Source organism: Salmonella sp. 741265055_HSA, from assembly GCF_046569525.1.
GTDB classification, from domain to species: Bacteria; Pseudomonadota; Gammaproteobacteria; order Enterobacterales; family Enterobacteriaceae; genus Salmonella; species Salmonella enterica.
Genome location: NZ_JBKFSQ010000028.1, coordinates 1 through 57399 on the forward strand (window position 1 = coordinate 1; position 57399 = coordinate 57399).

A 57399-nucleotide genomic window follows, 5' to 3' on the forward strand; every position below is an offset into this window, starting at 1 on the left:
CTGTCCGTGTCCAAACTGGCTGCGCCAATAACGCCTGGTGGGATAGGCTCTTAAAGGTTAAGTATTCAAAATGATAAACTTATGGATTGCTGATAAATATTCGTGATGTGTATATTTAATAAATTAATATTATACTCGATATTTTTTTCATTATTATGTTCCACATAAGATGTTATGGCATTAGTTTTATTGGAAAGCATGAAAAGTATAAAAATAAAGAAAAGTCTTAACTCTTTTTTTGCTCAGTAATAGCGCAGTGCAGTTGCCTGCTGAGTGAGGACTGTTCTCTTTAAATAATGATTCAGTGAATAATATAAATTTAAATAATAAAAATCTGTAAAACCACGACTGACCCGCAGTTAGTTTGTGGCAGTTTCAGTCAAGACGGTAGCAAAGGTGATCTACTTAACACTGTAATGTAAAAAATGGGTAACGAACTGGTTTTATCATGTTGTTGTGTTGTTAATTGCGGTAAAGGTGTTATAGAAACAAAATGTAACATCTCTCTGGAACACCCAAACGGACAACAACTATGAATAAATCAGGGAAATATCTCGTCTGGACAGCGCTCTCAGTATTGGGTGCGTTTGCCCTGGGCTATATTGCGTTAAATCGTGGGGAACAGATCAACGCGCTATGGATCGTAGTGGCGTCGGTCTGTGTCTATCTTATTGCGTATCGTTTTTATGGGCTCTATATCGCCAAAAAAGTGCTGGCGGTTGACCCAACGCGTATGACGCCCGCGGTACGTCATAATGATGGTCTGGATTATGTCCCGACCGATAAGAAAGTGCTTTTTGGTCACCATTTTGCGGCCATTGCTGGCGCAGGTCCGCTGGTTGGGCCGGTACTGGCGGCGCAGATGGGCTATCTGCCGGGGATGATCTGGCTGCTGGCGGGCGTCGTGCTGGCGGGAGCGGTGCAGGACTTTATGGTGCTGTTCGTCTCGACCCGGCGCGATGGGCGTTCGCTTGGCGAGCTGGTTAAAGAGGAGATGGGCGCGACGGCAGGGGTGATCGCCCTGGTGGCCTGTTTTATGATCATGGTTATCATTCTGGCTGTCCTGGCGATGATCGTGGTGAAAGCGCTGACCCATAGCCCGTGGGGAACGTACACTGTCGCGTTCACCATTCCACTGGCGATTTTTATGGGCATCTACCTGCGTTATCTGCGTCCGGGGCGCATCGGCGAGGTGTCGGTCATTGGGCTGGTATTTCTTATTTTCGCTATTATTTCCGGCGGATGGGTGGCGGCAAGCCCAACCTGGGCACCGTACTTTGATTTTACTGGCGTGCAGCTTACCTGGATGCTGGTGGGTTATGGTTTTGTCGCGGCGGTACTGCCGGTCTGGCTGCTGCTCGCGCCGCGTGATTACCTCTCTACCTTCCTGAAAATTGGTACGATTGTCGGTCTGGCGGTTGGGATTCTGATCATGCGTCCGACGCTGACTATGCCGGCGCTGACCAAATTTGTTGATGGTACAGGACCGGTCTGGACGGGCGACCTGTTCCCGTTCCTGTTTATTACCATCGCCTGCGGCGCGGTCTCCGGTTTCCATGCGCTCATTTCCTCCGGCACGACGCCGAAGATGTTGGCCAACGAAGGCCAGGCCTGCTTTATCGGCTACGGCGGGATGTTAATGGAATCTTTCGTCGCCATTATGGCGCTGGTCTCGGCCTGTATTATCGATCCGGGCGTTTACTTTGCGATGAATAGCCCGATGGCGGTACTGGCGCCAGCGGGGACAGCGGATGTCGTGGCTTCTGCCGCGCAGGTGGTCAGTAGTTGGGGTTTCGCTATCACGCCGGATACGTTACACCAGATTGCCAATGAAGTCGGCGAACAATCCATTATCTCCCGCGCAGGCGGAGCGCCAACGCTGGCGGTAGGGATGGCCTACATTTTACATGGCGCGTTGGGCGGCATGATGGATGTAGCCTTCTGGTATCACTTCGCCATTCTGTTTGAAGCGCTGTTTATTCTGACGGCGGTGGATGCGGGTACCCGTGCGGCGCGCTTTATGTTGCAGGATTTGTTGGGCGTAGTGTCGCCAGGGCTGAAACGTACCGATTCGCTGCCAGCGAACCTGCTTGCTACGGCATTGTGCGTGCTGGCGTGGGGGTATTTCCTCCATCAGGGTGTGGTCGATCCGTTGGGCGGTATTAACACCCTGTGGCCGCTGTTTGGCATCGCTAACCAGATGCTGGCGGGGATGGCGCTGATGCTTTGCGCCGTGGTACTGTTCAAAATGAAGCGTCAGCGTTATGCGTGGGTCGCGCTGGTGCCGACGGCCTGGCTGCTGATTTGTACGCTGACGGCGGGCTGGCAGAAAGCGTTTAGTCCGGATGCGAAAATCGGCTTCCTGGCCATTGCCAATAAGTTCCAGGCGATGATCGACAGCGGCAATATTCCGCCGCAGTACACCGAATCGCAGCTCGCGCAGTTGGTATTCAATAACCGTCTGGATGCCGGGCTAACCATCTTCTTTATGGTGGTGGTCGTGGTGCTGGCGGTCTTCTCTATTAAGACGGCGCTGGCCGCTCTGAAGATTGATAAACCGACGGCGAATGAAACGCCGTATGAGCCGATGCCGGAAAATGTGGATGAGATCGTGACGCAGGCGAAAGGCGCGCACTAATCTTTTTACATCAATAGCCCTCTCCAGAATAAGGAGAGGGCATTTGAATGACAGGTGACAACGATGTTCGATACGCTTTCAAAAGCCGGAAAATATCTGGGACAGGCCGCAAAAATGATGATTGGCGTGCCAGACTACGACAACTATGTGGAACATATGCGCATAACGCATCCGGATCAGACGCCGATGACCTATGAAGAATTTTTCCGCGAGCGGCAAGATGCGCGCTATGGTGGAAAAGGCGGCGCGCGTTGCTGCTGATGGTTGCCAGGCCTGATAAACGCAACGTCACCAGGCTATATTCTGAAAAATTCAACTTTTTCAAACGCCGCACGCAGGGTGTCTGGCGTTAACGTCACCGGTAAATAGTGGATGGATTCGACCGGGCGCAGGGTATGCGCGATTATCCTATCGATCTCGGCGGTGTTATGAATATCCACGTCCAGTTCGCTAAGTCGGGCCGGCAGATGAAATCGCCGGTACGCTGCAATCAATTGCGCCAGCACGTCATCTTGTCCCAGTAGCGCGCTTTGCACCAGAATGCCATAAGCCACTTTCGTTCCGTGCAGGAATTTTTCCGTTTGCGGCAGGACGGTCAGACCGTTGTGTACCGCATGGGCGGCAGCGACACGGGTATAGCGTTCCCCGAGGCCGCCGACCATACCGCCGCCAGCGATAATCGCATCCACCACGTCGCAAAATGCCTGGGTCAGCCGACGCTGCTGTTTATCCGCTAATGCTTGTTCGCTGCTGGTCAGCAGGAGATCGCGAATAGCGCACGCGCTGTTAATGCCCAGTCTTACGGTCAAAGGTAACGTTTCAGGCTGCGGCGCAAGCACAACGGCTTCATACCATTTCGCCAGCGTATCGCCAATGCCAGCTAACAGATAGTCATCGGGCGCCTGCAGAATAATGCGCGGTTCGACCAGCACCAGAAAATTTGCATCATCAAAAATTTCGAACTGTAACGCCTGTCCCGCGTCGTTATACCAGACGGAAAGCGGTGTCCAGGCGGCGCAGGTCGCCGCGATCGTCGGGATAGCGACAAACGGCAGCGCCAGACGGCGGGCGAGCGCTTTGGCGGTATCGAGCAGCGCGCCGCCGCCGACGCCTATCACCACCTGACGATCGTCGTTGCAGGCGTGCGCCAGTTGGGCAACATGGCGTTCGCTACAATGGCCGGTAAACTGCAGATGTTTTGCGCCAGCACGTTCAAACGCTTCCGGCAGGTAAGGACGGGCGGCGGCAATCGCGCGTTCGCCGTACACCCAAATGGCGTGGGAAAGCTGTTCCGGCGTGAAAAAGTCTGTCAGTCTTCCGAGGCTTCCGGCATGGGAAAAATAATTCGCCGGGCCGGTAACGACGCGGATTTCAGTGTGGTTCATGTTGTGTTGTCCTTAGGGTCTTCTCACCGTTGTTATTATATTTAGACATCTAAACGTCTTGATTGCCAAATACTAACACCCTGTGATAGTGTGTCAACAACCACATCACTGGCGGGTATGAAGATAATGAGAAATAACCCACTGATTCCAAAAAGCAAATTGCCCAATCTTGGCACCACGATTTTTACGCAAATGAGCGCGCTGGCGCAGAAACATCAGGCAATAAATTTATCGCAAGGCTTCCCTGATTTTGATGGTCCTCGTTATTTGCACGAGCGGTTGGCTTATCATGTCGCGCAGGGCGCGAATCAATATGCGCCGATGACGGGCGCGCAGGCGTTGAGGGAGGCCATTGCCGATAAAACGGCGGAAATATATGGTTATCGACCCGATGACGTGAGTGATATCACCGTCACGGCGGGCGCGACAGAAGCGCTGTATGCGGCGATTACCGCGCTGGTGCGGGCAGGGGATGAGGTTATCTGTTTCGATCCCAGTTACGACAGCTATGCCCCGGCCGTGGCGCTTTCCGGCGGCGTGTTAAAACGCATAGCGCTTACGCCGCCGCATTTTCGCGTCGACTGGCAGGCGTTTTCGGCGTTGCTTAGCGAGCGTACGCGGCTGGTGATCCTCAATACGCCGCATAATCCCACCGCTACCGTCTGGCGTCAGGCGGATATCGAGGCGCTGTGGCAGGCTATCGGCGAGCGGGAAATTTATGTATTAAGCGATGAAGTGTACGAACATATTTGTTTTGCCATCGAAGGTCATGCCAGCGTATTGGCGCACCCTCAGTTACGAGAGCGGGCGGTTGCCGTTTCATCGTTTGGTAAAACCTTTCATATGACAGGATGGAAGATTGGTTACTGCGTTGCGCCTGCGGCCATTAGCGCCGAAATACGCAAAGTTCACCAGTACCTGACGTTTTGCGTCAATACGCCGGCGCAACTGGCGTTGGCGGATATGCTGCGCGCCGCGCCGGAACACTATCGCGCGTTACCCGATTTTTACCGGAAAAAACGCGATGTGCTGGTTAACGCGTTGGCGCAAAGCCGATTAAAAGTGCTGCCCTGTGAAGGTACCTATTTTCTGTTAATCGATTACAGCGCAGTGTCGACGCTAAATGACGTTGAGTTTTGTCAGTGGCTAACCGAAGAAGTCGGTGTCGCCGCTATTCCGCTCTCTGTCTTTTGCGCCGCCCCTTTCCCGCATCAGCTTATACGTTTATGTTTCGCTAAACAGGAATCAACGCTGCTGGCCGCCGCAGAGCGCCTGTGTAAACTGTAGTTATTTAACCGTCCACGCTCTGGAGAATCGACGGTCTGCAAAAAGCTCCTGCAGGCCATTGATCTGTTTCAGGCGCAGGACTTCATCGGCGTCCATACCTAACTCCTGGCCGATTTTGCTCTCGTCCCAGCCTAGCAGAGAAAGTTCGCGCACGATTTCTGACATGGCGTGGATCTGGTGGCGCCCGCGCGCGCGGTTATGCCGAATGGTTGCCGCCATGCGTTCGTGACGTTCTCTGTCCAGACATGTTATCGGCAGGTAGCCTTTCAGACGCCTTTTCAGGGCCGCTTTTCCTTTGCCCAGCTCATGACGGTGAAAACCGTCCACAATCTCGTATTCCTCGGCATCGGCCTTTACCACCACTATCGGCTGAGTAAATCCATCTTGTTCAATCGATTTAAGCAGCAGTTTTTTCTCGGGCGGCGCAACGTTATTCGGGTTGTAGTCATTAGGCGAAATATGATCGTTTTTCACCCACAGGACACAATCGACAGGCTCATCGCGAAAAGGACTAACGCTATGTATCGCCATTCTAAATTCATTAATGGCGGCGATTCTCTCTTCTTCAGGCAGTTCAGAGAGAAAGTGAGTTATTTCGGTTGTGAGTCGGTGTTGCATAAGATCCCCCATTCCTGGCGTTTAGTTTTCATACGTTCGTTATAACGCTGGTAATTCTTAGGTTTTGTCGGACTGAATGACAGCGCCCGGCACCAGTAATCATTGTTCAGTAATACTTTGCAGATCCGCCGCCACGACGGAATATCCCGCGATCCGATATCGCCCTGCTGCGTCTGTGGGATGGTGTTCATGCCTTTTTTCTTATACCACTGCAAATAAACGGCGATTTTATTACGGTAATGTTCGGCAGTGACTTCAGGCATACTGTGTAGCAGGAGCAGCGCATACTCCTCCCAGTTAAGGTGATCGGGTTTTAAAATTTTCCGGTGGCCGTAAAAATGGCTGTCCTGCCCGGCGTATATTCCTCCGCTGAGTACGCCGCTGACTCTGGCGCACATGGCCGCCCAGCGCTCAGGTTCGATAACATGATACAGCCATAGCCCCTGCCGTTGTTCCGGGCCGAACGGTTCACAAATACGCATGTAACGGGCCGGTACGCCAGCCTGATACATCAAATTATACAAAGGGTTACATGGTTTACCTGTTTTGGCAAACCAGGTCCAGATATCTGCGGTTTTCCAGTCATAGATGGGGTAGATATACCAGGTGTGCCCCCTGGGGGCTAACGTGGTCCAGGGCTTATCGTCGGCAAAGCGCAGCTTATGCGAGTTAGCAATAGCGACAAACCGGTTATAGGATTCGTCGGAACGAATACCGACCAGCATAGCGGCAGGACGCTTTTCTGAAAACCAGTCGGCAAAATCGCGAACGAACTGTTCAAAGGTCATGCCGTGTTGATAAAAGGAAAAAAAGGCCGGATCGGTAATCGCATCTTCTGGCGGTTGTCGTACCCAGTCGGCACCCGGCTGCCAACACTGCCACTCCGGCTGGTATTGTGAAAGGGAATTTTGTGTGGTTAAGGGTAATGCGACCCAATAAAAACGCTCAATAACGTCCGCGTAGTATTCACGTAATGATTCAATATAGGCGATGGTACAGGAGAATTGCGCTTCCCAGTCAATGAAGAGAACGTGGATCTTTTTATTCATTTTGCGCGCCAACGTTGCCGTCAGGTGCAGCATAAGTCCTGAATCTTTACCACCAGAAAATGAGACGCAGACCCGGGGTAAGGTTTCCAGGGTCCACATTATACGCTCTTGAGCCGCTTCCAGAACATTTTGCTCAAGCGGAACTTTATAAACCGACATCTCTGGATAGTCTCCGATGTGTTAACTACAGTATATTCGAAATAATTAACATAAAGGATAAGCTGATTAGATGAACTTGCAATGCTTTATTATATTTATTAAATAAATGCATTATATAAATATATACATTGAATTTATATTAATATTCGTTATCTGACCTTCTTATTAATGCTTTTTTGTTATTTGCTCAATGAGCTCAGTAAATCCGCTATTATTCAGCGAAGCTCTATTATACATAAGATAGAGTTGTATGGGAGCAATGGTAAAAGGTATGGTGATTTTTTTAAGTTTGATAGTGGATGAGTAATAGTCAACAAGTGATTGTGGTAAAAAACCAATAAGCTCCGTGGCGCTGATGGCGTTGGCGATGGTTATCAGCGATTTGCTTCTGAAACCAATTATTCTTTCCCCCAGCATATTATGGATAAGTGAATGATGCTCTTTTATATCGTTTTCCCGGGCGACGAATTGCGTAAATGACTCTTGTAGAATTTCGTCGATAGTTGCGGTTTCACCTAGCCGGGGATGGTTTTCACTGCAAGCCAGGATACATTCCACCTTATTAAAGTGAGTACAAACAATAGAACGATTATTGAGTGGGGCCATTGAAACCACAATATCTGCTTTGCGGTAGGCAAGAAGATCTTCAGGCTGTTCGTCAGTGGTCAAAATGTCGTGATGTTCAATTTCAACCTGTGAATCTTTGCGGATATATTCAACTAATTTCATCACATATTGGGTGATCAATAGTTGTGGGCTGTAAATAATAAACTTTTTCTTCAGGCTGGACTGATTCATTATATTAATAGTTTGTTCCAGGCTGTTAAGGTTATTTTCTAAATGATAATGTAAATTAATGCCTGTTACGGTAGGCGTAATTCCTTTGCCTGAACGAATAAATAAAGGGTCATTGAATTGCGTGCGCAGGCGTTGCAATGACTGGCTTACGGCAGAAGGTGTAATATAGAGAGTTTCTGCCGCTTTGCTAATGCTTAAATGTTGATAAATACATTCAAATATAACCAACAAGTTAAGATCAAATTTTTTAAGGTCGTAAAGGTTAGCCATAGTATCTTCCTGGCATAATCATGGTATATTCTATGATTATGACTTAATCTCAATAATTTACCAGAATTATGTTTATTAAACTTAATGTAGAGTTTATTTAAACTAAAATACCACAGTTATGAATATTTTAGCGAGTAAATAATTACAGTAAAGGCGGACATAACTGACACCTATATAATCACGCCGTTAGTCTAAGAGCCTATCCCATTAGGGCTATTTTACTTGCCATTTTGGACCTGGGCAGTGCTCAAAATCCTCACGTACTACGTGTACGCTCCGGTTTTTGCGCGCTGTCCGGGTCCAAACTGGCTGCACCAATAACGCCTGGTGGGATAGGCTCTAAAAAGGCTGTGCCGGATGACATGCTGGTCTGGCGTCGCGTTAATGCCAGGAGGAGGTTGGCCCGACAAACACAGCGCTATCGGGCGTGGTACGGTTAAGCTCCTGCCTTGCTAATTTCTGCGTTAAGGCTGCCCCATCATGACGTCCAGTTGCGCTTTTTCCGGTAAACCCACAACCTGTTGCAACGTCTTATCTTTATTCATGTAATAAATTGCTGGCGTCGCGTTAGCGCCAAGATCGTCCATTAACTGCTGATTCTGATTAATGACTTTCATCTGCGCCGGGGGGATGGACGCCGGAACCTCCAGCTTCATCTTTCCTGCGGAGGCTTCATAGTCATGCCAGGTTTTCGCCGGGTCTTTCGCGGCTAAAATCGCTGCGGCTGTGGCCGGGCTTTCCGGTTTAATCACGCCCACCAGTAACGTACGTAATTGTACCTTGCCGGATTCGACCCACGGGCGAGCTTGCTGCCAAAACTGCTTACAATAGGGGCAGAAAGGGTCGGCGAAGACATACAGCACCACCGGCGCATCTTTTTTACCGTCGAGTATCCATGACGCTTTTTCCATTTTCTGCCACATTTCACGTCCGGCGGGCGCATAGATCTCTTTTTCTATCAGGGCGTTGCTAAGATTTTCACCTTTTTCATTATACATATAGCCGGAAATCGCGTGTTTACCGTCCGGTGTCAGGTAAATCGTGACGCCCATATCCTGATACTTTCCGAGATAGCCCTTCATGCCCCCCGGCGCCTCGAAGGATTTCAGGATGGTTATGCCCTGTTTTTCAATGGCTTTTACCGGCGCAGGCAGTTCTTCCGCGTGGGCGAGAATGGGCAGCATAGCAAGCAGCAATGTACGTTTAATCATATTTTTTCCTTTTAAGATCAAAGCGAAAAGAGTATTAATGATGATGCCTATCGCAGACATAGGTAAGAGCTGGCGTGGCAGGATTGCCCTTTCTGTGCTGGGGTGATGTAATCCTTTTCGCTGTTACAGCCTTTGTTAAGGTAATGTAGAGCGCAACACTTAGCCAGCATATACGCTATGGATTTCGAATTGCAGACAATACGCCTGTAATTTGCAAGACGAGTCGTACTGGCTCTGAAGTTACCTGCGGGTAGTTCAGGTAATGGGGCCGCCTGTCAGGCGGCCTTTTTACTTTAGATGGCTGACAGGGCGCAGTGTTCACAATGTCGCCCGAATCGGGTTGTTAGTTAACGCTTATTGATTTGATAATGGAAATGCATTAGCTGAATCAGCAAAATTTCGTTAACTTACTCCTCAACGAAAACACGGAGGAAGTATAGATGTCCTTAATTAACACCAAAATCAAACCTTTCAAAAACCAGGCGTTCAAAAACGGTGAGTTCATTGAAGTCACCGAGAAAGATACCGAAGGCCGTTGGAGCGTCTTCTTCTTCTACCCGGCCGATTTTACCTTTGTTTGCCCGACTGAACTGGGTGACGTTGCCGACCATTACGAAGAACTGCAGAAGCTGGGCGTAGACGTTTATTCCGTCTCAACCGATACTCACTTCACGCACAAAGCATGGCACAGCAGCTCTGAAACTATCGCAAAAATCAAATATGCGATGATCGGCGACCCGACTGGCGCCCTGACCCGTAACTTCGACAACATGCGTGAAGATGAAGGTCTGGCAGACCGTGCGACCTTTGTTGTTGACCCGCAGGGTATCATCCAGGCGATCGAAGTTACTGCTGAAGGTATCGGCCGTGACGCGTCTGACCTGCTGCGTAAAATTAAAGCAGCACAGTACGTTGCCGCTCACCCAGGCGAAGTATGCCCGGCGAAATGGAAAGAAGGTGAAGCGACTCTGGCTCCATCCTTAGACCTGGTCGGTAAAATCTAAATTTCCGTCGCCTTTCACGCCATAGCTGCGTTGGCGTCGCCTGCTCACCCCGGTCACTTACTTCAGTAAGCTCCCGGGGATTCTCAGGCTGGCCGCCTTACTCTGACGTGAAATACTTTGGAAATTGTTTCAGTCATGGGCGCACCCGCGCCCATTTCATTTCAGCACCATGACGCAAGTTGCATTAATGCAGTCCCGCGAAGTCGGCTTGCATGATGATGTTTTCAGAGAGGGAAGAAGAATGCTCGACACAAATATGAAAACCCAGCTCAGGGCTTACCTTGAGAAACTGACCAAACCTGTTGAGCTGATTGCCACGCTGGATGACAGCGCTAAATCGGCGGAAATCAAGGAACTGTTGGCTGAAATCGCCGAGCTGTCCGACAAGGTCACATTTAAAGAAGACAATTCTCTGCCGGTGCGCAAGCCGTCTTTCCTGATTACGAATCCAGGCTCTCAGCAGGGGCCGCGCTTTGCCGGTTCTCCGCTGGGCCACGAATTTACCTCGCTGGTTTTGGCGCTGCTGTGGACCGGCGGTCATCCGTCAAAAGAAGCGCAGTCGCTGCTGGAGCAGATTCGCGATATTGACGGCGATTTTGAATTCGAAACTTATTATTCACTCTCCTGCCATAACTGCCCGGACGTAGTGCAGGCGCTGAACCTGATGGCGGTACTGAACCCGCGTATTAAACATACGGCAATTGATGGCGGCACCTTCCAGAACGAAATCACCGAACGTAGCGTGATGGGTGTTCCGGCGGTATTTGTTAACGGTAAAGAGTTCGGCCAGGGACGTATGACTCTGACCGAGATTGTCGCTAAAGTGGATACTGGCGCAGAAAAACGCGCGGCGGAAGCGCTGAACAAACGCGATGCGTATGACGTGCTGATTGTCGGCTCCGGCCCGGCGGGCGCGGCGGCGGCGGTCTACTCGGCGCGCAAAGGCATCCGTACCGGTCTGATGGGCGAGCGCTTCGGCGGTCAGGTGCTGGATACCGTGGATATCGAAAACTATATCTCGGTGCCGAAAACCGAAGGCCAGAAACTGGCGGGCGCGCTGAAAGCGCATGTCAGCGATTACGACGTTGACGTTATCGACAGCCAGAGCGCAAGTAAACTGGTTCCGGCCGCGACAGAAGGCGGCCTGCATCAGATTGAAACGGCGTCCGGCGCAGTCTTGAAAGCGCGCAGTATCATCATCGCCACCGGCGCGAAATGGCGCAATATGAATGTGCCGGGCGAGGATCAGTATCGCACCAAAGGCGTCACCTATTGTCCGCACTGCGACGGTCCGTTATTTAAAGGGAAGCGTGTGGCGGTCATCGGCGGCGGCAACTCCGGCGTTGAAGCGGCTATCGATCTGGCAGGTATTGTAGAACACGTTACGTTGCTGGAGTTCGCGCCGGAGATGAAGGCGGATCAGGTGCTACAGGACAAAGTGCGTAGCCTGAAAAATGTCGATATCATTCTGAATGCGCAAACGACAGAAGTGAAGGGCGACGGTACGAAAGTGGTGGGGCTGGAGTATCGTGACCGTGTCAGCGGCGATATTCATAGCGTCACGCTGGCAGGCATTTTTGTGCAGATTGGTCTGTTGCCGAATACCCACTGGCTGGAAGGCGCGCTTGAGCGTAACCGCATGGGCGAGATCATTATTGACGCCAAATGTGAAACCAGCGTTAAGGGCGTCTTCGCCGCAGGCGATTGTACCACCGTTCCTTACAAACAGATTATCATCGCCACTGGCGAAGGGGCGAAAGCCTCGTTGAGCGCCTTTGATTATCTGATTCGCACCAAAATCGCATAAAAAGAAGTAATCACACCTGCAAGGTCAGTTAACTGGCCATCGTAAATGGCCCGATAGTGTAAGCTATTCGGGCCTGCGGTGTTTATGCCTGGGGAACGCCGCCGGGTAAAACACGTTCTTCATTATCAATACTCTGAAACCGTTTGTTAATAACAGACGGTTTTTTATTTCAACGGTCTTCTGTTTTTAAACTTTGAAACAATAAAAAAGCCTTCTACGGGTTTAACGGGAATTTTTCTGTTTTTTTATCAAAGAAAGATTAAGCACTTCCGTTAACATGCCCATTCTTTTTTTTCTTGATTTATATTGCATTTGTATGTGAGGTTATTTATTCATGGATTCAATCTATGAATCACTGACGGAATTAGAAAAGACAGGGCTTACATTGCGTGATTTTTTTAATTCTCATGATAGTCGTTCACTGAAATCTGCCTACGTGAGATTAAATCCATCTGCTGCGGTAAACCTTACCGACCGGGCGTGGCTGGAGGCGGAGTATGACTTTAATGCGCTATTCGTCGGTCCTGGCAAGCTGCTGGCGGCGCCTTTCGCTTCAGTGTATTTGGAAGACGATGCGCTGGTGATGGGAAATGCGACGCTGGAGATACGGGAGTTTATGGCAGCGTTGGGATTATCGGTTAATCAGGAGAGCAGTATCCCTGACGATCATATTTCCTGCGTGCTGGAATTGACCACACTATTACTGGCTAACACCCGGCAAACGTCACAATATCGCTCTACTCTCACTCAATATATCAATAATTATTTAACAAAGTGGGTGCCATTATATATCGAAAAAATAAAAACTCATGCACAAACGACCACGTTATATACGGTGGCGGACATCTTATTTTATTGGCTTGATGAATTAAAACGAGAGTATCAATATGAGTAATGAGACAGGACATCTGAACAGACGTTCTTTTTTAAAGGGGATAGTGGCACTGGGCGCCGTTGCGGCTTTACCCGGAGGATTACTGACCTCCCGATGCGCGCTTGCGCAGCCGCCTGTTCCCTTTAACCCTAAAACGTACAAAATTTATCGTAACGCGTGTCCGCGTAACTGCTATGACACCTGTAGCCTCAAGACGTGGGTAAAGGACGGGGTCATTACTTTCGTGGAAGGCGCGCCGGAATCAACATTTACTCACGGTACCCCTTGCGTCAAAGGGTTAAGCTATCCGCGCCGGGTTTATAGCCCCGATCGTATTAAATATCCCATGGTGCAGGACGTTCGCGGTAGCGGCAACTGGCGTCGCATCTCATGGGAAGAGGCGATGCAGCGCATTGCCGCCAAAATGCTGGAGATTAAGAAAAAAGACGGTTCTATGCTCGGTCTGGCGCTGACCAAATATTCCGGTAAGTTTGGCGTGCTGAACTATGCCGTTGAAGGGATGATGTCCTCGCTTGGCTACACCACCCGTTTTGCCGGTACGCCGTGCTGGCCTGCCGGTATCGACGCGCAAAACTACGACATGGGCGACATGTGGTGTAACGACCCGGAAGATATGGTGAAAGCGAAATACATCATTATCTGGGGCGCCAACCCGGCCTGGTGCTCAATGCACAGCATGAAGTACATCTATCAGGCGCGCGAGAAAGGGGCGAAGGTCGTGGTTATCGATCCGCTGCTGTCGCAGACTGCCGCCAAAGCCGATCTCTACCTGCGCGTACGGCCTGGTTCAGACGGCGCGCTGGCGCTGGGAATGGCGCGTCATCTGGTGGATAAGGGGCTGGTGGATCAGGAGTTTGTCAACAACGATGCTCACGGCTATCCGGAATTTGAAGCCTATCTGCGTAACCATGTGACCGTGGAGTGGGCGGCAGAAATCTGCGGCCTGTCTGCGGATGTCATTCGCCAGCTGGCGGAAGAGTTTACGGCAGTTAACCCGGCCACGGTCTGGATTGGTTACGGGATGCAGCGTCATGTCAACGGCGGCGCCAACGTTCGCGCTATCGATGCCTTTGTCGCTATGTCCGGCAACATCGGTGTCGAAGGCGGCGGCGCGCGTTATGGCCATTTGCATACCTGGGGCTTTAACTATAACGCCATGTTGCAGAAGCCGCCGGTGGGCGCTATTGGCATACCGGGAGCGGCGGGCACCACCAGTGAATTCGGGGCTGCCGCTGGCAGCGACGCCGTGCAGTACTCCGATCGTTCTCTGAATATCAACCAGACGGCGCAGGGGATTCTGGAGGCCAACGATCCGCCGGTTCGTATGCTGTGGGTCGCCTGTAAAAACCCGTTTGCCCAGGATTTCGATCGCAGCAAGATGAAAAAAGCGTTTGAAAAACTGGAAATGGTGGTCTGCGCCGATCAGTTCTTCAACGAAACGGTGCAACACGCTGATATCGTGCTGCCCGTTACCACCGCGTTTGAAGAGTGGAACGTGGATGCTTCTTACTGGCACTACTGGCTTTCCATTAATCAGCCGGCGATTAAGCCGATGTATGAAGCAAAATGCGACCTTGAAATCGCTACCATGCTGTCGCGCACCATTAATAAGATGGCGCCGGGTTCCTGTACCTTCCCGCAAGAGTTCGATCACAAGCGCTGGCTGGATCAGGAGTTCAACAACGGTATGGCGAAAATGTTCGGCATCTCTTCCTGGGACGATCTGCTGGACGGGCCGAAAAAAGCGATTCTGCCAAGCTCAGCCGCCTGGTATGACCGCAAGTTCAAAACGCCGTCAGGCAAGTATGAATTTAAATCTGAACTGGCGGAGAAAAACGGCCACACCGCGCTGCCGGAATACAAACCGGAAGCCGAGAGCAAACTGCCTTTCCATCTGTTTACGCCGCACGTGCAGTTTGGCCTGCACTCGCAGTTTATCAACCTGGACTGGATGCAGGTGTTCTACCCGGAACCGTTCGTTTATATCCATCCTTCTTCCGCACAGAAAAAAGGCATCAGCGAGAACGATCTGGTCAAAGTTTTCAATGGCACCGGTGAAGTTGAGCTGCGGGCAAAAGTTACCACCAACGTGCCGGAAGATTTTCTGGTGATGTATGAAGCGTGGTTCCCGAAACGGCAGTACAACGTGCAAAACGTCGTGGCCGATACGCCTGCTGATATGGGGCTGATGAAAACTGGCGCGCCGGGCGCCGCTATCCACAGTCAGTTTGCTGACGTTGTATTGATCGGTAAAGGGGAATCCGTAGCATGAGACGTGCGTTTTTAGTGAATAGCGATAAGTGCATCGGCTGCCGCGGCTGTGCTATGGCGTGTAAAAGCTTTAACCAACTGGAGCCGGATCGCTTCTGGCGCTACGTTTATCCGTTGGATAAAGACATCTATCCACATGAAGAGCGGGCGTTTTACTCGCTGGCCTGTAACCACTGCGAACATCCGGCCTGCGTCGCCGCCTGTCCGGTCGAAGCCTATACCAAACGTGAAGATGGCGTGGTGGTGCATAACCCTGAGCGCTGCATCGGCTGTAAAAACTGTATTCGTAACTGTCCTTATGGCGCGCCACGTTTTAATGAAGAGACGCGTAAAGCGGAAAAATGCAGTATGTGCTACGAGCGTCTTGATATCGGTATGAATCCGGCGTGCGTAAACGCCTGTCCGGTGGGCGCCTTGTCGATTATCGATTTGGATGCCGATCCTGTGCCCGATAATGCGGTGCAGTATCCGCCAGGGTTCCCGCATATGCCACAGCTCAATCCAGGAACGCGCTTTATTCTGGCGCGCCAGCCTAAGCAGCCGGAGGACAAGTAATGGAAAAATATGAACTGCCGCTGGTGTTTTTTACGGTATTAAGCCAGATGTCTGTCGGGATGGCTTTGGTACTGACATGGCGTACGCTGCGTGGTGAAGTGGAAGGCCAGCGTTTCTATTGGTTGGCCACCGGGCTGGTGCTGGCACTGGCGTCTATTGCCGCGATTCTGCATCTGGCGCATCCCGATCGCGCTTATAATGCGCTGATTAACCTGCGACATGCCTGGTTAAGTCGGGAAATCCTTGGCGCCACGTTGTTTGGCGCAGCGGTCGGCGTAACGTTCCTGGCAAAGGGACATAAAGCGATGGCTCTTATCGCCTCCGTGTTCGGCGTGTTACTGGTGGCGGTGCAGGGGATGACCTACGCCGCGCCAGCGATGGTGGCTATCGCTAATGGATTTACCATGCTGTTATTTTTTATTACGGTATGGGTCATGGGTTGCGCGGCGATTCCGCTGTTAAAACTCAGGCCTGCCGTTCCTGCGTTACGCCAGGGGATTGTGGTGTGTATCGCGGTACTTATCGCGGCGCCGCTGGTGTGGTTAAGCGGGGGAACGATAATGCAGATGACGGCGCGTTCATGGCTGGCTTCACCGTTTTATCTGGCAAGCCTGGTCTGCCTTGCGCTCGCTTTTATCGCCAGCCGTCACGGTGATTCGCGCCCGAAACTCCTGTTCGTCTTGTTATTCGTCGGCGTATTTTTGAGTCGGCTGGTCTTTTTTGGCGACACGGTGAGTACTATTGTGAATATCGGGCATTTGTACTAACGATGATGCAGTAAAAAGCCCTGCCAGGCGCTGCCTGGCAGGGCGTGTCAGTTTTTAGCCACCAGGGTTAACGCACAACCAATACCGGCAGCGTCGCATGGCGCACCACGCTTGAGGCGTTAGATCCCAACAGGTGTGTCGTGATGGACGGATTACGCGAACCGATTACCACGACATCCGCATCCAGTTCTTCGCCCATCTCATTGACGACATCGCGCACGCTACCAAAGCGAACATGCGTTTTAATTCGTGAAGGATCGATACTGAAGTGTCCCACCATCGTTTGCAGACGCGTTTCCGCCTCATGCTGTAAATGTTCTTCAAAGCGGCGCACGTCGGCGGCAAAGCGGTGCAGGCTCATGCTCGCGGACCCAGGCAGTACATGCAACAGATGAATGACGCCATCCTGTTGCGCCAGAAACTCAGCGTGGCGAATGGCTTTATCGCTAAGTTCCATTTCAAAAACATCAACCGGCATAATGATTGTCTTATACATACCCGTTACTCCCTGTTAATCAATGCTGAATTTATTCAAGCATATAATAATATTTCTTTCTGCTATTTGTCTGGCAATTTTAAATATTGCGGCAACCTGGCGCTAAAAAAGTCGTGTATTTTCCAGGAAAAATCCTAAAGCCGCCTGTTTTGCCGGCAGTCTCTCCGGGATAGCTACCCTTTTATAGTCGAACGCAACATTCACCGTTACCCCGGAGGCGGCATGAAAGCATTGACGTATCACGGTCCACATCACGTAAAGGTTGAAAACGTACCCGATCCCGGCATTGAGCAGCCTGACGATATCATTTTGCGTGTTACCGCCACCGCGATTTGCGGATCTGATTTGCATCTCTATCGCGGCAAGATCCCCCAGGTAAAACATGGCGATATTTTCGGCCATGAGTTTATGGGCGAGGTGGTGGAAACCGGACATGATGTGAAGAATATTCGGAAAGGGGATCGGGTTGTTATCCCGTTTGTCATTGCTTGTGGTGACTGCTTTTTCTGTCGGCTACAGCAATATTCAGCGTGTGAAAACACTAACGACGGACACGGCGCGGCGATGAATAAAAAACAGATCCCGCCACCGGCGGCGCTGTTTGGGTATAGCCATCTGTATGGCGGCGTTCCCGGCGGACAGGCCGAATATGTTCGCGTGCCAAAAGGTAATGTCGGTCCATTTAAGGTGCCGCCGCTGTTATCTGACGATAAAGCGCTGTTTCTTTCTGATATTTTGCCTACCGCCTGGCAGGCGGCAAAAAATGCCCAGATTCAGCAAGGTTCCAGCGTGGCGGTTTTTGGCGCAGGGCCGGTAGGATTATTGACTATCGCCTGTGCGCGACTGCTGGGCGCGGAGCAGATCTTCGTCGTTGATCACCACGCCTGGCGCTTGCGTTTCGCCGAAGAACGTTACGGCGCGATACCGATCAACTTTGATGATGAGAACGATCCGGCGGAAAAAATCATCGGGCAGACGGCAGGACACCGCGGCGTGGACGCGGTAATTGATGCCGTAGGCTTTGAAGCGAAAGGCAGCATGACGGAGACGGTGCTGACGAACCTTAAACTGGAAGGCAGCAGCGGCAAAGCGCTGCGACAATGTATCGCGGCGGTCAGACGCGGCGGCGTGGTCAGCGTACCCGGCGTGTATGCCGGTTTTATTCACGGCTTTTTATTCGGCGACGCCTTTGATAAGGGGCTAACTTTTAAAATGGGTCAAACCCATGTTCACGCGTGGCTGGGGGAGTTATTACCGCTTATTGAAAAAGGGTTGCTGAAGCCGGAGGAGATTGTCACGCACTATATGCCGTTTGAAGAGGCGGCGCGCGGCTACGAAATTTTCGAAAAACGCGAAGAAGAGTGCCGAAAGGTTATCCTGGTGCCGGGAGCGACGTCGGCACAAGCGGCGCAGAAACAGGCGACGGGAGTAGTCAACCCGATGCCAGGCGGCGTTGTCTGAAGCAGGCAAAAATGAAAGGGCTAACGGAAAGAGGATGCGCAGGCATCCTCTGTGTAAACGCATTAACGCTTATGCAGATGGTTTAACGCAGGAAGTCGCCCGCGGCTTCAGGCTGATATTCGAGTTCCAGCACTTCGAGATGGGTGGAGGCGCCGCCCGGCAGTTCCCAGTGAATGGTGTCGCCGACGCGCAGTCCCAGCAACGCCGCGCCGACGGGCGCCATTACCGAAAGCTGGGTACTGCTGTCCGTCATATTGGCGGGGTACACCAGCGTCCGCACGCGTGTTTCACCATCGCTCAAATTGCGGAATTTAACGCGGCTGTTCATGGTGACGACATCGTTCGGCATCTCTTGTGGCGAACACATTTGCGCGCGATCCAGTTCGGCGTTGAGCGCGTCGGCAATCGGCAGATCCGCATACGCAGGCTGTTCCAGAAGACGATCAATACGTTCGGCGTCAAGGTCGTTAATGATAATAGTGGGTCTGGACATTTCTTACTCCATGTCATCGATACTGCGAGTAGTGCAGGTAAATGGTCCCAAAAGAAAACCCTCACCGTCTGGCGGCGAGGGTTTAACTCTCATGATGATACTGAGACTTACCCCGTCTTTGAAGTGATTTAGTTCACATTCGGGTAAATCCTCAAACGTCATAGCCCTGAGTGAATTTTAGTCTACATTCGGGCGTGTTCTCAAATGTGACTACGGTTTTAAACCTTTGCTTCGTCAATAACCGGCTTTATCGATAATAAACTGTTTCCCGCAGTTGCGGGGATGCTGCTGCGGCTGGAATGAGGCGGAGGAGAGCGGCGCGTTAATCATCGACGCCTTTAATGAAAACCGAATCTCTGTTAAATAGGCGGGATTGCCCTGGCAGTTTACTTTAACGGCTTTGACATTATCCTTGCCCCACATTTGTGCGACGACGCTATCAAACGCGGCGCGGCTAACGGTTTTGCCGTAATTATCCGCCAGAAACTGCCCCAGCGCGCTGTCTTTTATCACCTTATCCAGCCGTATCATGGTGCCGAAATAGGTATTGGGATCAAACCCGAAACAGGCGCCATGTTTGGCATATTCGTAGCGCTCCAGACAGGAATTCCCCCCCCCGCGCCGGGCATCACTTCCTTAAGCATTGCCGCGATGTCAGGCGAAAATCCGGGGGCGGGGCGGAGCATTTCCGGCAGGCCTTGACCTCAGGCAGATTCGGCGTTGGCGGCAAAAATCGGGGTTAAGAGGACAGCCAGCAGCGGACTGTAATGCCATATTGTGTTCATGATGAATTCGATAATTTATACACATTATGAATGTTAACCATTTAATCATAAAAAATGCCGCTCAGGTGAACCTGAACGGCATCATTTTTAACCTACGTTGGTGTAATGTTTAATTCCACATTGCCAGAATCGGCCAGCCCACCAGCAACAGCATAGCGATATAGATAACGCCAAAGATTGCGCCAAGCCGCCAGTAGTCTCTGGATTTCACGTAACCGCAGCCGTAGATAATCACACCAGGGCCGGTGGCATACGGCGTCAGACAGCCCATAATACCGATAGACAGCACCAGCAGAATACACAGTTGTTCCATCGGAACGCCCGGAATGCCTTTACCCACCGCCAGAATGACCGGCAGCATGGTCGCAGTGTGAGCGGAAAGACTGGCGAACAGATAGTGCGCGAAATAGAACACCAGTACCAGTACAATGACGGTTGCATCCGGCGAGAAACCTTCCAGATGCGTACTCATGGTATTGGCGAACCAGTCAATAAAGCCGGAGCGGGTTAAGCCATTGGCCATGACCACCAGCGTAGCGAGGTTCACCAGGGTGTTCCAGGCGCTGTTGTAGCGCGTAATGTCTTTCCACGGTACAACATGCAACGCCAGCATCAGCGAGACGGCCAGCAGACCCACGGCAGTGGCGTTGATGATTTTTCCACCAAAAACCCACAATCCTAAGCTAAGCAGCACCAGGCCAATCAGCGTCCACTCTTTGCGGGACAGACGCCCCATGTTTTTTAACTCGCCGCCAGCCCAGGCCGCGACTTCCGCACTGTGGGTCACTTCGGGTTTATAAAGCACATAGGAGAGCCACGGCGCAACGATCAGTAAAATAATCCCTACCGGCAGAAAGCTGAGAAACCACTGCAGCCAGCTAATCTGGACGCCAGCGATCTTGCTGACGAACTCCAGACCTAACACGTTTGGTGCCGCACCAGTGACAAACATCGAAGAGCTCAGGCTGGTACTGATCACCATCATCCACATCAAATAACCGCCGATGCGGCGTGCGGAAGGATCGTTTGGAAACGATTTAAACAGCGGCGGCAGGTTCTTGATGACCGGGAAGACAGTCCCGCCGGTACGAGCCGTATTGGAGGGAGTAAACGGCGCCAGCAAAATATCGATAATGACAATCGCATAGCCGAGCGTCAGCGTGCGTTTACCCATGAATTTTACCAGAAACAGCGCAATGCGGCGCCCCAGCCCGGTCACTTCGTAGCCCAGCGCGAAAATAAACGCGCCGAAAACCAGCCAGACCGTGGTGCTGGAGAAACCGGCAAGCCCCCATTTCAGCGCCTGTTTACTGGCGTTAAACGCCGGATCGGCCAGTTCTGAAGCGTCAAATAGCAGGTAATTGCTGCCGATAACGCAAATGGTTACGGCGATAAAACTGATCGCTGTCGCCGGGATCGGCTCCAGGATCATACCGACAATCATCGCGACAAAAACCGCAAAATAGTGCCAGGCCTGCGGCGGCATACCATCTGGAACAGGAATTAGCAACATGACGCCCATCACCACTAATGGGGCCAACAACTTCCATATATTATCTTTGGATAAAGACATAAATGACTCTCCGGAAAGGATATTTTCTATAATTGTGTTAATGATTAACTTGCGAAATTTGCGCTAAAAACCAGGTCACGATCAGCAGATCGGCGCTACCGCCTGGGCTGAGATTGCGTTCAATGCATTGCTGATCGAACCGGTGGAGATAAACGAGATCGTCAGGCGTCCGTATGCCGCCCTGCTGTAATAAGACCGCCGCCTGCTGCTGTAACCAGCGCAGACCGTCCGCCCCGCCGCGCGACGCGACGTTGGTATCGCCGTTAAGCGACATCAGCAGCAGTAAGGTATCAAGCAGTGCCAGTTCGGGATCGCGCCCCTGCGCCAGCAATGCGCGGTAGTGCGGCAGCGCGTGGCGGATGACCAGCGGATAGCCCGCTTCCGCTTCACCGCGCGCGCCGGTTAATCCCAGTTGCTGATACAGCCGCTGGCCTGCGGTGAGCTGTAGGTTGTTCTGGCGCAGTTCGCGCGTGGTCAGGTCGCGGCAAAAATCGGCGGCGGTAGCGCAGAGTGTTTCTGCGGCGATCGGCTGGCGTAGCTGATACAGGCGGCCAATGGCGGCGCACAGTAACCCCAGCGAGAAAATGCTGCCTTTATGGGTATTGACGCCCGCCGTTGCGCGAAACATCGCTGCTTCACAGGCCATCCCCAATGGACGCAGGCCCGCCAGAACCGATTCTGGCGGCAGGCGCGTGCAGCTGGCGCCATATTCCATAAAGCGCGGCAGCCAGTGTCGAATCGCCTCCGCGCTGCGGTGAAAATCCGCCAGCGCCATATCTTTGTGCGCGCCGCAGTTTAGTCGGTCTACCAGACCGGGTTTTGGCGATAAATTTACCTCGGTCAGCATGGCGCGCCAGGCCAAATCGGCCCAGGCGTCGTACAGCGACCGAGGCTGAATGGAGGCGTTAGTCGGGTTGGCGGGAATCGGCATCATGCAGCAGCGCCTCCATATGAATCAGTAAATCAGTCAGCGCGTGGGTTTTACCCCGCGCGCATTCAGCCGCGCTTTGCCCGCACAGCAGACAGCGGCGGGCGGGAAGCGCGAAATGGCGGCGAGAGAGTATTTCGCCTTCCGCCGTCAGGACATCGATATCCCACAGGCGCCCCAGTGGATAACGCTGTTCAAGCGTGATGGTCGCCTGTTTGAGCGCCTGAGCGGGCGCGTCAATCGCCAGCAGCCCTTCCGGCCCGCTGGCGGAAGCCAGTGCAGCCTGCTCCCGGATGGTCCAGCCATACTCTTCTGCCAGCGTGTGCAGGGCAGTCACGCCGTGATTAAAGATCCTGCGGGTTAACGCGCTGTCTTTCATCGGGCCTGGCGCCACCACGGTAAAGGAGACCAGCGGAGTAGCGTGGCGCGTTAGCCAGGCACGCTGTCTTGCTTGTCTCTCATCCCGGCTGGCGAGCAGCTCAGGAATAGAAACGTCGTGACAGGCGGCGAGTTCCGGAAGCAGGCGCATGGCTTATTCCTTCACCTGATGCACCACATCGATCACTGAACCGTCGCGATAACGCACGACAGCAATCACGCGGTCGGTGAATTCGATAGGGCGGGGCTGACCGGTAAGCAGTTGCGCGCGTTCGCGCAGCCACTCAATCGATACCACTTTCATTCCCGCTGCTTTCAGGCGTTCAGCCAGCTCCGGACGCGCCGGATTGACGGCGATACCGTGATCGGTGACCAGAATGTCAACGCTGGAGCCCGGCGTGACGCAGGTGGTGACGTTATCAACCAGCGTTGGGATGCGACCGCGTACCAGCGGCGCGACGATGATGGACAGCGCCGCCGCGACGGCGGTATCGCAGTGACCGCCGGACGCGCCGCGTAGAACGCCGTCGGAGCCGGTCAGCACGTTAACATTGAAGTGGGTGTCGACTTCCAGCGCGCTCAGTACCACCACGTCCAGACGGTCGACGGAAGCGCCTTTAGAGCCCCAGTTGGCGTACTGGTTAGCGCTGATTTCGATATGGTTCGGGTTGCGGGCCAAAGATTGCGCAGCGTTACGATCGAAGCTCTGAACGTCAAGCAGTTTGCGGATTAAGCCCTTTTCATGCAGGTCGACCATGGTGGCGGTGATACCGCCCAGCGCGAAATTAGCCACAATGTTGCGGCTACGCATTTTGTCTTCCAGGAAGCGGGTGACCGCCAGCGATGCGCCGCCAGTACCGGTTTGCAGGGAGAAACCTTCGTTGAAGTAGCCGGAGTGGGCAATGACTTCCGCCGCGCTGCGGGCGATCAGCAGTTCACGCGGATTAGTGGTCATGCGGGTCGCGCCAGCGCCGATTTTGTTTGCATCACCGACTTCTTCGATTTGCACGATCAGATCAACCTGATCCTGAGCGATGCTTGCCGGGTTATGCGGATACGGCAGCAGTTGCTCCGTCAGCATCACGACCTGCTTCGCGCTGTCAGCATCCACCATCGCGTAGCCCAGTGAACCGCAACAGGCCTTGCCGGTATAACCGTTAGCATTACCGAATTCATCGCAGGAGGGCACGCCAAGAAACGCAACATCAATATTGAGTTCGCCGCTTTGTACCAGATGTACACGACCGCCGTGGGAGTGAATCTGAACCGGCTCAGCCAGCAGGCCGCGAGAAATTTCTTCCGCCAGCGGGCCGCGCAGGCCTGACGTGTAGATGCGGCTGACCACCCCGTTACGAATGTGTTCAACCAGCGGCGCATGGCAGTCGCTCAGCGAACTGGAGGCCAGGGTCAGGTTTTTGAAGCCCATCTTCGCGATGGTTTCCATCACCAGGTTAATCGTCAGATCGCCGCCGCGAAACGCGTGGTGAAAAGAGAGCGTCATGCCGTCGCGTAAACCGGAACGGCGGATGGCCTCTTCCAGGCTGGCGCACAGTTTGTGGTCGCGCGGTTTTTGCGCTTGTAGATCCAATTTTGCCGCACTTTGGTAAGCGCTCAGTTCGCTTTCAGCGTGACGGCTCCAGGCTGCTACGCGATCCTGGCGTTGAGATTCATTTTTCTGCGTCATTTTTTTGCCTTATTCTTCGCGAATACCGGAAAGTTCTGCACGGGAGAGCACCAGACGGGCGCGTTCAATCACCGGGCTGTCGACCATCTTGCCGTTAAGGGAAACGACGCCGAGACCTTCGCGGGCGGCGGCTTCTGCGGCTTCAACGACCAGACGCGCATGGGCGACCTCTTTACGCGTCGGCGCATAAAGGTTGTGCAGCAGTTCGATCTGGCGGGGGTTGATCAGTGACTTACCGTCAAAGCCCAACTGTTTAATGTGGGCGGCTTCTTGCAGGAAACCGGCTTCGTTGTTGGCGTCGGAATAGACGGTATCGAAGGCCTGAATGCCAGCGGAACGCGCGGCCTGCAAAATGGCGCAGCGGGCGAACAGCAGTTCGGTGCCTTCCGGAGAGCGTTCGGTGCGCAGATTGCGAACATAGTCTTCCGCGCCCAGCGCAATCCCGATCAACCGTTCAGAGGCGTGGGCGATTTCTACCGCGCGGGTAATACCCAGCGGCGATTCCACGGCGGCTAACAGGCCGGTACTGCCCGGTTCGCGACCGCAGGCGTTTTCAATGCGCAGAATTTCGTTTTCGATATCAATGACGTCCTGCGCGGTGTCGGTTTTCGGTAAACGCACCACGTCCGCGCCGCCGCGCACGACCGCTTCCAGATCGTTGACGCCCCATTCGGAGTCCAGTGCATTCACGCGGACAATGGTTTCGACGTCACGGTAAAGCGGGTGTTGCAGCGCGTGATATACCAGACGGCGCGCCGCGTCTTTTTCGCGTAATGCAACGGAGTCTTCCAGGTCGAACATCAGCGCGTCGGCCGGATAGATAAACGAATTGCTCACCATCGCCGCGTTGGCGCCCGGTACGAATAACATACTGCGGCGGGTGCGGGTTTTACGTTGTTGCAGAGAAGCGGAAATCATTGGCGATCCTCCCAGGGCAGTGCGGCAATACCGCTGGCGCGCGCCAGTAGCGTTTCCAGTCGGGCGCGCAAAATGCAGTCCAGAGCGCCTTTATCATCGACGTTCAGTTGTACGCCGCGCACGTCGTAGCGAGAAAGCACCTCCAGGATGGTGGCGCGAATGGCCTCGCCAAACTGTTTTTCAACGCTACTGTTGATTTGCAGGTCAATATCCTGCGTATCGAGCGGCGCAATGCGTATCATCACATCGCCGGACTCAAGCGTGCCTGCGACGGCTAGCTGGTTTATTTTCATTTTTCACCTGTTGCTAATACGGGGGACTTTTGACGGGCTGCCGCGCTGCCCGGATGGCGTTCGACCATACCCTGCAAATAGCGCAGGGTGGCGTCGGGAACCAGCGGCGCGATAGCCGTGAGATCGTGTTTAACCAGCAGCTTGCGTACCCAGGAGGCGGATATCGGCGTTTCCTGGAAGCAAAGACGCTCTATTTCCACCAGCGTAATGGGTGGGGCGGGAAGCGTTGGCGTCTCCAGCCAGAAACGCATATCAAGGTTGTACTGGGCGGTAACGGTGCAAAACGGCTCCGTACCGACAAAGCGGTGTGTGATGCCAAGCGCGGGCGCCAGGTACTGGCGAAAAATCTTCAGGTCGATTTCGGTATAACAGTGATTAATGACGCTCTGCTCTTTAATGAAATAGCAGGGGAACGTCGCACGAGAAATAATGTATTCGGAGCCGCGGTGAACGGTTAAGCGCGGGATATCGGTAGTCCCTTTAAGGACCAGATCGAGTCGGTCTTCATAGGGAAAGCGTGATGTATCTTCTTTGACCAGGAACAGATGCAGCCAGTCGCACTGCGCAGCCGCCTGTTGGATCAGATAGCGATGGCCGTGCGTGAAAGGATTGGCGTTCATCACAATACAGCCAATTTTCTTTCCCTCATGACGCAATGTCGCCAGCGATTCCGCATACCGTTTCAACCGGGTCGCGCTATTTTCCATTAAGACCATTACGCCAGGGACGCTGGCTATCGTCGAAAAGCTGCACTGTTTAAACAGCGCTTCGTATTCCGTTTTTGTATAAATAAAAAGATGGGTGCAGTGTCGTTCCCAGGCGAGATTAATCAATTCCGTCGCCAGCGTTAACGCTAAGCCTTCGCCGCGTACTGATTCGCTAATGGCCACGCATTTAATGATATTTCCGGCGATACCGCCGCAGGCAATAAGTCGGTCATGACGGGTGACGGTAATAAACACCTCTACAGTGGTATCGACGCTTAAATCATTCTCTTTGAGAAAGTGAGCGATCTCCGCCATTTTTTTATTTTCAGAGCGTTTTACCCGGGTGAATACATTATTGCCAAACATAGTAAGAAATATCCTGGTGATATGCTTGTTGCCACTTTTCTGTATATGTTGCGCTGTGTTGCAACTTGATAACTTTTTCTTTTCAGTCAGAGTGGGAGTTTTTTTATTACGAGTTATTTATTTTTCTCTCTGACGTATACATCGTAAGGAGTATTTTGGTGGTAAATTTTGATTTATTTCACAAAGTGTTAGATGGTTTTTAAGTGTTTTATGGTTTTAAGTTTTTTAATTAATTTAATCGCCATTCAGGCGGTGGTTTTTAGTTGTTTAATTGATTTAATGTGGGGAATCTGTAACGATCGGTTTTTATATGCTTCAAGTTACTTAAAACATTTTTATTACATTTGCGGTAAATCCGCAGCGAAATGCCCATAAGGAACCTTAATGCCCTATCAGAAAAATAAAAAGCTGTTTCCTTTTTTTCGGCAACTCGCGTTTCCGTTGCGTATTTTTCTGCTCATTCTGGTGGTTTCTGTTTTCATCGTGGCGGCATTAGCACAATATTTGTCTGCCAGTTTCGAAGATTATCTGGCGTCCCATGTTCGTGACATGGCGATGAATCAGGCAAAAATTATTGCTTCTAACGACAGCATTATCGCCGCCGTAAAAAACCGGGACTATAAACGCCTGGCGATAATTGCGAATAAACTGCAGCGCGGGACGGATTTTGACTATGTGGTGATAGGCGATCGCCACTCGATCCGGCTTTACCATCCGAATCCGGAAAAAATTGGCTATCCCATGCAGTTTACGAAACCCGGCGCGTTGGAAAGAGGAGAAAGTTATTTCATTACCGGTAAGGGCTCAATAGGGATGGCGATGCGCGCCAAAACGCCTATCTTTGACAACGAAGGCAACGTGATCGGCGTTGTTTCAATTGGCTATCTGGTCAGTAAAATCGACTCCTGGCGGCTGGACTTCTTATTACCGATGGCGGGGGTTTTTGTCCTGTTGCTGTTGGTATTAATGCTGCTTTCCTGGTTTTTCGCCGCGCATATCCGCCGACAAATGCTGGGCATGGAGCCGAAACAGATTGCGCGCGTGGTACGCCAGCAGGAGGCGTTGTTTAGCTCGGTTTATGAAGGGCTGATCGCCGTTGATCCAGAGGGACATATCACCGCGATTAACCGCAATGCGAGAAAAATGTTGGGGCTGCCGTCGCCGGGGCGTCAGTGGCTGGGCAAGTTGATAGCAGAAGTCGTCAATCCGGCAGACTTTTTTACCTGCCAGATCGCAGAAAGGCGTCAGGACGTGATGGCCAACTTCAATGGCCTGAGCGTCATCGCCAATCGTGAGGCTATCCGTTCCGGCGAGGAGCTGCTGGGCGCTATTATTAGTTTTCGCAGCAAGGATGAAATCGCGACGTTGAACGCGCAGTTAACTCAGATTAAACAGTATGTTGAGAGCCTGCGCACGCTACGCCATGAGCACCTGAACTGGATGTCGACTCTGAACGGCCTGCTGCAAATGAAAGAGTATGATCGGGTCAGAGAGATGGTGCAGGGCGAATCGCAGGCGCAGCAGCAACTTATTGATAGTTTACGCGGCGCCTTCGCCGATCGTCAGGTGGCCGGTTTGCTGTTTGGCAAAGTGCAACGCGCGCGTGAACTGGGGCTCAAGATGGTGATAGTTCCCGGCAGCCAGCTACATCAACTGCCGGAGGGGCTGGATAGCACGGAGTTCGCCGCCATCGTCGGGAATCTGCTGGATAATGCGTTTGAGGCGAGTTTGCGTACACAGGAAGGCGACAATACCATCGAACTTTTCCTGAGCGACGAGGGCGACGAGGTGGTGATAGAGGTCGCCGACCAGGGCTGCGGCGTTCCTGAAGCGCTGCGGGAAAAAATTTTTGAACAGGGCGTAAGTACCCGAACCGACGAACCCGGTGAGCATGGTATCGGGTTATATCTGATTGCAAGTTATGTGGGGCGCTGTGGCGGGGTCATTACACTGGAAGACAATGATCCTTGTGGCACCTTATTTTCTTTATTCCTTCCGAAAGTGAAAAAAAACGATGACAGAACCATTAACCCTATTGATCGTTGAGGATGAAACGCTGCTGGCGGAGATGCACGCAGAATATATCCGCCATATTCCTGGCTTTAACCAGATATGGCTGGCGGGCAATCTGGCGCAGGCGAGAATGATGATTGACCGGTTCAAACCTGGATTAATTCTGTTGGATAATTATCTGCCGGATGGGAAGGGGATTACGCTGCTGCATGAATTAATGCAGTCGCGCTATCCTGGCGGCGTCGTGTTTACGACCGCCGCCAGTGACATGGAGACGGTAGCGGAAGCGGTACGTAGCGGTGCGTTTGATTATCTGGTCAAACCTATTGCTTATGAACGTTTGGGGCAGACGCTGACCCGTTATCAACAGCGCAGACGTATGCTGGCGAGCGCGGATAGCGCAAGCCAGAAGCAGATAGATGAAATGTTCAATGCCTATGCGCGTGGTGAACCGAAAGGGGATTTGCCGACAGGTATTGATGCCTTAACCCTTAATGCGGTGATGAAGCTGTTTGCCGATCCAACCGTACGCCACACGGCTGAAACGATCGCGCAGGCCTTAACGATAAGCCGCACCACATCCCGACGCTACCTGGAATATTGCGCGAGTCAGCACCTGATTGTCGCAGAGATTATTCATGGCAAAGTGGGCAGGCCGCAGCGTATTTACCACGGCGGCTAAGCCTGGTTTAAGATGCCGGGGCGATGTTTTCCCTCGCCCCGGCTTACCGGCTATCAGCCGCCGGTAACGGCGGAAGAGGTGCCTGGCACCATAATTTCTGTGGCGATAATGACGATCAACAGACCGACGATGACCGGAACGGACGTGCGTTTCACCACTTCAAACGGTGATATTTTAGCCATCCCGGCGACAGCGACCACGACGCCGGAGACCGGCGAAATCGTGCGCCCCAGGTTTGAGGCTTGCAGCATTGGGATGGATAAATAGGCTGGGTTGATGCCGGAGGAGTGCGCCAGTTTAGGGATCATCTCAACAAAGGCGTAAAAAGGCGCATTGCCTGAACCGGTGGTCATCGCGGCCAGCATGGTTAAAATCACTAAGACCAGCATCAGAATAATGCTGGCGGAGCCAAAAGAAGTGGCAATCGAGATCAGACTTTGGATAAAGCCAATGGTGCTCAGCCCCTGGGCGAAAACGCCCGCCGCGACCAGCAGCATCACAACGCCGGCAAACGCATCCGCCATGCCGCGATAAGCCACTTCCAGGCCGGAAAACACATTTTGCGTGTTGAAGCCGCGCACGAATTCCAGCACGGCGGCCAGCAGCATACAGATCACCAGAATGGTAATAATGTGCAACTGCGGCCCCCATTTACCGTCAAAAATCAGTACGCCGATAATGGGCGTGAACGGTAAAAGGGCATAAAACGGCGGGGCCGTGGTGGTAATCTCCGCCACGTCCAGCATCTCATGTGAAATGTTCTCTTTTTTATCCAGATAGCGTTGCCAGAAAAAGTGCGCAATCGCCATACCGATAATGGCGGCGATGGAAATCGGCAGCGTGGTTTTGAACGCGAAATCGATTAACGGCATCTCCGCCGCTTTTGCGGCTAAAACCACATCGCCAGACGTTGGCGAGAGGATGATGGCGGCCGGAGAGGCGCAAATAGCCGCCGCCGCGCCGCGGCTAATGCCGACGTTGACCATCACCGGGAAGAGAGTAGCCATGAGCAGTACGCCAAGCCCCGTCGCGGAAGAGACGGCCAGCGACATCAGGCAGGCGACAAAATAGGCGGCAATCATCAACAGGTAGGGCGAATTTATGTACTGTAAAGGTTTCGACGCCAGTTTCACGACCATATCATTCGCGCCGATATGCGTCATATAAGCGGCAAAGCCGCACAGCATCATGATCATCATGCCAAGATCGCCGCCGCGACTCATGAGCAAAATTTTGATGTATTCAACAATATCTGTTGCGGTATAGCCGGTACTGGTTTCGCTGGCAGGTAATACGTTATGCCCCATCAGCGCGCTGATAATAAGCAGAACCAGACCGCCGACAAATAAAACGCCAGTGGCGGAATATCCCTTAATGATGTAGCGCGCTACACCCACAATAACGACGACCCCGATAAGGAGCTCTATAACTGTTAGCATTGTTTCCCCTGTCTTATCGACACCCAGAGTAAAAATAAGAGCCACAAAAGTGGTATAAAAATGTACCGAATAAAGGATGGCGCCTTACTGATTAAAATCACGGCGCGGTTATTTTTTTATGTCATCACTAAAGATGAAATATGCTTATACGAATTTTCTGTAGCGCTATAAGTATTAATTTATTGTTATTTTATTGTTTTGTTTGTTGTGCTTTGTTTTGTGTTTTTTGTGAAAACTTAGTAAGGAGCGCGCGACGGTTCTGAGTGTTAAATCAAACGCCGTTAACCCGATAATCTTTCAGGTTATTTTGCTCGCACTTTGTTAAGATTTTATTCAGGTTAATGTTGTTATTATCACGGTCGAATTTTTGAACGGTATGTATGTTGTGATGATTATCAGAAAGCATTTTTTTATTATCGCTCTCCTTGTTATGCCATGGTTGGCTATTCCTCCGGTCTCTGCGGCGGATAAAGGGTGGTTCAACACGTTTACCGATAACGTCGCAGAAACGTGGCGACAGCCTGAGCATTATGATTTGTATGTCCCCGCCATTACCTGGCATGCGCGCTTTGCCTACGATAAAGAGAAAACGGATCGCTATAACGAGCGACCGTGGGGCGTGGGTTTTGGTCAGTCGCGCTGGGACGACAAAGGCAACTGGCATGGCCTCTATATGATGGCCTTTAAAGATTCATTTAACAAATGGGAACCCATAGGCGGTTATGGCTGGGAAAAAACCTGGCGACCGCTGGAAGACGATAATTTTCGCCTTGGACTGGGCTTTACCGCAGGCGTTACCGCGCGCGACAACTGGAATTATATTCCCATCCCTGTGCTGTTGCCTTTAGCGTCGATAGGCTATGGGCCCGCTACCTTTCAGATGACCTACATTCCGGGTTCGTATAACAACGGAAACGTCTATTTCGCCTGGATGCGTTTCCAGTTTTGATGGGGAAGGGCATGCTTCAGTTGTGAATTAAAAAGTCTTAAAAAACAATAGGTAGCTAGAGTTAGCTAAAAATTAACGCGATATTTATCACTTTTTCGCAAAGTTCGACTGGACAAAATGCATCACAATTGTTGTACTGGTATCCGACACAGCATTTGTGTCTATTTTTCATGTAAAGGTAATTTTGATGTCTAAGATTAAAGGTAACGTTAAGTGGTTTAATGAATCCAAAGGATTCGGTTTCATTACTCCGGAAGATGGCAGCAAAGACGTGTTCGTACACTTCTCTGCAATCCAGACCAATGGTTTTAAAACTCTGGCTGAAGGTCAGCGCGTAGAGTTCGAAATCACTAACGGTGCCAAAGGCCCTTCCGCTGCAAACGTAACTGCTCTGTAAGCATACGTCCGACAGCAAGATTTCAAAACCCGCCCTTTCGGCGGGTTTTTTTTGCGCTTAACGCGCTGCGGCGGCGGAAAATAGCCAGAATGCCAGCGCCGTCATGGCAAACGAACCCAACAGGTTAATCAGCACATTCAGCAGCGCCCAGCCAAGGCGCCCCTCTTGCAGCAAGAATACCACTTCAGCAGAAAAAGTAGAAAAGGTCGTCAGGCCGCCGCAAAAGCCGGTTGTGATGAGCACTTTCCACATCGGATCGATATGTGTCATGCGGTTAAACCAGGCGAACCCCATGCCGATAATAAACGCGCCAAGCAAATTTGCTGTTAGCGTACCGATGGGAATCGCCTGATGAAGCGGATTAAAACGCATACTTAGCATCCACCGGGCTACGCTCCCCGTTCCACCGCCAATAAAAACTGCTAAAAGAAGCTGTAACACTGCCGAATCCTTTATTTAATTGCTATACAGGAGGAGTGTAACGCCGAACACGCATAATTGGCGAGTCCTGACAGAGGTGTGGGAGGGGATATGTTCGTTGCAGCCGGGCAGTTTGTGGTGAGTTCTGTATGGGAAAAGAATGCGCAAGTTTGCGTTTCGTTAATGGCTCAGGCGGCGGACCGCGGCGTATCGCTTCTGGTGCTGCCTGAGGGGATATTAGCGCGAGATGACATCGACCTTGACCTGCCGATTCGCGCCGCGCAGCCGCTGGATGGCGCGTTTATGACGCGGCTTCAGGAAGAAAGCGCTCATAATAATATGACGACGATATTCACTATCCTTGTCCCGTCAACGCCTGGACGGGCGGTTAATATGCTGGTGGCGCTACGGGCGGGTCACATTGTCGCGCGTTACGCGAAGCTGCATCTCTATGATGCGTTTTCGATGCAAGAATCCCAAAGTATTGATGCCGGAACCGTTATCGCGCCTGTGCTGGACGTGGAGGGGGTTAAGGTGGGGCTTATGACCTGTTATGACCTGCGCTTTCCTGACATGGCGCTAGCGCTGGCTTTACAGGGGGCTGACGTATTGGCGCTGCCGACGGGCTGGGTTCGCGGCCCGCTGAAAGAGCAGCAGTGGTCGACGCTGCTGGCGGCGAGAGCGCTGGATACCACCTGCTATATGATTGCGGCCGGGGAGTGTGGTAATCGTAATATTGGTCAAAGTCGTATTATCGATCCGTTGGGGGTAACGATAGCCGCGGCAGCCGATCGTCCGGCGCTGATCGTCGCGGAAATATTCAGAGAACGAATAGACCAGGTGCGGGAGCAACTTCCTCTTTTGCAGCAACGACGATTTGCGCCACCGCAATTATTATGATGTTTTTTTACGCAAAGCTTGATTCACCTTGTTACAGATTGCTATTGTGTGCGCGCGTCGAAAGACCGTTAATATTCTCAGGTTAATCCGGCGCGTTACGCAGCCTGTTTTTAGTGAAGAAGGTATCTATGGGTGAGATTAGTATTACCAAACTGCTGGTGGTTGCCGCACTGGTTGTTCTGCTGTTTGGTACCAAGAAGTTACGTACGCTGGGCGGAGACCTGGGCACGGCGATTAAAGGATTCAAGAAAGCAATGAACGATGAAGACGCGGGCGTTAAGAAAGACGTCGACGGTAGCGTTCAGGCTGAAAAACTCTCGCATAAAGAGTAACAGCGCGATGCGCTTGCTCCGCAGAGTAAAAAAACCGGCGAGTTGCCGGTTTTTTTTGCCTGAAATGTAAGCGTCTATTACACGATCATTTCACTTCCATGCCTTTGGCCTGGAGATCAGCATGGTACGAAGAACGTACAAAGGGGCCACAGGCGGCATGGGTAAAGCCCATCGCCAGGGCTTCCGCTTTCATCTCGTCAAACTCTTCCGGGCTGACATAACGCTGTACCGGCAGGTGATGGCGGCTTGGCTGTAGATACTGACCAAGCGTCAGCATGGTAACGCCGTGACGGCGTAAGTCGCGCATAACCTCAATGATTTCCGCATTGGTTTCGCCTAAGCCCACCATCAGACCCGATTTTGTCGGAATTTCCGGGTGCGCTTCTTTGAAGCGTTCCAGTAATTTCAGCGACCAGTTGTAATCGGCGCCCGGACGAACCTGGCGGTAAATACGCGGCACGTTTTCCAGGTTGTGGTTAAACACATCCGGCGGCGTCGCGTTAAGGATATCCAGCGCGCGATCCATACGTCCACGGAAGTCTGGCACCAGCGTCTCTATTTTTATCTCCGGGCTTTTGGCACGGATGGCAGTGATGCAGTCAGCAAAATGCTGGGCGCCGCCGTCACGCAGATCGTCACGGTCGACAGAGGTGATGACCACATAGCGTAGCGCCATGTCGGCGATCGTTTGCGCCAGTTTCTGCGGCTCTTCCGCATCCGGCGCAACGGGGCGGCCATGGGCGACATCACAGAACGGACAGCGGCGAGTGCAAATGGCGCCAAGGATCATAAACGTAGCGGTACCGTGGTTGAAACATTCAGCCAGGTTTGGGCAAGACGCTTCCTCGCAGACAGAATGCAGGCCATTTTTGCGCATTGCGGCTTTGATGCCCTGGATACGGGTAGAATCCGCCGGAAGTTTTATTTTCATCCATTCCGGTTTACGTAGTAGAGCGTCGCGCTCTGTGACCACATTTTTAACCGGGATAAGAGCCATCTTATCGGCATCGCGGTATTTTACACCGCGTTCCATCACAATGGGTTTACTCATAGCGTGCGTGTTCCAGTTGCGAATAACGAAGGAAAGCGTTTCAATTCAAGGGAAAGTTGTATTTATCAACTATTTTTGAATTTGTGACACGCAGTATATCATTGATAAGGGCCATAAAGCAGCCTGACAGCCCGGCAAAATGTAAAATAGTTGTTGTTTTGTGCTGTTTGCCCATATCTTCCGTGACCTGAATGCAACATTTTTGTCAGAACGCCTCACGGATGATATCAATGACGTTCTCCAGCACCGGATCGCGCAGACTCAGTTTATTGTAATGCAGCGAGAACTCGACCTGTTCACTATTCACCGGCGCGTAGGGAAGGCGTTCAAGCGGCCAGCAACGGCTAAATAAGTCGTAGAAGCGGGTAGGCATCAGTCCCAGCAGATCGCTGCTGGCGATCAGCGAGGCAATGGTAAAAATATTGTAGCTACTAAAACTGATTTGCTGATCGGGAAATGTCTCTTGCAGTCGCTGGCGCAGCAGGGAAAGATGTTGTCCCTCCAGCATCAGAAAGGTGTGATCCGCGCTGTTCAGTCTCTCTTCAGTAATGGCGTTCGCCAGACACGGGTGATGCTGGCGGCAGACAATCTCAAGCGTATCGCTAAACAGGACGTGATGCTGGATGCTCCGGTTGTTATAGCTATGGGTATTGATAATGAGATCGGTCTGAAACTGACTAAGCTGGCTTTCGGCATCGTCTACCGGAATGTTGCGCAGCAAAAGCTGAGGATAACGCGGCCTGATGGCCTGGTAAATAATCGGCATCACTAGCGCGCCGACCGAAGGCGTCGTGCCAATTGTAATGGTGCGTTGCTTATCATAGCTGCCCGTAAGATCCAGGGCGCCAAGAATAGATTCCAGCCCCTGGCTGATGTATTCGTGCAGATGCGTAGCATACGTCGTGGGCGTTACGCCCTGGCCTTTGCGAATAAACAGCGGATCGGGAAATATAGTCCGTAATTTTTGAATGGACTGGCTGATGGCTGACGGCGTCAGGTTAAGAATTTTCGCTGCATTGACGATCCCTTTATGGACATATACGGCCTCGAAAATCGTCAACAGATTGAGGTCAATATTTCTCAGTGTTCTGAAAATTTGCGGTTTGTCTTGTAGGTGTTGATCGGCCGGTTGTCTTTCTGTCTGATTATTATCACTCACGCTCTGGCTCCGAATTCATTCGTATTATGAATAATAGATGAAATAGTATATTTTGCATTTATGAGTTGGTTTTAAAATTACTCTTATGAATGTATTTTTAATCATTTCAATAAGATAAGTAACAGCAGGGCCGGGATTTTGTTCACGGAAAATTCCTCATCATGAGGACTGAAGAGGCCATGCCGCCTGGCGGCTACAGCAGGGATATAACGAAAATATAGAAAGCGGGGGGAGAAGTAAAGCATTCAAATCATATATGATTAATGACCCATAAATTTCTTGGGCCATTATATTTTACGCATTAAGCAGCAATATATTCATACGGTGGATTATTTAGCAGAGCTAAAATATTCGCCAGCAAGCGGGGCGCAATATTATCCGTGGTAGCGTCTTCCTTCCACTGCGTTATTTTGGTCATTTCCATGCCGGCATAACCACACGGGTTGATGCGCAGGAAAGGAGAAAGATCCATGTTAACGTTTAGCGCTAAACCGTGGAATGAGCAGCCGCGACGGATACGTAAACCCAGCGAGCAGATTTTCTTTTCACCCACGTAGACGCCCGGCGCATCGGCGCGCGGATGCGCCTCAATACCTATTTCAGCCAGCGTATTCACCACGGTCTGTTCAAGTAGGGTGACTAAATCACGCACGCCCAGTTTACGTCGTTTCAGGTTAAGTAAAACGTACATTACCTGTTGGCCCGGACCATGATAGGTCACCTGTCCTCCACGATCGCTCTGCACAACGGGAATATCGCCAGGCATCAATATATGTTCCGTTTTACCGGCCTGGCCCTGGGTAAACACCGGGTAATGCTCAACCAACCAAATTTCATCATGGCTGTTTTCATCGCGCGTATCGGTAAAGTTATGCATGGCCTGAGAGATAGCTTCATAGGGCTGAAGGCCGAGCTGGCGGACAAGGATTTTATCCTGATACAAAACGGCATCTCCGTAGAGAATGAAAAAAGAGAGGAAAGTATATCACAGCGGGGGAGGCGGGGAGTTACCCGGATAAGACCGGGTAACCGTCTGGATGTATTACAATACCATTCGCACGATATCAATATTGCCCAGTTCTTCGTACAGCGTTTCAACCTGTTCAATATGGGTGGCATTAATGGTGATAGAGACCGAGTGGTAGTTGCCTTTGCTGCTCGGTTTTACCGTCGGAGAGTAATCACCAGGCGCATGGCGTTGTACCACTTCAACCACCTGATCAACCAGCTCAGGTAACGCCTGCCCCATTACTTTGTAAGTAAATGGCGTAGGGAATTCAAGCAGTTCGTTAAGTTTGGTTTTCATGTCAGCTCCGGCATTACGTAAAAAAATAACAACTCCCGCCACAGGGCGGGAGTTTTACTGATGCATAGTATATGGGGACGAAAATCACACTTTCAAGCGTTCAATTTTTATCCAAACCAGTGATGAAACATTAATTTAATGTAATCAATGATTTTACCGAAGAAGTTCCCTTCCGGGATCTCTTGCAGTACGACCAGCGGACGCTGTTCGATGGTTTTACCGTCCAACTGGAAGTTGATGGTGCCGACCACCTGGTTTTTCTGCAGCGGCGCGTGCAGTTCTGCGGTATTCAGTACATAGCTCGCTTTCAAATCTTTCATGCGACCGCGAGGGATCGTCAGGTAAACGTCTTTATCGACGCCCAGCGAGGCGCGATCGGTATTACCAAACCAGGCGGGTTCAGAGGCGAACTCTTTACCCGCCTTCAGCGGATTAACGGTTTCAAAGAAACGGAAGCCCCACGTCAGCAGTTTTTTGCTTTCTGTTTCACGGCCTTTATAGGTCCGTCCGCCCATCACGGCGGAAATCAACCGCATCTGGCCTTCGGTTGCGGAAGCGACCAGATTATAGCCCGCTTTGCTGGTATGGCCGGTTTTGATGCCGTCCACATTCAGGCTGTTATCCCACAGCAGACCGTTACGGTTTAACTGGCGAATGCCGTTAAAGGTGAACTCTTTTTCTTTATAAACGGCATATTCGTTAGGCACATCGCGAATTAACGCCTGACCAATCAGCGCCATATCGCGAGCTGAACTGTATTGTCCGTCGGCGTCCAGGCCGTGTACGGTCTGGAAGTGGGTATTTTTCAGCCCCAACGCGTTCACATAGCTGTTCATCAGTCCGACGAAAGCATCCTGGCTACCGGCGGCGAAATCAGCCATCGCCACACAGGCGTCATTGCCGGATTGCAGATTGATGCCGCGTATCAACTGAGAGACCGGTACCTGCATTCCCGGCTTGAGGAACATCAGCGAGGAGCCTTTAAATACCGGATTGCCGGTGGCCCAGGCGTCATTACCGACGGTAACCAGGTCGGTTTCTTTAAATTTACCCGCTTTCATTGCCTGTCCGATGACGTAACTGGTCATCATCTTCGTCAGGCTAGCCGGGTCGCGACGTTCGTCGGCGTTTTGTTCCGCCAGAACTTTGCCGGAGTTGTAGTCGATCAGGATGTAGGATTCCGCATCGATCTGCGGAACACCCGGGATCATAGTTTTGATATTCAGGTCATCGGCATGTGCGGTTGAGATAAACGCGGCACAAAGCGCCGTGGTGAGCGCCATGCGCTGCATAAAACGAGCGGAAAAAGTGGTCTTCATGGTCTGAACTACGACGTCCGTGATGAAATTAAAAAAAGAGCCCTACTATAGCAAAAGCATAACTGGCAGGCATCTGACTTTCCGCGTGACTTTGTTAATGTCATTTACAGAAATTGACAGTACAGATACCTGCAATCGGTTACTGCGCGCTGGCGATAAAGGACTGTAATTGTGCTTCTGTTTGCAAACGTTGCTGTAACGCGCTGGCTTCGGCTTTACTGGCAAAAGGCCCCAGTTGAATACGCCAGACCGCGCCGTTTTGTATTACGCGTCCTGGTACGCTGAACTGCTGGCTTAAACGCTGTTGGTACTGTTGCGCGCGCGTTTGATCGCTAACGGCGCCGACCTGGACGACGAAACGGCCGCTCGCCGCGGCGGCTGGCGCACTCACCGGGGCAGATACCGGGGCCGCGGCGGCAGGCGCGCTCACCGGTGTCGCAGTCGCTGGAGCCGCCACCGGCGCGGAAACCGGCGCTGTCTGTGGTGCCGGCGTCGGTTCATTACTCTCCAGCACGCCAGGCGCCAGCGTAGTCGGCGCGCCGAGGAAGCCGCTGTTGCTCACCGGCGCGCCGGTGGTATCGTCACTTTTCAACGTGGTATTGCTGACCGGAAGAACGTCGCCTTGCGGTTGCGCAGGCGCTGAAGAGGCGCTTCCCATTCCGCCGCTTAAATCAGGGCGAGGGGGCAGAGCGTAGGTCTGTTTCGCCACCGTCGTACAGGCCATCCCCGGGCCGGAGAGCGAACCATCCGGCGCTACGATAATGGGGTCAATCCGTACTTTAGTATTATTTGAGGTATTCAGACGATCCGCCGCTGCGCGGGACAGGGAGATGACCCGATCGGTGCCATAGGGGCCGCGATCGTTAATACGCACGACGATCATGCGACCGTTGGCCAGGTTGGTGATTCGCGCATAGCTGGGGATAGGCAGTGTCGGATGGGCGGCGGTAAGCTGCATCGGATCGAACATCTCCCCGGAGGCGGTTAAATTACTGCCGGGTTCCGCATCATAAATAGCGGCCAGGCCAGCCTGGCTAAAGCGGGACGGGTCCTGAACGATTTTATAACTTTTACCGTCACGCTGATAATCCTGGTTTGCGGTCGGATTCAGAGGTTCATAACGCGGTTCCGCTCCGCTGATTTCCACAGTCGGACCATTACATACCGCAGGTTGCGGCGCGACGGTGGTTTGCTGCTGACCGCCGTCATTAGTACATGCCGCGAGTAGTACTATCCCTGCCGCGACGCAGATTACAGGCAACTGCTTACGCATTGCGCACCCCTTATACGCTTTTCGACAACATTTTTCTGTGGGTGTGGATCGACATCACAATCCCGAACCCGGCCATCAGCACAATCAGTGCGGAGCCCCCGTAGCTGACCAGGGGTAAAGGTACTCCAACCACAGGCAGAATACCGCTCACCATACCAATATTTACGAAGACATAAACGAATAATATTAACATTAATCCGCCAGCCATCACGCGACCAAATGTAGTTTGCGCTCTGGCGGCAATCCACAGACCGCGCATTATTAGCAAAATATAGAGCGCGAGCAGAATCAGGATGCCCACCAGACCGAGCTCTTCCGCCAGTACCGCGAAAATAAAGTCGGTATGGCGTTCGGGTAAAAACTCCAGCTGCGACTGGGTGCCGTGGAGCCAGCCTTTACCGCGCAGGCCGCCTGAGCCAATGGCGATTTTAGACTGAATAATATGATAGCCCGCGCCCAGCGGATCGGTCTCCGGATCAAGGAGCATCATGACGCGCTGGCGTTGGTAATCGTGCATCAGGAAAAACCACAAAATAGGAATAAATGCAGCGATCAATACAATGGCGACCCCAATTAAGCGCCAGCTCAGACCAGACAAAAATAGGACAAAGAGACCGGAAAGGGCGACCAGAATAGACGTCCCCAGGTCCGGCTGGGCGGCGACCAGCAGGGTAGGCATAAAGATTAATACCAGGGCGATGGCGGTATTTTTCAGCGAGGGCGGGCAGACGTCACGGTTAATAAAGCGGGCGACCATCAGCGGCACGGCGATTTTGGCTATTTCCGAAGGCTGAAAGCGAACGATTCCCAGATCGAGCCAGCGCTGCGCGCCTTTGGATATTGCGCCGAAGGCATCAACGGCGACCAGCAAAATGATACAAATGATATAGAGATAGGGCGCCCAGCCTTCATACACGCGCGGCGGGATCTGCGCCATCACCACCATGACAACCAGCCCCATCGCAATCTGGCCGATTTTACGCTCCATCATGCCGATGTCCTGGCCGCTGGCGCTCCAGATGACCAACGCGCTGTAAACCAGTAATGCCAGCAGAATGAGTAGCATCGTGGGATCGATATGAATTTTATCCCAGAAGGTTTTTTTGTTCGGATTATCCGTCATGATTATTGGTCCTCCGCCGCTGCAACCACCGGGTTTTCCGCAGGCAAATGGGTGTTGTTGTCGCCCAGCATGATGTGATCAAGGATTTGGCGCATGATCGTGCCTACTGCCGGGCCTGCGCCGCCGTTTTCAAGGATGATCGCGACGGCGACCTGGGGATTGTTATACGGCGCAAAGGCGGTCATTAATTTATGGTCGCGCAGGCGCTCGGCGATTTTATGCGCATTGTACGTTTCGTTGGCCTTCAGGCCAAAGACCTGCGCGGTGCCCGACTTCGCCGCGATTTTATAGGGCGCGCTGGCAAAATATTTATGCGCCGTGCCGTTAGGGCGGTTGGCGACGCCATACATGCCATCTTTCGCAATTTCCCAGTAGCCGGAGTGAATATCGCCCACCGGCGGCTCATGCGGCTGTACCCACGGCACCTGTTTACCGTTTTCCGCGGTGCTCATTAACAGGTGCGGGACTTTAACTACACCGTCGTTAATAAGGATCATCAGCGCCTTACTCATCTGAATCGGCGTCGCTGTCCAGTAGCCCTGGCCGATGCCCACCGGAATCGTATCGCCCTGATACCACGGTTTTTTAAAGCGTTTCTGTTTCCACTCGCGGGTCGGCATATTACCAGAGCGCTCTTCTGCGAGATCAATTCCGGTATAGTGACCATAGCCGAACTTACCCATCCATTCTGACAGGCGATCGATTCCCATGTCATAGGCCACCTGATAGAAGAAGGTATCCGCCGACTCTTCAAGGGATTTGGTGATATTCAGATGCCCGTGGCCCCATTTTTTCCAGTCGCGGTAGCGTTTCTCAGACCCCGGCAACTGCCACCAGCCAGGGTCGAAAAGACTGGTGTTACGGGTGATGACGCCAGCGCTTAACGCCGATACGGCGACGTAAGGCTTAACGGTAGAAGCGGGTGGGTAGACACCCTGAGTCGCGCGGTTCACTAATGGCGTGTTCGGGTCGTTAAGCAGCCCGGAGTAATCTTTGCTGGAGATGCCATCCACGAAAAGGTTAGGGTCGTAACTTGGCATGGAGACCAGCGATAGCACGCCGCCGGTACGCGGATCGGTGACAATCACCGCCGCGCGACTGCCTGCCAGCAGCGTTTCAATATACTGCTGGAGCTTGAGATCCAGCGTCAGGTAGATATCGTGTCCGGCCTGCGGCGGTACCTCTTTGAGCTGGCGAATAACGCGGCCGCGGTTGTTGACTTCAACCTCTTCATAACCGGTTTGCCCATGCAGAATATCTTCATAGTAGCGCTCAATGCCCAGCTTGCCGATGTCATGGGTGGCGGCGTAGTTCGCCAGTTTGTTTTCTCTGTCGAGACGCTCGACGTCTTTATCATTGATTTTCGATACGTAGCCGATAACGTGGGTCAGCGCCGATCCGTATGGATAATAGCGGCGTTTATAGCCTTTGACTTCGACGCCCGGAAAACGGTACTGGTTGACAGCAAAGCGCGCGACCTGAACTTCCGTCAGGTTTGTTTTCACCGGAATAGAAGTAAAGCGATGGGATCGGGCGCGCTCTTTTTTAAAGGCGGCGATATCGTCGTCGTTTAAATCGACCACACTGCGTAGCGCATCCAGCGTTTGCTGAACGTTTTCCACCTTTTCCGGCATCATTTCAATCTGATAGATAGTGCGGTTCAGCGCAAGGGGAATGCCGTTACGGTCGTAGATTATCCCGCGGCTTGGCGCAATTGGCACCAGCTTGATACGGTTTTCGTTCGAGCGGGTCTGGTAATCGGTAAAACGGAGAATTTGCAGATTATACAAATTGGCGATCAGTACGCCGGTCAGCAGCAAAATACCCAAAAAGGCGACCAGCGCCCGACGCACAAACAGTGCGGACTCAGCCGTATAGTCACGAAAAGAATTTTGTCGTTTCATCCGCTGCTTAATCTTCTCAAGACTTCACGATCACTCACGGTGATAAGGGTGGTTGGTTGTGATGCTCCACGCCCGGTACAAACTCTCCGCGACCAGAACCCGAACCAGCGGGTGAGGGAGCGTTAACGCCGAGAGCGACCAGCTCTGTTCCGCTGCCGCTTTGCAGGCGGGAGATAATCCTTCCGGGCCGCCAATCAGCAAACTGACGTCGCGCCCGTCCTGTTTCCAGCGCTCCAGCTCATTGGCTAACTGCGGCGTATCCCACGGCTTGCCTGGAATATCCAGGGTAACAATGCGATTCTTACCGGCGGCGGCCAGCATCTGCTCGCCCTCTTTGTCGAGAATGCGTTTGATATCCGCGTTCTTGCCGCGTTTTCCCGCAGGGATTTCGATTAGCTCAAAGGGCATATCTTTCGGAAAACGACGCAGATATTCCGTAAATCCCGTTTGAACCCAGTCGGGCATCTTCGTGCCGACAGCGACAAGTTGCAGCTTCACGCATTAACTCCAGAGTTTTTCCAGTTCATACAGGCGGCGACTTTCTTCCTGCATGACATGCACAATCACATCGCCCAGATCGACGACAATCCAGTCAGCCGCATTTTCGCCTTCGACGCCCAATGGCAGCATACCGGCCGCGCGCGACGACTGCACCACGTGGTCGGCAATAGACATAACGTGACGGCTGGAGGTGCCGGTACAAATAATCATACAGTCGGTGATACTGGATTTACCCTGAACATCTAAGGCGATGATGTCCTGACCTTTCAGGTCATCAATTTTGTCGATAACAAAATCCTGGAGTGCTTTACCCTGCAAGTTTTCCCCCTGGGTGAATAATTGCGTTATAACGATAGAAAAAGGCCAACAGGCTGGACCGGTAAGGCGTTGCGAGTTAACGCTAACCTTCCGGCGGGACGCCGTGTAGTATACCTGAATCAGCGGCGATACCGGGACTTATGTCGCCGGATCGGCGTTTAAAACCAGATTATCATCCCATCCCACGTCACAGAAAGCATCGCCATTTTTGTAAAACAATTTCTGCAAAGCTCTGCAAGGTGAAAAAAGCCTGGCTGCGGAGAATAACAGCCTGTCGGGGGCTGTCAATGGGCGAAACCGCTGCGGCGAGAAAAAACGGAAAATTCATCACTCAGGCCGCCAGACGGCACGACTATTTAATACTTTCAGGGTGGCGAACCCTTCGCATATGTCGATTGCGCTCCAGCATCCCTGCTCTACCCGGAAATGCCATAGCGAGGCGGCGGGCATTGCGAGCAGACGGGCAATCAACAGGCTGAGTACGCCCTGATGGCTGACGATCAGCAGGTTCTGGCAATCGCTAAACGCGTCGAGTCGCGAGATAAAGCGCTCTACGCGCCGGGTAAAAGCCTGAAAACCCTCGCCATTGGTCGGAACCGCATTCTGCCAGTCCGTACACCAGGCGGCATAGCTTTCGGCATCTTCATGGGTCAGGTCGCGGTGATGGCGCATTTCCCAGTCGCCGAAGTACATCTCATTAAGCTCAGGTAAGATGTGTTGCGGCACATCCCGGCCCTCCAGTACGAGCCGGGCGGTATGGCGCGCGCGCTCCAGCTCGCTGCATAACACCCTGTCAAATGGCGCGTGGCGCAATAAAGTATGTAGCGTTTTCGCCTGGCCAATCCCTTTTTCCGTTAACGGCGTGGGAGCATGTCCGCTATACAACCCGGCGACATTGGCCTCAGTTTCGCCATGACGCACCAGCCACAATCGCATGGTATTCCTCATGAGGTTAAATGCGCAAAACATGATAATGCCCCCTGATTGCGCAACGTTTTTTTCACTAAAATAGCGTTTTTTGGCCGGAGGCATAATGGCGTTATTCAACAGCGCGCATGGCGGTAATATTCGGGAAGCCGCGACGGTGTTGGGCATCTCGCCTGACCAGTTACTGGATTTTAGCGCAAACATTAATCCGCTGGGTATGCCTGTCAGCGTGAAACGCGCGCTTATCGACAATCTGGACTGCATTGAGCGCTACCCGGACGCCGATTATTTTCATTTGCACCAGGCGCTGGCGCGTCATCATCAGGTGCCGGCATCGTGGATACTGGCGGGAAATGGCGAGACGGAGTCAATCTTTACCGTGGCGAGCGGTCTTAAACCGCATCGTGCAATGATTGTCACGCCAGGTTTCGCGGAGTATGGCCGGGCGCTGGCGCAAAGTGGCTGTGAAATTCGTCGCTGGTCTCTATGCGAAGCGGATGGCTGGCAGCTTACCGATGCCATTCTTGAGGCGTTGACGCCCGATCTGGACTGCCTGTTTCTGTGTACGCCCAATAATCCTACCGGCCTGCTGCCGGAGCGGCAGTTATTACAGGCCATTGCCGATCGCTGCAAATCGCTGAACATTAACCTGATCCTGGATGAGGCGTTTATCGATTTTATTCCGCATGAGGCGGGCTTTATTCCTGCTCTTAAAGATAATCCGCATATCTGGGTGCTGCGTTCGCTGACCAAATTTTATGCTATTCCCGGCCTGCGGTTGGGATATCTGGTCAACAGCGATGACGCGGCGGTGGCGCGGATGCGTCGCCAACAAATGTCGTGGTCGGTTAACGCGCTGGCGGCGCTTGCCGGTGAGGTAGCGTTACAGGATAGCGCCTGGCAACAGGCGACCTGGCATTGGTTACGGGAGGAGGGCGCCCGGTTTTATCAGGCGCTTTGTCAGCTCCCCCTGCTGACGGTCTATCCCGGGCGGGCAAACTATCTGTTGTTACGCTGTGAGCGAGAGGATATTGACCTGCAGCGACGGTTGCTGACGCAGCGGATTTTAATCCGTAGCTGCGCTAACTACCCGGGGCTGGACAGCCGCTATTATCGTGTGGCGATACGCAGCGCTGCGCAAAACGAGCGTCTGCTGTCGGTGCTGCGCAATGTGCTTACCGGTATAACCCCTGCTGATTGATGTAGTTCAGCACGTTTTCCGGCAACAGATCGTCGCAGGATTCGCCTTTTTCCAGCCGTTCGCGGATGAGGGTTGCGGAGATATTAAGCCAGGGCGTTTCCGCCAGGTAAATTTTACCGGCTGGCAACTGGTGCAGATCGTCCGGCGTATGGGTCAGATGCTGTTCCAGCCACTGCTGGTGTTGCGCCTGCGTCATTTCAAGGGGGTAGCCGGGACGACGGCAAACGATCAGGTGAGTGTTATCAAGGATGGTGTCGTAATCATGCCAGGAGGGGAAGTTAAGCAGCGAGTCCTGGCCGATAATAAACGCCAGCGGCGCTTCGGGGCCCTGTTCTTCGCGCCATGCTTTCAGCGTTTGCGCAGTGTAAGAGGGCGCGTTTCGCTGTAGCTCGCGTTCATCCAGCGTAAAAAGCGGCTTATCGGCGATAGCCAGCTCCAGCATATATTTACGCTGCGCGCTGGAGGCTTCCGGCTGGGGGCGATGCGGCGGCACATTGTTAGGCATAATAATCACCCGCGATAAGCCGATCAGATTCGCCAGCGTTTCAACAGGTTTAAGATGTCCATAATGCACCGGATCAAAGGTGCCGCCGAATAAAGCCTGTAACGATTTCATATCACCCATCAATAAATACGTCTGCCAGCGCCTTATGGCAGAGCAGGAGCGACAGCCCTTCAAGATCTGCCCATACCGACTGACCATAATCCTGTTTGAGCGTAATTTCTGTACGCGTCAGTAACTGCACGGCCTGGCGAAGCTGTGCAGGATGGAGACGCTGCAACGCGTCGCCGATCATGGGGCGACGGTTTTGCCAGACCCGGTGTTTATCAAACAGCGCGCGTAACGGCGTATGCGCGGACTGACGTTTGAGATTTACCAGTAGCAGCAGCTCTCGCTGGAGGGTGCGCAGCAGAATGACCGGTTCGCTGCCTTCAAGGCGTAGCTGTTGCAGGATATGCAGCGCGCGTTTGCTTTTCCCCATCAGTAACGCATCCACCCAGTGGAAAGGGGTAAAGTGGGCGGCGTCATTGACGGCCTGCTCCACGCGAGGAAGCGTTAACTTACCGTCAGGCCAAAGCAGCGACAGCCGTTCCAGCGCCTGCGCCAGCGCCAACAGATTGCCCTCATAGCAATAGCACAGCAGTTGGTTCGCGGCGTCATCCAGTTGCAAATTCTGTGCTTTCGCTCTGGCGGCCACCCAGCGGGGAAGCTGCGCCTGCTCCGGCGTCTGACAACTGACCTGAACGCTACGGTCTGCCAGCGCGGTATACCAGGCGGCGTTTTCCTGCGCTTTGGTGAGCTTGTTTCCGCGTACTATTAATAACAGGTCGTCATGCAGCAGCTCGCTCAGCGTGGCGAGTTGCTCATTCATTGCCGCGTTAGGCCCGTTTTCCGGCAGTTGCAGCACCAGCGTTTGACGACTGGCGAACAGACTCATCGCCTGGCAGAGTGAGAAAAGCGATCCCCAGTCGGTACTGGGATCGAGAGTAAAAGCGTGGTGCTCTTCGAAGCCTTGCGACGCAGCCGCCAGACGAATAGCGTCCTGACTTTCCTGCAGCAGCAGCGGATCGTTGCCCAATAGCAGATATGCCGCACGCAGCCCTTCGTTGAGCTGCGCGCGGAGTTGTTCAGGATACAACCTGATCATTAGTTACTCAGCGTAGTGGAGACGCGTGCTGGCGTAGAGGCGGGCGCCGCCGTCTCATTGTCGGCGGTAGCCTCCTCTTTCGTCGCCTGAATATCCGCCGCGCGGACGCTGGTCAGCTTACGAATCAGCTGTTCAGCGGCTTTGTCGTACATCTCCTGAACGATCATGGCCTGCTCGTTATCCTTCGCCAACGCCATCTGCGGGTTATCGAAGAACGAACGGTACACTTTCGTGCTGATAGGATAGATGTCATGGCCCGGAATCAATACCGAGGCATTGACGGTCATCACCATCTGATATTCCGCCGTCTGGCCGTCCTGGAACACTGACGCCGTATCCTGCGAAATAGTCACCGTTCCAAGCCGCAGAGACGGAACGTCTTTGCGCGTTGTGTCTTTATCAAGCAGGTTTACGTTATTCAGCCGTAACTGATTACGTACCGCACGACTTAGCGGACCGTTCGGATCGCCGGAATCGAGGATCATCGTTTTCATTGAAGCCGGAACCTGCGTAGTGCTACGCAGATGCCAGCCGCATCCGGCGGTGACCAGCACCGCCAGAGATAACAACAGTGTTACCAGATATCGCACGCTTCCTCCCGCGCTTAGCCAACAACCAGATTGAGGAGTTTACCCGGAACGTAAATCACTTTACGCACGGTAACGCCATCAAGATATTTTGCCACCAGATGTTCCTGGCCTGCACGTTCACGCACCTGTTCTTCGGTAGCATCCACCGGTACGGTGATTTTCCCGCGAACTTTACCGTTAACCTGCACGACAACCAGCGTGGTGTTTTCCACCATTGCCTGCTCGTCGGCAACCGGCCACGGCGCGTTGTCGATATCGCCTTCGCCACCCAGTTCCTGCCACAAGGTAAAGCAGACGTGCGGGGTGAACGGGTTAAGCATACGCACGACGGCCTGCAGCGCTTCCTGAAGCAGTGCGCGGTCTTGTTCGCCTTCCTGCGGGGCTTTCGCCAGTTTGTTCATCAACTCCATGATCGCCGCAATGGCGGTGTTGAACGTCTGACGGCGGCCGATATCATCGGTCACTTTGGCAATGGTTTTATGCACATCGCGACGCAGCGCTTTTTGATCTTCGCTCAGTGCATCGACGTTCAGCGCCGCGACAGAACCTTTAGCGGTGTGTTCGTAAACCAGCTTCCAGACGCGTTTAATAAAGCGGTTTGCGCCTTCTACGCCGGACTCCTGCCATTCCAGAGTCATATCCGCCGGAGAAGCGAACATCATAAACAGGCGTACCGTGTCCGCGCCATAACGTTCAACCATTACCTGCGGGTCGATACCGTTATTTTTCGACTTGGACATTTTACTCATGCCAGTGTAGACCAGCGCATGACCCGCTGCGTCTTTTGCTTTTACGATGCGGCCTTTCTCATCGCGCTCGACGATAGCGTCAACTGGCGAAACCCAGTTACGCTCGCCGTTCTCGCCGACATAATAGAACGCATCCGCCAGTACCATGCCCTGACACAGCAACTGTTTAGCCGGCTCGTCAGAGGTGACCATGCCCGCATCGCGCATCAGCTTATGGAAGAAGCGGAAGTAGAGCAGGTGCATGATGGCATGTTCAATACCGCCGATGTAGATGTCGACCGGCAGCCAGTAGTTTGCCGCTTTCGAATCCAGCATTCCTTCCTGATACTGCGGGCAGGTGTAACGCGCGTAGTACCATGACGATTCCATAAAGGTGTCGAAGGTGTCGGTTTCACGCAGCGCCGGCATACCGTTAACGGTGGTTTTCGCCCACTCAGGATCGGCCTTGATCGGGCTGGTGATGCCGTCCATGACGACGTCTTCCGGCAAAATAACCGGCAGTTGATCTTCCGGCGTCGGCAGCACGGTGCCGTCTTCCAGGGTGACCATTGGGATCGGCGCGCCCCAGTAACGCTGACGGGAAACGCCCCAGTCACGCAGACGGTAGTTCACTTTACGTTCGCCGACGCCTTTTTCCGCCAGTTTATCGGCAATGGCGTTAAACGCCGCTTCAAAGGCCAGGCCGTCGAACTCGCCGGAGTTAAACAGCACGCCTTTTTCGGTCAGCGCCTGTTCGGAAAGATCCGGCTCGGAACCGTCAGCGGCCAGAATCACCGGCTTGATGGTCAAACCGTATTTGGAGGCAAATTCGTAGTCGCGCTGATCGTGACCCGGAACGGCCATCACCGCGCCAGTGCCGTACTCCATCAGGACAAAGTTTGCCGCCCAGACCGGGATCTCTTCGCCAGTTAACGGATGAATCGCTTTATAGCCGGTGTCGACGCCTTTTTTCTCCATGGTCGCCATTTCGGCTTCGGCCACTTTGGTGTTACGGCATTCGTCGATGAACGCCGCCAGCTCGGCGTTGTTCGCCGCCGCTTTTTGCGCCAGCGGATGACCGGCGGCCACCGCCAGGTAAGTGGCGCCCATAAAGGTATCCGGACGGGTGGTATAGACGGTCAGCGTGTTATCGTAACCCTTCACATCGAAGGTGATTTCCACGCCTTCAGAGCGGCCAATCCAGTTGCGCTGCATCGTTTTTACGGTATCAGGCCAGTGGTCCAGCTTATCCAGATCGCGCAACAGCTCGTCTGCGTAAGCGGTGATTTTGATAAACCACTGTGGGATCTCTTTACGCTCAACTTTGGTGTCGCAGCGCCAGCAGCAGCCGTCGATCACCTGTTCGTTGGCGAGAACGGTCTGATCGTTCGGGCACCAGTTAACGGCAGAAGTCTTCTTGTACACCAGGCCTTTTTTATACAGCTCGGTGAAGAATTTCTGTTCCCAACGGTAGTATTCCGGGGTGCAGGTCGCGATTTCACGGCTCCAGTCATAGCCAAAACCCAGCGTTTTGAGCTGGTTTTTCATGTACGCGATGTTGTCGTACGTCCACGGCGCCGGCGCGGTGTTGTTCTTCACCGCCGCGCCTTCCGCCGGCAGGCCGAAGGCGTCCCAGCCGATTGGCTGCAGCACGTTTTTGCCCAGCATACGCTGGTAGCGGGCAACCACGTCGCCGATGGTGTAGTTACGTACGTGGCCCATGTGTAGTCGGCCAGAAGGATAGGGAAGCATCGACAGGCAGTAATACTTCTCTTTGCTCTCGTCTTCGGTCACTTCAAATGTGCGCTTCTCATCCCAGTGAAGCTGTACTTTGGATTCTATCTCTTCCGGGCGGTATTGCTCTTGCATGGCAGCCAGTAGTCCTGTTTTCGATACAGCTACAAATGTAGCTTTAGAGGTGGTGTTTAGATCCGCATAGCATAGCCCAAACACGCACGTCAAAACAGGGGGTAGAACATTTGTCGCGCCAGGCGTTCATGAGGAGGTGACGCAAAATGCGACACGACTGAGGCAAATTACCGCAGTTCCTGTCACCGCCAGATCGGCCCATAAAAATAAAGTCATATAAACCATGCAGTTAAAAAATGGCACGCCTTTTGATTAGGGAAGACAGGACTAAAGCAAAGGAGTTAATCGTGAAAAAAAATGCAGTGGTGATTCACCCTCAGGATTGCGTCGCGACGGCTATTACGGCGCTCAAAGCCGGCGAAACCGCCACAATGTTCGTTGGCGAACGCGAGATAAGCGTTGTGTTACATCAGGATGTGCCATTTGGCCACAAATTCGCCATCTGCGATGTGCCTTTTCATGGCGAAGTTTATAAATATGGTGAATCCATTGGCCGCGCCACTCAGGAAATAAAAAGTGGCGACTATGTGCACGTCCACAATGTGGAAAGCGAACGCGGACGTGGTGACTGGAAATAATATAAAACAAGGGAAAATGATTATGAGCAATGAGACTTTTTTGGGGTTCCGCCGCCCTGACGGCCGTTTTGGCATCCGTAATTATGTACTGATTTTACCTACCAGCGTTTGCGCGAATAAAGTTGCCCAGGATATTGCCCGGCAGGTAAAAGGCGCGACATGGGTGAATAACGATTTTGGCTGCTGCCAGGTGGCAGGCGATGCGCGTCTGACGGAAAAAACATTGATTAATGTGGCGAATAATCCCAACGTCGGCGCTATTGTGGTTGTGGGCTTAGGCTGTGAAGGCGCGGAGCCGCTACGCATCGCAGAGGAGATTACCGCATTTGGCAAACCGACCTCCTGCATCACCATTCAGGAAGAGGGCGGCACGCTTAAATGTCAGGCCAGGGGGATTTCGCTGGCCCGCGACTATGCGCAACAACTCTCCATGCAAAAACCGCAGCAAGCACCGGTTAGCGAGCTGCTGTTGGCGATGGAGTGCGGCGGGTCAGATACGACATCGGGGCTGGCGTCTAACCCTTCCTGCGGGGTCGCCTCGGATAAGCTGATACGCTGCGGCGGAAGCTCAATTCTTTCTGAAACGACGGAATTTATTGGCGCCGAGCATGTGATGGCGAAACGCGCGGTGACGCCGGAGGTTGGTCAACAGCTCATTGATTTAGTGGTCGGCTGCGAGGCGCGAGCAAAAGCGCTGGGCGAGGATATTCGCGGGGGACAGCCGACGCCGGGCAATATTAAAGGCGGGTTGACTACCATTGAAGAAAAATCGTTAGGCTGTATGCATAAAGCGGGTCATGCGCCGCTACAGGGCGTACTGGAATATGCCGATAGTCCAACGCATCCGGGCCTGTGGATTATGGATACCCCAGGGCAGGATATTGAATCTATTTCCGGCATGGTGGCGGGGGGAGCGCAGATCGTTATTTTTACTACCGGTCGCGGAACGCCTGCCGGTAACCCAATAGCGCCGGTAATAAAAATTACGGGTAATAAAGCAACGTGGGAAATGATGCAGGACAATATTGATATTGATGTGTCCGCCATTATGTCTGGCGAGGCTTCTATTACGCAAATGGGCGAGGAAATTTATCAGGAAATTTTACGCGTCGCGAATGGGAAAACGACTAAATCAGAAGATTTAGGTCATAACGAATTCTCTATTTATAAGATCGCGCCGACGTTCTGATACCAAATCGGGCAGCACAAGCTGTCCGGTTATCTCCTGGGAATAAGCTATGAAAATTAAAAAAACACTGGAACGTTTTCCTGGTGGTATGATGGTTGTACCGCTAATCATCGGCGCATTGTTTAAAACTTTTGCGCCGGAGGCGCTGGAAATAGGCGGTTTTGTCACCTCTATTTCGCATGGCGCAATGGCGATTTTAGGCATGTTTTTAGTCTGTATGGGCGCGGATATCCAGTTTAAAGCCGCGCCGAAAGCGCTGAAAAAAGGCGCTGCGATCACCTTTGCGAAATTTGCCAGCGGCGTGATTATTGGCATTCTGGTCGGAAAATTTTGCGGCCCGGATGGGTTATTAGGTCTGTCGGCTTTAGCGATTATTTCGGCGATGACCAACTCGAACAGTGGGTTATATGCCGCGTTGGTGGGGGAGTACGGCGATGAAACCGACGGCGGCGCGATTGCGGTAATATCGTTGAACGATGGTCCCTTTTTCACCATGCTGGCGTTAGGGTCGGCAGGCATGGTGTCGATACCCTTTATGAATCTGGTGGCGGTTATTATTCCCATTATTATTGGCATGATTTTGGGTAATCTGGATGAGGACATGCGCAAGTTTCTTAAACAGGGCAGCGTGGTAACGATTCCCTTTTTTGCCTTTGGGTTAGGATACGGTATTGATTTCGCAAGACTTATCACGGCAGGCTCTTCAGGTATTTTACTGGGACTCATGACGGTGGCGATTGGCGGATTTTTTAATATTTTCGCCGATCGTCTGACGGGAGGCAGCGGCGTGGCAGGCGCGGCGGTATCCACCACCTCTGGCAACGCCGTCGCGACGCCAGCGGCAATCGCGCTGCTCGATCCGCATTTTACCGACCTGGCGTCGACGGCGGCGGCGCAGGTGGCGGCCTCGACGATTATTACCGCTCTGTGCGCCCCCTTCCTGACCGTATGGATAAAAAAACGCTACGATCGTAAACTGAACCCAGCCGCCGCAGGCGGTTAGCGTTTCGGCGGAAAATAAATCACGACGGGCGGTCTCGCCCGTTCATAAACCAACAGGATGGTGAGTGATGAATAAGACGAAAGATATAGCCGCATCTCCTCTCTGTTTTGTCTCTCCTTACCCTCAACTGGCAAAGGCTGCCGAGGCGCTGGTCGCGCAGTTGGATTACGCCGTCACTATTCATCAAACGACGCTTAATCGTATCCTGGATGAGCTACCTTTATTAGAGTCCCGTGGGCACCAGGTACTGATTAGTCGTGGCGGCTGTGCGGAAATATTAAAAAAGCACAGTAAATTACCGGTAGTCGAAATTAAAATGTCCGGCTACGACATTCTTGATGCGCTTATCCCTTTTAAAGGACAAAAAGGCACTGTCGGTATTGTCGGCTTTTCCAGTGTGATCAAAGGATGCGCGCGCGTAGCGGAACAGTTAAATATTAACTATAAAATTTTTACCTTACAGGGAAATGATAAAGAAACGATTTCTTGCCTGAAGCGGCAATTAGCGTCCACGCCATTAGATTGCATTGTTGGCGATACCGTTTGTCAGGATTATTTTTCACCGCTGGGCTCGCAATTCCGTTTACTTGATTCCAGCCCCGCCTCAATAACCGAAGCTCTGGAAGAAGCCCTCTCATTATATCTGGCTTTTCGCAGCCAATTACTGGAGCGTCATCATCTGCAGCTGATTCTCGATCAGTTTGATAAAGCTGTTATCACGCTTGATGATACCGGCGCGTTACTGCATTACAATAAATATGCGAGCCAACTTTTTAAAATTAACGCCTCCGGTGAGATTTATGACGCATCTTTCCTGAAACAGGTATTGCACCAGGAGCGGCATACATTACGTGAGGGAAAAACCGTCAGCGCGAAAGTCGTCGATACGCCGCAAGGCGCGATGGTGGTTAATCTGTATCCGGTATTTGCGGCCAGACAGTTAAGCCGGGTGGTGTTGACGATGCAAACCGTCTCCAGTTTACAGGGGGTGGAACATCATGTTCGCCGCCAGGAACTGTCTCGCCGCGGCTTGAGCGCCCGCTATCATTTCGACGATCTGCTTACCGAAAATCCGGAAATGCTGCGTCGTCTGGCGATCATTAAAAATTATGCCGGTACGGACGCGACTATCTTAATTAATGGCGAAAGCGGGACGGGAAAAGAGGTGCTGGCGCAAAGTATTCATAATGCCAGCCAACGCGTCAACGGCCCGTTTGTCGCCATTAACTGCGGCGCGATGGCCCCTCAGATTCTGGAGAGCGAACTCTTTGGCTATGTCGCTGGCGCATTTACCGGCGCGTCGCCGAAAGGCAAAATAGGCCTGTTTGAATTAGCGCACCACGGTACCATTTTTCTGGATGAGATTAGCGAACTGGATAAACCGCTACAGACGCGCTTATTACGGGTATTGCAGGAGCGGCAGATTATGCGGCTGGGCTCAGACCAGATGATACCTGTTGATATTCGCGTGATTGCGGCGACCAATCAGACGTTAACGAAGCTCATTGCGGACGGGACATTTCGCGAAGATCTTTACTATCGGCTTAACGTATTAAAAGTAACCACCATCCCGCTACGCAAACGTCCGGAGGATATCAAAGCCATCGGCCTGTCGCTGCTTACCAGTTTCAGCCAGCATTATAAACGCCCGGCACTAACGTTAACCCCGGCGCTGTGGTAAGAGCTTCAGCGCTTCGCCTGGCCCGGAAACGTCAGGCAGTTAAGCAATATTATCGAACGGCTGGTGCTCTCTATTGATCACTCCCCGGCAACGCTGGATGAGGGCCGCCTCTTGCTGGACGATCTGGAAGAGGGGAGCCGACGCGAGCCAACTACCTGCTACGACTGCCAGATGCTGGCTGGCGATTATAAAACGATTCGCCTGCGTATTTTGAGAAAATTATTAGAGGCGGAAAGGGATAATAAATCGTTAGTGGCGAAACGATTAAATGTCGATCGTACCTCGCTGACGCGCTGGATACGTGAGTCGGCCTGACAAGAATTTACAGACTCTGTGGGCAGCCTTGCAAAGCGTAACGCAAATAACGTCTATTATTATAGACAGTTAACGATCCAAGAGGTGAAGTGATGAACAAGGTTGCTCAATATTACCGTGAACTGGTGGCCTCATTAAGCGAGCGTTTACGCAATGGCGAGCGCGACATTGATGCGCTGGTGGAGCAGGCGCGCCAGCGCGTGATGCAAACAGGGGAGTTAACGCGAACCGAGGTGGACGAACTGACGCGCGCTGTCAGACGCGATCTGGAAGAGTTCGCCATGAGCTACGAAGAGAGCCAGGAAGATAGCGTCTTCTTGCGGGTGATTAAAGAGAGTCTCTGGCAGGAACTGGCAGATATTACCGACAAAACCCAGCTGGAATGGCGTGAAGTCTTCCAGGATTTGAATCACCACGGCGTGTATCACAGTGGCGAAGTGGTGGGGCTGGGGAATCTGGTGTGCGAGAAATGCCACTATCATCTGGCGGTTTACACGCCGGATGTGTTGCCGCTCTGCCCGAAATGCGGTCATGACCAGTTTCAGAGAAGACCGTTTGAGCCGTGAGTGGAAGAGCGCTGGTGCGTCTTATCCGGCCTACCAAAAATCGTTCACGTAGGCCGGATATGGCGAAGCTGCCATCCGGCAAATATTACGCGTAAGACTTCAGCCGTTCCGCCAGTAAATCGACAAATCCCTGGCGGTCTACATCGACCATCACCGTCGCATTCGGCTTATTCCCCGTCAGGAAATAATAATCCACCACCGTCATCCCCTGGGTGTATTTCCCCTGGGTTTCCACGCCGACCCAACGCTCAACGGTGGTGAAAATCTCGGGCTTGAGCAGCCAGGCGATGGTGCACGGGTCGTGCAGCGGCGCGCCGACAAATCCCCATTTTTCGTCTTTGTGATATTCAAAGAAGAAGTCGAGTAGTTCAGCCACGATCGTCGAAATTGGATTGCCGATGTCGCGGAAACGCTCGATATCGGCGGCGTGAATCTGTGCCTTATGAGTGACGTCCAGCCCGGCCATCACCACCGGAATGCCTGACTGGAAGACAATTTCGGCGGCCTCCGGGTCGACGTAAATATTAAATTCCGCAGCGGGTGTCCAGTTACCCAGCGCCATCGCGCCGCCCATGATCACAATGCGGGCGATTTTCGTATGCAGTTCCGGATGGCTATTCAGCAGCAGCGCCACGTTGGTCTGTGGGCCAGTGGAGACGATGGTGACTGGCTGTGCGCTCTCACGCAGTGTTTTTGCCATCAGCTCAACGGCAGTGCAGCTTTGCGGGGCGAATGACGGCTCGGGCAGCGCCGGGCCGTCAAGACCACTTTCGCCGTGAACGTTATCGGCGATAATCAATTCGCGCATGAGAGGTTTCACCGCGCCGCCCGCCACCGGAATATCCGGGCGTTTGAGCAGTGTCAGCATCCGCAGTACGTTGCGCAGGGTCTTCTCCGGCGTCTGGTTGCCGGCGGAAGAGGTGATCGCTTTCACTTCCAGTTCAGGGGAGGCGAGGGCGAGAACGAGGGCGATCGCGTCATCATGACCCGGATCGCAATCAATAATAATGGGCAGTGCCATTGTGGCTCCTTGTAAGCGGTACTTTGTGACAAGGTTAACGCCCGGCTGGATACGTTTCGAGAAGCGAAGCGGTAAAGCGTGAGATAGCGCGCACTCTGACGTGCGCGCCGGGAAGATTAGTGCAGGATTTTCGCAAGGAAGTCTTTTGCGCGATCGGAACTGGGGTTAGCGAAGAACTCCTCTTTTGGCGAATCTTCGAC

At 52.6% G+C, this 57399-nt stretch carries 54 protein-coding genes and 2 pseudogenes (1 of these 56 only partly in view); 22 read left to right on the top strand and 34 right to left on the bottom strand.

All coding sequences use genetic code 11. The features are described from left to right. Nucleotides 1-532 precede the first annotated feature (532 nt). Nucleotides 533-2638 (top strand): pyruvate/proton symporter CstA, encoded by a 2106-nt coding sequence (gene cstA / locus ACLD4K_RS15540; RefSeq protein WP_001043108.1) that lies wholly within the window; start codon nt 533-535, stop codon nt 2636-2638. 63 nt (nt 2639-2701) lie between these two features. Beyond that, complete coding sequence (locus ACLD4K_RS15545; protein ID WP_000460619.1) at nt 2702-2899, top strand: YbdD/YjiX family protein; 198 nt, start codon at nt 2702-2704, stop codon at nt 2897-2899. 35 nt (nt 2900-2934) lie between these two features. Here the strand turns inward: ACLD4K_RS15545 and ACLD4K_RS15550 are convergent, their stop codons facing one another. Then, nucleotides 2935-4023 (bottom strand): oxidoreductase, encoded by a 1089-nt coding sequence (locus ACLD4K_RS15550; RefSeq protein ID WP_411012117.1) that lies wholly within the window; start codon nt 4021-4023, stop codon nt 2935-2937. A 126-nt stretch (nt 4024-4149) separates the two neighbouring features. Here ACLD4K_RS15550 and ACLD4K_RS15555 point away from each other — a divergent pair, with 126 nt between their 5' ends. Further along, complete coding sequence (locus ACLD4K_RS15555; protein WP_411012118.1) at nt 4150-5310, top strand: pyridoxal phosphate-dependent aminotransferase; 1161 nt, start codon at nt 4150-4152, stop codon at nt 5308-5310. Here ACLD4K_RS15555 and ACLD4K_RS15560 read toward each other — a convergent pair whose 3' ends face one another. The 4 genes from ACLD4K_RS15560 to dsbG form a co-directional block, all read right to left on the bottom strand. Then, nucleotides 5311-5928 (bottom strand): IbrB-like domain-containing protein, encoded by a 618-nt coding sequence (locus ACLD4K_RS15560; protein ID WP_001164755.1) that lies wholly within the window; start codon nt 5926-5928, stop codon nt 5311-5313. After that, complete coding sequence (locus tag ACLD4K_RS15565) at nt 5901-7136, bottom strand: phosphoadenosine phosphosulfate reductase (protein WP_076726236.1); 1236 nt, start codon at nt 7134-7136, stop codon at nt 5901-5903. The genes ACLD4K_RS15560 and ACLD4K_RS15565 overlap by 28 nt, the downstream gene beginning before the upstream one ends. A 165-nt stretch (nt 7137-7301) precedes the next feature. Beyond that, nucleotides 7302-8204 (bottom strand): DNA-binding transcriptional repressor CitR, encoded by a 903-nt coding sequence (gene citR, locus ACLD4K_RS15570; protein ID WP_076726238.1) that lies wholly within the window; start codon nt 8202-8204, stop codon nt 7302-7304. A gap of 464 nt (nt 8205-8668) precedes the next feature. Next, the gene (gene dsbG, locus ACLD4K_RS15575) at nt 8669-9415 is read right to left on the bottom strand and encodes a thiol:disulfide interchange protein DsbG (protein ID WP_411012119.1); all 747 of its coding nucleotides are present in this window, start codon (nt 9413-9415) and stop codon (nt 8669-8671) included. Between the two features lie 440 nt (nt 9416-9855). On the opposite strand from dsbG, the gene ahpC reads away from it, so the two are divergent. The 6 genes from ahpC (at nt 9856) to ACLD4K_RS15605 (ending at nt 16714) form a co-directional block, all read left to right on the top strand. Next, a complete protein-coding gene (gene ahpC, locus ACLD4K_RS15580) occupies nt 9856-10419 on the top strand; it encodes an alkyl hydroperoxide reductase subunit C (RefSeq protein WP_000052802.1) in 564 nt (187 codons plus the stop codon). A gap of 241 nt (nt 10420-10660) precedes the next feature. After that, nucleotides 10661-12226, top strand: coding sequence for an alkyl hydroperoxide reductase subunit F (gene ahpF, locus ACLD4K_RS15585; protein WP_411012120.1), 1566 nt, complete (start codon nt 10661-10663; stop codon nt 12224-12226). Nucleotides 12227-12560: 334 nt separating this feature from the next. Then, nucleotides 12561-13121 (top strand): molecular chaperone, encoded by a 561-nt coding sequence (locus ACLD4K_RS15590; RefSeq protein ID WP_411012121.1) that lies wholly within the window; start codon nt 12561-12563, stop codon nt 13119-13121. After that, on the top strand, nt 13114-15393 hold the full coding sequence (locus ACLD4K_RS15595) for a molybdopterin-dependent oxidoreductase (RefSeq protein WP_411012122.1): 2280 nt from the start codon (nt 13114-13116) through the stop codon (nt 15391-15393). Before ACLD4K_RS15590 ends, ACLD4K_RS15595 begins: the two co-directional genes overlap by 8 nt. Then, complete coding sequence (locus ACLD4K_RS15600; RefSeq protein ID WP_001250381.1) at nt 15390-15947, top strand: 4Fe-4S dicluster domain-containing protein; 558 nt, start codon at nt 15390-15392, stop codon at nt 15945-15947. The genes ACLD4K_RS15595 and ACLD4K_RS15600 overlap by 4 nt, the downstream gene beginning before the upstream one ends. Continuing rightward, nucleotides 15947-16714, top strand: a complete 768-nt coding sequence (locus tag ACLD4K_RS15605) for a dimethyl sulfoxide reductase anchor subunit family protein (protein ID WP_411012123.1) — start codon at nt 15947-15949, stop codon at nt 16712-16714. Before ACLD4K_RS15600 ends, ACLD4K_RS15605 begins: the two co-directional genes overlap by 1 nt. Before the next feature lie 67 nt (nt 16715-16781). Here the strand turns inward: ACLD4K_RS15605 and uspG are convergent, their stop codons facing one another. Then, on the bottom strand, nt 16782-17210 hold the full coding sequence (uspG, locus tag ACLD4K_RS15610; protein ID WP_000278499.1) for a universal stress protein UspG: 429 nt from the start codon (nt 17208-17210) through the stop codon (nt 16782-16784). Nucleotides 17211-17432: 222 nt separating this feature from the next. Between uspG and ACLD4K_RS15615 the strand changes: the two genes are divergently transcribed. Then, the gene (locus ACLD4K_RS15615) at nt 17433-18671 is read left to right on the top strand and encodes a zinc-dependent alcohol dehydrogenase (RefSeq protein ID WP_076735440.1); all 1239 of its coding nucleotides are present in this window, start codon (nt 17433-17435) and stop codon (nt 18669-18671) included. An 82-nt stretch (nt 18672-18753) separates the two neighbouring features. On the opposite strand, the gene rnk is transcribed toward ACLD4K_RS15615, so the two are convergent. From rnk to citC, 9 genes and pseudogenes are all read right to left on the bottom strand, one after another. Then, on the bottom strand, nt 18754-19164 hold the full coding sequence (gene rnk / locus ACLD4K_RS15620; RefSeq protein ID WP_000089748.1) for a nucleoside diphosphate kinase regulator: 411 nt from the start codon (nt 19162-19164) through the stop codon (nt 18754-18756). A gap of 234 nt (nt 19165-19398) precedes the next feature. Beyond that, a pseudogene (locus ACLD4K_RS15625) lies at nt 19399-19888 on the bottom strand (ribonuclease I); the annotation flags it as partial. 170 nt (nt 19889-20058) lie between these two features. Continuing rightward, nucleotides 20059-21522, bottom strand: a complete 1464-nt coding sequence (gene citT / locus ACLD4K_RS15630; RefSeq protein ID WP_000059040.1) for a citrate/succinate antiporter CitT — start codon at nt 21520-21522, stop codon at nt 20059-20061. Between the two features lie 37 nt (nt 21523-21559). Further along, nucleotides 21560-22456, bottom strand: coding sequence for a triphosphoribosyl-dephospho-CoA synthase CitG (gene citG, locus ACLD4K_RS15635; RefSeq protein ID WP_411012124.1), 897 nt, complete (start codon nt 22454-22456; stop codon nt 21560-21562). Continuing rightward, nucleotides 22428-22979 (bottom strand): citrate lyase holo-[acyl-carrier protein] synthase, encoded by a 552-nt coding sequence (gene citX, locus ACLD4K_RS15640; protein WP_183060492.1) that lies wholly within the window; start codon nt 22977-22979, stop codon nt 22428-22430. The genes citG and citX overlap by 29 nt, the downstream gene beginning before the upstream one ends. A gap of 3 nt (nt 22980-22982) precedes the next feature. Next, a complete protein-coding gene (gene citF / locus ACLD4K_RS15645; protein WP_000192323.1) occupies nt 22983-24512 on the bottom strand; it encodes a citrate lyase subunit alpha in 1530 nt (509 codons plus the stop codon). A 9-nt stretch (nt 24513-24521) separates the two neighbouring features. Next, nucleotides 24522-25430, bottom strand: coding sequence for a citrate (pro-3S)-lyase subunit beta (gene citE, locus ACLD4K_RS15650; RefSeq protein ID WP_000622342.1), 909 nt, complete (start codon nt 25428-25430; stop codon nt 24522-24524). Continuing rightward, entirely contained in the window at nt 25427-25723 is a 297-nt protein-coding gene (gene citD / locus ACLD4K_RS15655; RefSeq protein WP_000700679.1) for a citrate lyase acyl carrier protein, read from the bottom strand. The genes citE and citD overlap by 4 nt, the downstream gene beginning before the upstream one ends. Then, nucleotides 25720-26796: a [citrate (pro-3S)-lyase] ligase gene (gene citC / locus ACLD4K_RS15660; RefSeq protein ID WP_000467878.1), complete on the bottom strand. Its 1077-nt coding sequence runs from the start codon at nt 26794-26796 to the stop codon at nt 25720-25722. Before citC ends, citD begins: the two co-directional genes overlap by 4 nt. Before the next feature lie 384 nt (nt 26797-27180). Here citC and dpiB point away from each other — a divergent pair, with 384 nt between their 5' ends. Further along, nucleotides 27181-28842: a sensor histidine kinase DpiB gene (gene dpiB / locus ACLD4K_RS15665; protein ID WP_053299977.1), complete on the top strand. Its 1662-nt coding sequence runs from the start codon at nt 27181-27183 to the stop codon at nt 28840-28842. After that, entirely contained in the window at nt 28811-29491 is a 681-nt protein-coding gene (gene dpiA / locus ACLD4K_RS15670; protein WP_183060494.1) for a two-component response regulator DpiA, read from the top strand. The genes dpiB and dpiA overlap by 32 nt, the downstream gene beginning before the upstream one ends. Nucleotides 29492-29544: 53 nt before the next feature. Here dpiA and dcuC read toward each other — a convergent pair whose 3' ends face one another. Beyond that, a complete protein-coding gene (gene dcuC / locus ACLD4K_RS15675; protein WP_411012125.1) occupies nt 29545-30930 on the bottom strand; it encodes an anaerobic C4-dicarboxylate transporter DcuC in 1386 nt (461 codons plus the stop codon). A gap of 376 nt (nt 30931-31306) precedes the next feature. Here dcuC and pagP point away from each other — a divergent pair, with 376 nt between their 5' ends. Together pagP and cspE are read left to right on the top strand one after the other, a co-directional pair. Continuing rightward, a complete protein-coding gene (gene pagP / locus ACLD4K_RS15680; RefSeq protein ID WP_077912237.1) occupies nt 31307-31879 on the top strand; it encodes a lipid IV(A) palmitoyltransferase PagP in 573 nt (190 codons plus the stop codon). Between the two features lie 187 nt (nt 31880-32066). Then, entirely contained in the window at nt 32067-32276 is a 210-nt protein-coding gene (gene cspE / locus ACLD4K_RS15685) for a transcription antiterminator/RNA stability regulator CspE (protein ID WP_000034826.1), read from the top strand. Nucleotides 32277-32333: 57 nt separating this feature from the next. On the opposite strand, the gene crcB is transcribed toward cspE, so the two are convergent. After that, nucleotides 32334-32717 (bottom strand): fluoride efflux transporter CrcB, encoded by a 384-nt coding sequence (crcB, locus tag ACLD4K_RS15690; protein ID WP_411012126.1) that lies wholly within the window; start codon nt 32715-32717, stop codon nt 32334-32336. 90 nt (nt 32718-32807) lie between these two features. Between crcB and ACLD4K_RS15695 the strand changes: the two genes are divergently transcribed. After that, nucleotides 32808-33596 (top strand): deaminated glutathione amidase, encoded by a 789-nt coding sequence (locus tag ACLD4K_RS15695; RefSeq protein WP_000495789.1) that lies wholly within the window; start codon nt 32808-32810, stop codon nt 33594-33596. Between the two features lie 128 nt (nt 33597-33724). Further along, nucleotides 33725-33928, top strand: a complete 204-nt coding sequence (gene tatE, locus ACLD4K_RS15700; protein WP_000503938.1) for a twin-arginine translocase subunit TatE — start codon at nt 33725-33727, stop codon at nt 33926-33928. Between the two features lie 85 nt (nt 33929-34013). Here the strand turns inward: tatE and lipA are convergent, their stop codons facing one another. The 11 genes from lipA to ACLD4K_RS15755 all read right to left on the bottom strand — a co-directional run bounded on the left by lipA (nt 34014) and on the right by ACLD4K_RS15755 (nt 44818). Continuing rightward, complete coding sequence (gene lipA / locus ACLD4K_RS15705; protein ID WP_000042640.1) at nt 34014-34979, bottom strand: lipoyl synthase; 966 nt, start codon at nt 34977-34979, stop codon at nt 34014-34016. A gap of 205 nt (nt 34980-35184) precedes the next feature. Then, on the bottom strand, nt 35185-36138 hold the full coding sequence (locus tag ACLD4K_RS15710) for a YbeF family transcriptional regulator (protein ID WP_080160307.1): 954 nt from the start codon (nt 36136-36138) through the stop codon (nt 35185-35187). 301 nt (nt 36139-36439) lie between these two features. After that, nucleotides 36440-37081 (bottom strand): lipoyl(octanoyl) transferase LipB, encoded by a 642-nt coding sequence (gene lipB, locus ACLD4K_RS15715; RefSeq protein WP_411012127.1) that lies wholly within the window; start codon nt 37079-37081, stop codon nt 36440-36442. 99 nt (nt 37082-37180) lie between these two features. After that, nucleotides 37181-37444 (bottom strand): DUF493 family protein YbeD, encoded by a 264-nt coding sequence (gene ybeD / locus ACLD4K_RS15720; RefSeq protein ID WP_000850547.1) that lies wholly within the window; start codon nt 37442-37444, stop codon nt 37181-37183. Between the two features lie 107 nt (nt 37445-37551). Continuing rightward, complete coding sequence (dacA, locus tag ACLD4K_RS15725) at nt 37552-38763, bottom strand: D-alanyl-D-alanine carboxypeptidase DacA (protein WP_000858711.1); 1212 nt, start codon at nt 38761-38763, stop codon at nt 37552-37554. 139 nt (nt 38764-38902) lie between these two features. Continuing rightward, nucleotides 38903-40036, bottom strand: a complete 1134-nt coding sequence (gene rlpA, locus ACLD4K_RS15730) for an endolytic peptidoglycan transglycosylase RlpA (protein WP_411012128.1) — start codon at nt 40034-40036, stop codon at nt 38903-38905. A gap of 10 nt (nt 40037-40046) precedes the next feature. After that, nucleotides 40047-41159 carry a peptidoglycan glycosyltransferase MrdB gene (mrdB, locus tag ACLD4K_RS15735; protein WP_000131713.1) on the bottom strand — a complete coding sequence of 371 codons (1113 nt, stop codon included), beginning with the start codon at nt 41157-41159 and terminating at the stop codon, nt 40047-40049. A gap of 2 nt (nt 41160-41161) precedes the next feature. Further along, nucleotides 41162-43063: a peptidoglycan DD-transpeptidase MrdA gene (gene mrdA / locus ACLD4K_RS15740; protein WP_023201921.1), complete on the bottom strand. Its 1902-nt coding sequence runs from the start codon at nt 43061-43063 to the stop codon at nt 41162-41164. Between the two features lie 30 nt (nt 43064-43093). Continuing rightward, the gene (gene rlmH / locus ACLD4K_RS15745; RefSeq protein ID WP_000776107.1) at nt 43094-43561 is read right to left on the bottom strand and encodes a 23S rRNA (pseudouridine(1915)-N(3))-methyltransferase RlmH; all 468 of its coding nucleotides are present in this window, start codon (nt 43559-43561) and stop codon (nt 43094-43096) included. Nucleotides 43562-43564: 3 nt separating this feature from the next. Continuing rightward, a complete protein-coding gene (gene rsfS / locus ACLD4K_RS15750; RefSeq protein ID WP_001161670.1) occupies nt 43565-43882 on the bottom strand; it encodes a ribosome silencing factor in 318 nt (105 codons plus the stop codon). Between the two features lie 327 nt (nt 43883-44209). Then, a complete protein-coding gene (locus ACLD4K_RS15755) occupies nt 44210-44818 on the bottom strand; it encodes an adenosylcobalamin/alpha-ribazole phosphatase (protein WP_001241922.1) in 609 nt (202 codons plus the stop codon). A gap of 97 nt (nt 44819-44915) precedes the next feature. Here ACLD4K_RS15755 and cobD point away from each other — a divergent pair, with 97 nt between their 5' ends. Further along, entirely contained in the window at nt 44916-46010 is a 1095-nt protein-coding gene (gene cobD, locus ACLD4K_RS15760) for a threonine-phosphate decarboxylase CobD (protein WP_411012129.1), read from the top strand. Here the strand turns inward: cobD and nadD are convergent. From nadD to leuS, 4 genes are read right to left on the bottom strand one after another with little or no spacing between them, the layout of a single operon-like run. After that, nucleotides 45985-46626: a nicotinate-nucleotide adenylyltransferase gene (gene nadD / locus ACLD4K_RS15765; RefSeq protein WP_023972009.1), complete on the bottom strand. Its 642-nt coding sequence runs from the start codon at nt 46624-46626 to the stop codon at nt 45985-45987. The genes cobD and nadD overlap by 26 nt on opposite strands. Nucleotide 46627: 1 nt before the next feature. Beyond that, complete coding sequence (holA, locus tag ACLD4K_RS15770) at nt 46628-47659, bottom strand: DNA polymerase III subunit delta (RefSeq protein ID WP_000620491.1); 1032 nt, start codon at nt 47657-47659, stop codon at nt 46628-46630. Next, nucleotides 47659-48249, bottom strand: a complete 591-nt coding sequence (lptE, locus tag ACLD4K_RS15775; RefSeq protein ID WP_001269950.1) for an LPS assembly lipoprotein LptE — start codon at nt 48247-48249, stop codon at nt 47659-47661. The genes holA and lptE overlap by 1 nt, the downstream gene beginning before the upstream one ends. Before the next feature lie 14 nt (nt 48250-48263). Further along, the gene (leuS, locus tag ACLD4K_RS15780; RefSeq protein WP_411012130.1) at nt 48264-50846 is read right to left on the bottom strand and encodes a leucine--tRNA ligase; all 2583 of its coding nucleotides are present in this window, start codon (nt 50844-50846) and stop codon (nt 48264-48266) included. A 236-nt stretch (nt 50847-51082) separates the two neighbouring features. Here leuS and ACLD4K_RS15785 point away from each other — a divergent pair, with 236 nt between their 5' ends. From ACLD4K_RS15785 to ACLD4K_RS15805, 5 genes and pseudogenes are all read left to right on the top strand, one after another. After that, entirely contained in the window at nt 51083-51424 is a 342-nt protein-coding gene (locus tag ACLD4K_RS15785; RefSeq protein ID WP_015632837.1) for a UxaA family hydrolase, read from the top strand. Between the two features lie 16 nt (nt 51425-51440). Beyond that, on the top strand, nt 51441-52613 hold the full coding sequence (locus ACLD4K_RS15790; RefSeq protein WP_001670689.1) for a UxaA family hydrolase: 1173 nt from the start codon (nt 51441-51443) through the stop codon (nt 52611-52613). A 49-nt stretch (nt 52614-52662) separates the two neighbouring features. Further along, nucleotides 52663-53616 carry a 2-keto-3-deoxygluconate permease gene (locus ACLD4K_RS15795; RefSeq protein WP_000694477.1) on the top strand — a complete coding sequence of 318 codons (954 nt, stop codon included), beginning with the start codon at nt 52663-52665 and terminating at the stop codon, nt 53614-53616. Nucleotides 53617-53683: 67 nt separating this feature from the next. Then, nucleotides 53684-55612: pseudogene (locus ACLD4K_RS15800) on the top strand (sigma 54-interacting transcriptional regulator). A 92-nt stretch (nt 55613-55704) separates the two neighbouring features. Further along, entirely contained in the window at nt 55705-56178 is a 474-nt protein-coding gene (locus ACLD4K_RS15805; protein WP_001044885.1) for a zinc ribbon-containing protein, read from the top strand. An 85-nt stretch (nt 56179-56263) separates the two neighbouring features. Here the strand turns inward: ACLD4K_RS15805 and rihA are convergent, their stop codons facing one another. Continuing rightward, nucleotides 56264-57199, bottom strand: a complete 936-nt coding sequence (rihA, locus tag ACLD4K_RS15810; RefSeq protein ID WP_411012131.1) for a pyrimidine-specific ribonucleoside hydrolase RihA — start codon at nt 57197-57199, stop codon at nt 56264-56266. A 116-nt stretch (nt 57200-57315) separates the two neighbouring features. Next, nucleotides 57316-57399: the 3' end of a glutamate/aspartate ABC transporter ATP-binding protein GltL gene (gene gltL / locus ACLD4K_RS15815; protein WP_000631369.1), read on the bottom strand. The gene runs 642 nt beyond the window's last position; only the last 84 of its 726 coding nucleotides appear in the window; the start codon falls outside the window, past its right edge — the gene reads right to left on this strand; it ends in the stop codon at nt 57316-57318.

Bases quoted from the DNA above. Each gene is read 5' to 3' on its own strand.
- citT (WP_000059040.1), bottom strand. From the start codon at position 21,522: ATGTCTTTATCCAAAGATAATATATGGAAGTTGTTGGCCCCATTAGTG.
- cstA (WP_001043108.1), top strand. From the start codon at position 533: ATGAATAAATCAGGGAAATATCTCGTCTGGACAGCGCTCTCAGTATTG.
- dcuC (WP_411012125.1), bottom strand. From the start codon at position 30,930: ATGCTAACAGTTATAGAGCTCCTTATCGGGGTCGTCGTTATTGTGGGT.
- citD (WP_000700679.1), bottom strand. From the start codon at position 25,723: ATGAAAATAAACCAGCTAGCCGTCGCAGGCACGCTTGAGTCCGGCGAT.
- citC (WP_000467878.1), bottom strand. From the start codon at position 26,796: ATGTTTGGCAATAATGTATTCACCCGGGTAAAACGCTCTGAAAATAAA.
- ACLD4K_RS15555 (WP_411012118.1), top strand. From the start codon at position 4,150: ATGAGAAATAACCCACTGATTCCAAAAAGCAAATTGCCCAATCTTGGC.
- citF (WP_000192323.1), bottom strand. From the start codon at position 24,512: ATGACGCAGAAAAATGAATCTCAACGCCAGGATCGCGTAGCAGCCTGG.
- citR (WP_076726238.1), bottom strand. From the start codon at position 8,204: ATGGCTAACCTTTACGACCTTAAAAAATTTGATCTTAACTTGTTGGTT.
- ybeD (WP_000850547.1), bottom strand. From the start codon at position 37,444: ATGAAAACCAAACTTAACGAACTGCTTGAATTCCCTACGCCATTTACT.
- ACLD4K_RS15785 (WP_015632837.1), top strand. From the start codon at position 51,083: ATGGCACGCCTTTTGATTAGGGAAGACAGGACTAAAGCAAAGGAGTTA.
- ACLD4K_RS15805 (WP_001044885.1), top strand. From the start codon at position 55,705: ATGAACAAGGTTGCTCAATATTACCGTGAACTGGTGGCCTCATTAAGC.
- ACLD4K_RS15615 (WP_076735440.1), top strand. From the start codon at position 17,433: ATGAAAGCATTGACGTATCACGGTCCACATCACGTAAAGGTTGAAAAC.
- holA (WP_000620491.1), bottom strand. From the start codon at position 47,659: ATGATCAGGTTGTATCCTGAACAACTCCGCGCGCAGCTCAACGAAGGG.
- ACLD4K_RS15550 (WP_411012117.1), bottom strand. From the start codon at position 4,023: ATGAACCACACTGAAATCCGCGTCGTTACCGGCCCGGCGAATTATTTT.
- ACLD4K_RS15600 (WP_001250381.1), top strand. From the start codon at position 15,390: ATGAGACGTGCGTTTTTAGTGAATAGCGATAAGTGCATCGGCTGCCGC.
- ACLD4K_RS15595 (WP_411012122.1), top strand. From the start codon at position 13,114: ATGAGTAATGAGACAGGACATCTGAACAGACGTTCTTTTTTAAAGGGG.
- ACLD4K_RS15695 (WP_000495789.1), top strand. From the start codon at position 32,808: ATGTTCGTTGCAGCCGGGCAGTTTGTGGTGAGTTCTGTATGGGAAAAG.
- dpiB (WP_053299977.1), top strand. From the start codon at position 27,181: ATGCCCTATCAGAAAAATAAAAAGCTGTTTCCTTTTTTTCGGCAACTC.
- citE (WP_000622342.1), bottom strand. From the start codon at position 25,430: ATGATTTCCGCTTCTCTGCAACAACGTAAAACCCGCACCCGCCGCAGT.
- pagP (WP_077912237.1), top strand. From the start codon at position 31,307: ATGTATGTTGTGATGATTATCAGAAAGCATTTTTTTATTATCGCTCTC.
- dsbG (WP_411012119.1), bottom strand. From the start codon at position 9,415: ATGATTAAACGTACATTGCTGCTTGCTATGCTGCCCATTCTCGCCCAC.
- lipA (WP_000042640.1), bottom strand. From the start codon at position 34,979: ATGAGTAAACCCATTGTGATGGAACGCGGTGTAAAATACCGCGATGCC.
- cspE (WP_000034826.1), top strand. From the start codon at position 32,067: ATGTCTAAGATTAAAGGTAACGTTAAGTGGTTTAATGAATCCAAAGGA.
- ACLD4K_RS15565 (WP_076726236.1), bottom strand. From the start codon at position 7,136: ATGTCGGTTTATAAAGTTCCGCTTGAGCAAAATGTTCTGGAAGCGGCT.
- ACLD4K_RS15755 (WP_001241922.1), bottom strand. From the start codon at position 44,818: ATGCGATTGTGGCTGGTGCGTCATGGCGAAACTGAGGCCAATGTCGCC.
- ACLD4K_RS15790 (WP_001670689.1), top strand. From the start codon at position 51,441: ATGATTATGAGCAATGAGACTTTTTTGGGGTTCCGCCGCCCTGACGGC.
- citG (WP_411012124.1), bottom strand. From the start codon at position 22,456: ATGATGCCGATTCCCGCCAACCCGACTAACGCCTCCATTCAGCCTCGG.
- rlpA (WP_411012128.1), bottom strand. From the start codon at position 40,036: ATGCGTAAGCAGTTGCCTGTAATCTGCGTCGCGGCAGGGATAGTACTA.
- citX (WP_183060492.1), bottom strand. From the start codon at position 22,979: ATGCGCCTGCTTCCGGAACTCGCCGCCTGTCACGACGTTTCTATTCCT.
- rnk (WP_000089748.1), bottom strand. From the start codon at position 19,164: ATGTCCAGACCCACTATTATCATTAACGACCTTGACGCCGAACGTATT.
- mrdA (WP_023201921.1), bottom strand. From the start codon at position 43,063: ATGAAACGACAAAATTCTTTTCGTGACTATACGGCTGAGTCCGCACTG.
- dacA (WP_000858711.1), bottom strand. From the start codon at position 38,763: ATGAAGACCACTTTTTCCGCTCGTTTTATGCAGCGCATGGCGCTCACC.
- cobD (WP_411012129.1), top strand. From the start codon at position 44,916: ATGGCGTTATTCAACAGCGCGCATGGCGGTAATATTCGGGAAGCCGCG.
- uspG (WP_000278499.1), bottom strand. From the start codon at position 17,210: ATGTATAAGACAATCATTATGCCGGTTGATGTTTTTGAAATGGAACTT.
- dpiA (WP_183060494.1), top strand. From the start codon at position 28,811: ATGACAGAACCATTAACCCTATTGATCGTTGAGGATGAAACGCTGCTG.
- ACLD4K_RS15545 (WP_000460619.1), top strand. From the start codon at position 2,702: ATGTTCGATACGCTTTCAAAAGCCGGAAAATATCTGGGACAGGCCGCA.
- ACLD4K_RS15605 (WP_411012123.1), top strand. From the start codon at position 15,947: ATGGAAAAATATGAACTGCCGCTGGTGTTTTTTACGGTATTAAGCCAG.
- mrdB (WP_000131713.1), bottom strand. From the start codon at position 41,159: ATGACGGATAATCCGAACAAAAAAACCTTCTGGGATAAAATTCATATC.
- tatE (WP_000503938.1), top strand. From the start codon at position 33,725: ATGGGTGAGATTAGTATTACCAAACTGCTGGTGGTTGCCGCACTGGTT.
- leuS (WP_411012130.1), bottom strand. From the start codon at position 50,846: ATGCAAGAGCAATACCGCCCGGAAGAGATAGAATCCAAAGTACAGCTT.
- ahpF (WP_411012120.1), top strand. From the start codon at position 10,661: ATGCTCGACACAAATATGAAAACCCAGCTCAGGGCTTACCTTGAGAAA.
- ACLD4K_RS15590 (WP_411012121.1), top strand. From the start codon at position 12,561: ATGGATTCAATCTATGAATCACTGACGGAATTAGAAAAGACAGGGCTT.
- ahpC (WP_000052802.1), top strand. From the start codon at position 9,856: ATGTCCTTAATTAACACCAAAATCAAACCTTTCAAAAACCAGGCGTTC.
- ACLD4K_RS15795 (WP_000694477.1), top strand. From the start codon at position 52,663: ATGAAAATTAAAAAAACACTGGAACGTTTTCCTGGTGGTATGATGGTT.
- nadD (WP_023972009.1), bottom strand. From the start codon at position 46,626: ATGAAATCGTTACAGGCTTTATTCGGCGGCACCTTTGATCCGGTGCAT.
- ACLD4K_RS15560 (WP_001164755.1), bottom strand. From the start codon at position 5,928: ATGCAACACCGACTCACAACCGAAATAACTCACTTTCTCTCTGAACTG.
- rihA (WP_411012131.1), bottom strand. From the start codon at position 57,199: ATGGCACTGCCCATTATTATTGATTGCGATCCGGGTCATGATGACGCG.